General features: G+C 64.8%; 51 protein-coding genes and 1 other RNA gene (2 of these 52 only partly in view). 25 read left to right on the top strand and 27 right to left on the bottom strand.

Annotated features, from left to right (window positions below; all coding sequences use genetic code 11):
* The 8 genes from ACE3P9_RS01550 to ACE3P9_RS01515 form a co-directional block, all read right to left on the bottom strand.
* On the bottom strand, window positions 1-616 hold the 5' portion of the coding sequence (locus ACE3P9_RS01550; protein ID WP_374491266.1) for a histidine phosphatase family protein. 62 nt of this gene lie to the left of the window's left edge; only the first 616 of its 678 coding nucleotides appear in the window; the start codon lies at window positions 614-616; the stop codon falls past the left edge of the window.
* Between the two features lie 22 nt (window positions 617-638).
* Complete coding sequence (locus tag ACE3P9_RS01545; protein WP_374491264.1) at window positions 639-1,490, bottom strand: adenosylcobinamide-GDP ribazoletransferase; 852 nt, start codon at window positions 1,488-1,490, stop codon at window positions 639-641.
* 137 nt (window positions 1,491-1,627) lie between these two features.
* Window positions 1,628-1,957: an NGK_0946 family protein gene (locus tag ACE3P9_RS01540; protein WP_374491262.1), complete on the bottom strand. Its 330-nt coding sequence runs from the start codon at window positions 1,955-1,957 to the stop codon at window positions 1,628-1,630.
* 20 nt (window positions 1,958-1,977) lie between these two features.
* Window positions 1,978-2,247, bottom strand: coding sequence for a hypothetical protein (locus tag ACE3P9_RS01535; RefSeq protein WP_374491260.1), 270 nt, complete (start codon window positions 2,245-2,247; stop codon window positions 1,978-1,980).
* A 188-nt stretch (window positions 2,248-2,435) separates the two neighbouring features.
* Complete coding sequence (ilvA, locus tag ACE3P9_RS01530) at window positions 2,436-4,010, bottom strand: threonine ammonia-lyase, biosynthetic (RefSeq protein WP_374491258.1); 1,575 nt, start codon at window positions 4,008-4,010, stop codon at window positions 2,436-2,438.
* A gap of 128 nt (window positions 4,011-4,138) precedes the next feature.
* Complete coding sequence (locus ACE3P9_RS01525; protein WP_374491256.1) at window positions 4,139-7,057, bottom strand: valine--tRNA ligase; 2,919 nt, start codon at window positions 7,055-7,057, stop codon at window positions 4,139-4,141.
* A gap of 397 nt (window positions 7,058-7,454) precedes the next feature.
* Entirely contained in the window at window positions 7,455-8,345 is an 891-nt protein-coding gene (locus tag ACE3P9_RS01520) for an MBL fold metallo-hydrolase (protein ID WP_374491253.1), read from the bottom strand.
* Window positions 8,346-8,367: 22 nt separating this feature from the next.
* Window positions 8,368-9,198 carry a sulfite exporter TauE/SafE family protein gene (locus tag ACE3P9_RS01515; protein WP_374491251.1) on the bottom strand — a complete coding sequence of 277 codons (831 nt, stop codon included), beginning with the start codon at window positions 9,196-9,198 and terminating at the stop codon, window positions 8,368-8,370.
* A 265-nt stretch (window positions 9,199-9,463) separates the two neighbouring features.
* On the opposite strand from ACE3P9_RS01515, the gene ACE3P9_RS01510 reads away from it, so the two are divergent.
* From ACE3P9_RS01510 to ACE3P9_RS01485, 6 genes are all read left to right on the top strand, one after another.
* Window positions 9,464-10,414 (top strand): L-lactate dehydrogenase, encoded by a 951-nt coding sequence (locus ACE3P9_RS01510; RefSeq protein WP_374491248.1) that lies wholly within the window; start codon window positions 9,464-9,466, stop codon window positions 10,412-10,414.
* A gap of 84 nt (window positions 10,415-10,498) precedes the next feature.
* Window positions 10,499-11,281 (top strand): peroxide stress protein YaaA, encoded by a 783-nt coding sequence (gene yaaA, locus ACE3P9_RS01505; RefSeq protein ID WP_374491246.1) that lies wholly within the window; start codon window positions 10,499-10,501, stop codon window positions 11,279-11,281.
* Between the two features lie 3 nt (window positions 11,282-11,284).
* Complete coding sequence (gene queF, locus ACE3P9_RS01500; RefSeq protein WP_374491244.1) at window positions 11,285-12,142, top strand: NADPH-dependent 7-cyano-7-deazaguanine reductase QueF; 858 nt, start codon at window positions 11,285-11,287, stop codon at window positions 12,140-12,142.
* 226 nt (window positions 12,143-12,368) lie between these two features.
* A complete protein-coding gene (locus tag ACE3P9_RS01495) occupies window positions 12,369-13,517 on the top strand; it encodes a Re/Si-specific NAD(P)(+) transhydrogenase subunit alpha (RefSeq protein WP_374491242.1) in 1,149 nt (382 codons plus the stop codon).
* A 2-nt stretch (window positions 13,518-13,519) separates the two neighbouring features.
* Complete coding sequence (locus ACE3P9_RS01490) at window positions 13,520-13,858, top strand: NAD(P) transhydrogenase subunit alpha (RefSeq protein WP_374491240.1); 339 nt, start codon at window positions 13,520-13,522, stop codon at window positions 13,856-13,858.
* Entirely contained in the window at window positions 13,855-15,276 is a 1,422-nt protein-coding gene (locus ACE3P9_RS01485) for an NAD(P)(+) transhydrogenase (Re/Si-specific) subunit beta (RefSeq protein ID WP_374491238.1), read from the top strand. The genes ACE3P9_RS01490 and ACE3P9_RS01485 overlap by 4 nt, the downstream gene beginning before the upstream one ends.
* Before the next feature lie 60 nt (window positions 15,277-15,336).
* Here the strand turns inward: ACE3P9_RS01485 and ACE3P9_RS01480 are convergent, their stop codons facing one another.
* The 3 genes from ACE3P9_RS01480 to ACE3P9_RS01470 all read right to left on the bottom strand — a co-directional run bounded on the left by ACE3P9_RS01480 (window position 15,337) and on the right by ACE3P9_RS01470 (window position 18,478).
* On the bottom strand, window positions 15,337-16,584 hold the full coding sequence (locus ACE3P9_RS01480; protein ID WP_374491237.1) for a DNA polymerase IV: 1,248 nt from the start codon (window positions 16,582-16,584) through the stop codon (window positions 15,337-15,339).
* Between the two features lie 82 nt (window positions 16,585-16,666).
* On the bottom strand, window positions 16,667-17,143 hold the full coding sequence (locus tag ACE3P9_RS01475) for an SPOR domain-containing protein (protein WP_374491235.1): 477 nt from the start codon (window positions 17,141-17,143) through the stop codon (window positions 16,667-16,669).
* Between the two features lie 174 nt (window positions 17,144-17,317).
* Window positions 17,318-18,478, bottom strand: a complete 1,161-nt coding sequence (locus tag ACE3P9_RS01470; RefSeq protein WP_374491233.1) for an L-lactate dehydrogenase — start codon at window positions 18,476-18,478, stop codon at window positions 17,318-17,320.
* 191 nt (window positions 18,479-18,669) lie between these two features.
* Here ACE3P9_RS01470 and dnaX point away from each other — a divergent pair, with 191 nt between their 5' ends.
* The 15 genes from dnaX to ACE3P9_RS01395 all read left to right on the top strand — a co-directional run bounded on the left by dnaX (window position 18,670) and on the right by ACE3P9_RS01395 (window position 33,774).
* Complete coding sequence (gene dnaX, locus ACE3P9_RS01465; RefSeq protein ID WP_374491231.1) at window positions 18,670-20,844, top strand: DNA polymerase III subunit gamma/tau; 2,175 nt, start codon at window positions 18,670-18,672, stop codon at window positions 20,842-20,844.
* 78 nt (window positions 20,845-20,922) lie between these two features.
* Complete coding sequence (locus ACE3P9_RS01460) at window positions 20,923-21,258, top strand: YbaB/EbfC family nucleoid-associated protein (RefSeq protein ID WP_374491229.1); 336 nt, start codon at window positions 20,923-20,925, stop codon at window positions 21,256-21,258.
* 22 nt (window positions 21,259-21,280) lie between these two features.
* On the top strand, window positions 21,281-21,871 hold the full coding sequence (gene recR, locus ACE3P9_RS01455) for a recombination mediator RecR (protein ID WP_374491228.1): 591 nt from the start codon (window positions 21,281-21,283) through the stop codon (window positions 21,869-21,871).
* A 48-nt stretch (window positions 21,872-21,919) separates the two neighbouring features.
* Window positions 21,920-22,366 (top strand): gamma-butyrobetaine hydroxylase-like domain-containing protein, encoded by a 447-nt coding sequence (locus tag ACE3P9_RS01450; RefSeq protein WP_374491226.1) that lies wholly within the window; start codon window positions 21,920-21,922, stop codon window positions 22,364-22,366.
* A gap of 49 nt (window positions 22,367-22,415) precedes the next feature.
* Window positions 22,416-23,147, top strand: a complete 732-nt coding sequence (gene ubiE / locus ACE3P9_RS01445; RefSeq protein WP_374491224.1) for a bifunctional demethylmenaquinone methyltransferase/2-methoxy-6-polyprenyl-1,4-benzoquinol methylase UbiE — start codon at window positions 22,416-22,418, stop codon at window positions 23,145-23,147.
* A 399-nt stretch (window positions 23,148-23,546) separates the two neighbouring features.
* On the top strand, window positions 23,547-24,536 hold the full coding sequence (locus tag ACE3P9_RS01440) for a Tim44 domain-containing protein (RefSeq protein WP_374491222.1): 990 nt from the start codon (window positions 23,547-23,549) through the stop codon (window positions 24,534-24,536).
* 54 nt (window positions 24,537-24,590) lie between these two features.
* On the top strand, window positions 24,591-25,199 hold the full coding sequence (locus ACE3P9_RS01435; protein WP_374491220.1) for an SCP2 domain-containing protein: 609 nt from the start codon (window positions 24,591-24,593) through the stop codon (window positions 25,197-25,199).
* Window positions 25,196-26,764, top strand: coding sequence for a ubiquinone biosynthesis regulatory protein kinase UbiB (gene ubiB / locus ACE3P9_RS01430; RefSeq protein WP_374491218.1), 1,569 nt, complete (start codon window positions 25,196-25,198; stop codon window positions 26,762-26,764). Before ACE3P9_RS01435 ends, ubiB begins: the two co-directional genes overlap by 4 nt.
* 245 nt (window positions 26,765-27,009) lie before the next feature.
* Window positions 27,010-28,458 (top strand): sodium:solute symporter family protein, encoded by a 1,449-nt coding sequence (locus tag ACE3P9_RS01425; RefSeq protein WP_374491216.1) that lies wholly within the window; start codon window positions 27,010-27,012, stop codon window positions 28,456-28,458.
* 333 nt (window positions 28,459-28,791) lie between these two features.
* Window positions 28,792-29,025 (top strand): FmdB family zinc ribbon protein, encoded by a 234-nt coding sequence (locus ACE3P9_RS01420; protein WP_374491214.1) that lies wholly within the window; start codon window positions 28,792-28,794, stop codon window positions 29,023-29,025.
* Between the two features lie 18 nt (window positions 29,026-29,043).
* The gene (locus tag ACE3P9_RS01415) at window positions 29,044-29,739 is read left to right on the top strand and encodes a DUF502 domain-containing protein (protein ID WP_374491212.1); all 696 of its coding nucleotides are present in this window, start codon (window positions 29,044-29,046) and stop codon (window positions 29,737-29,739) included.
* Between the two features lie 43 nt (window positions 29,740-29,782).
* Window positions 29,783-31,585, top strand: a complete 1,803-nt coding sequence (gene aspS / locus ACE3P9_RS01410; protein WP_374491210.1) for an aspartate--tRNA ligase — start codon at window positions 29,783-29,785, stop codon at window positions 31,583-31,585.
* 46 nt (window positions 31,586-31,631) lie between these two features.
* Complete coding sequence (locus ACE3P9_RS01405) at window positions 31,632-32,432, top strand: endonuclease/exonuclease/phosphatase family protein (RefSeq protein ID WP_374491208.1); 801 nt, start codon at window positions 31,632-31,634, stop codon at window positions 32,430-32,432.
* Window positions 32,433-32,562: 130 nt separating this feature from the next.
* Window positions 32,563-33,267, top strand: coding sequence for a GTP cyclohydrolase I (gene folE / locus ACE3P9_RS01400; RefSeq protein WP_374491206.1), 705 nt, complete (start codon window positions 32,563-32,565; stop codon window positions 33,265-33,267).
* An 81-nt stretch (window positions 33,268-33,348) separates the two neighbouring features.
* A complete protein-coding gene (locus tag ACE3P9_RS01395; RefSeq protein ID WP_374491204.1) occupies window positions 33,349-33,774 on the top strand; it encodes a BLUF domain-containing protein in 426 nt (141 codons plus the stop codon).
* Window positions 33,775-33,810: 36 nt separating this feature from the next.
* Here the strand turns inward: ACE3P9_RS01395 and ACE3P9_RS01390 are convergent, their stop codons facing one another.
* The 3 genes from ACE3P9_RS01390 to ACE3P9_RS01380 all read right to left on the bottom strand — a co-directional run bounded on the left by ACE3P9_RS01390 (window position 33,811) and on the right by ACE3P9_RS01380 (window position 35,475).
* Window positions 33,811-34,551, bottom strand: coding sequence for a hypothetical protein (locus ACE3P9_RS01390; protein WP_374491202.1), 741 nt, complete (start codon window positions 34,549-34,551; stop codon window positions 33,811-33,813).
* Complete coding sequence (locus ACE3P9_RS01385; RefSeq protein ID WP_374491200.1) at window positions 34,544-34,921, bottom strand: hypothetical protein; 378 nt, start codon at window positions 34,919-34,921, stop codon at window positions 34,544-34,546. The genes ACE3P9_RS01390 and ACE3P9_RS01385 overlap by 8 nt, the downstream gene beginning before the upstream one ends.
* Window positions 34,922-35,100: 179 nt before the next feature.
* Complete coding sequence (locus ACE3P9_RS01380) at window positions 35,101-35,475, bottom strand: hypothetical protein (RefSeq protein WP_374491198.1); 375 nt, start codon at window positions 35,473-35,475, stop codon at window positions 35,101-35,103.
* A gap of 371 nt (window positions 35,476-35,846) precedes the next feature.
* Here ACE3P9_RS01380 and ACE3P9_RS01375 point away from each other — a divergent pair, with 371 nt between their 5' ends.
* Window positions 35,847-36,500: a thermonuclease family protein gene (locus ACE3P9_RS01375; RefSeq protein WP_374491197.1), complete on the top strand. Its 654-nt coding sequence runs from the start codon at window positions 35,847-35,849 to the stop codon at window positions 36,498-36,500.
* A 61-nt stretch (window positions 36,501-36,561) separates the two neighbouring features.
* On the opposite strand, the gene rho is transcribed toward ACE3P9_RS01375, so the two are convergent.
* Together rho and trxA are read right to left on the bottom strand one after the other, a co-directional pair.
* Window positions 36,562-37,824, bottom strand: coding sequence for a transcription termination factor Rho (gene rho / locus ACE3P9_RS01370; protein WP_374491195.1), 1,263 nt, complete (start codon window positions 37,822-37,824; stop codon window positions 36,562-36,564).
* A 363-nt stretch (window positions 37,825-38,187) separates the two neighbouring features.
* A complete protein-coding gene (trxA, locus tag ACE3P9_RS01365; protein ID WP_374491193.1) occupies window positions 38,188-38,523 on the bottom strand; it encodes a thioredoxin TrxA in 336 nt (111 codons plus the stop codon).
* A 132-nt stretch (window positions 38,524-38,655) separates the two neighbouring features.
* Here trxA and ACE3P9_RS01360 point away from each other — a divergent pair, with 132 nt between their 5' ends.
* On the top strand, window positions 38,656-41,475 hold the full coding sequence (locus ACE3P9_RS01360; protein ID WP_374491191.1) for a PD-(D/E)XK nuclease family protein: 2,820 nt from the start codon (window positions 38,656-38,658) through the stop codon (window positions 41,473-41,475).
* Window positions 41,472-44,909: a UvrD-helicase domain-containing protein gene (locus ACE3P9_RS01355; RefSeq protein WP_374491189.1), complete on the top strand. Its 3,438-nt coding sequence runs from the start codon at window positions 41,472-41,474 to the stop codon at window positions 44,907-44,909. Before ACE3P9_RS01360 ends, ACE3P9_RS01355 begins: the two co-directional genes overlap by 4 nt.
* A gap of 106 nt (window positions 44,910-45,015) precedes the next feature.
* Here ACE3P9_RS01355 and ffs read toward each other — a convergent pair.
* From ffs to lexA, 4 genes are all read right to left on the bottom strand, one after another.
* Window positions 45,016-45,112: signal recognition particle sRNA small type (ffs, locus tag ACE3P9_RS01350), an RNA gene on the bottom strand.
* Window positions 45,113-45,140: 28 nt separating this feature from the next.
* Window positions 45,141-46,157 (bottom strand): D-2-hydroxyacid dehydrogenase family protein, encoded by a 1,017-nt coding sequence (locus tag ACE3P9_RS01345; RefSeq protein WP_374491187.1) that lies wholly within the window; start codon window positions 46,155-46,157, stop codon window positions 45,141-45,143.
* A 210-nt stretch (window positions 46,158-46,367) separates the two neighbouring features.
* Entirely contained in the window at window positions 46,368-46,847 is a 480-nt protein-coding gene (locus ACE3P9_RS01340; RefSeq protein ID WP_374491185.1) for a hypothetical protein, read from the bottom strand.
* A 259-nt stretch (window positions 46,848-47,106) separates the two neighbouring features.
* A complete protein-coding gene (lexA, locus tag ACE3P9_RS01335; protein ID WP_374491183.1) occupies window positions 47,107-47,766 on the bottom strand; it encodes a transcriptional repressor LexA in 660 nt (219 codons plus the stop codon).
* Between the two features lie 115 nt (window positions 47,767-47,881).
* Here lexA and ACE3P9_RS01330 point away from each other — a divergent pair, with 115 nt between their 5' ends.
* Window positions 47,882-48,919 (top strand): asparaginase domain-containing protein, encoded by a 1,038-nt coding sequence (locus ACE3P9_RS01330; RefSeq protein WP_374491181.1) that lies wholly within the window; start codon window positions 47,882-47,884, stop codon window positions 48,917-48,919.
* Window positions 48,920-48,960: 41 nt separating this feature from the next.
* Here the strand turns inward: ACE3P9_RS01330 and ACE3P9_RS01325 are convergent, their stop codons facing one another.
* From ACE3P9_RS01325 to ACE3P9_RS01295, 7 genes are all read right to left on the bottom strand, one after another.
* On the bottom strand, window positions 48,961-49,809 hold the full coding sequence (locus tag ACE3P9_RS01325; protein ID WP_374491179.1) for an undecaprenyl-diphosphate phosphatase: 849 nt from the start codon (window positions 49,807-49,809) through the stop codon (window positions 48,961-48,963).
* A 142-nt stretch (window positions 49,810-49,951) separates the two neighbouring features.
* Window positions 49,952-50,608, bottom strand: a complete 657-nt coding sequence (adk, locus tag ACE3P9_RS01320) for an adenylate kinase (protein WP_374491177.1) — start codon at window positions 50,606-50,608, stop codon at window positions 49,952-49,954.
* Window positions 50,609-51,120: 512 nt separating this feature from the next.
* Window positions 51,121-51,579 (bottom strand): bacteriohemerythrin, encoded by a 459-nt coding sequence (locus tag ACE3P9_RS01315; RefSeq protein WP_374491175.1) that lies wholly within the window; start codon window positions 51,577-51,579, stop codon window positions 51,121-51,123.
* Between the two features lie 542 nt (window positions 51,580-52,121).
* A complete protein-coding gene (locus ACE3P9_RS01310; protein WP_374491173.1) occupies window positions 52,122-53,618 on the bottom strand; it encodes a malonyl-CoA decarboxylase in 1,497 nt (498 codons plus the stop codon).
* A gap of 214 nt (window positions 53,619-53,832) precedes the next feature.
* Window positions 53,833-54,603, bottom strand: a complete 771-nt coding sequence (gene trmB / locus ACE3P9_RS01305) for a tRNA (guanosine(46)-N7)-methyltransferase TrmB (protein ID WP_374491171.1) — start codon at window positions 54,601-54,603, stop codon at window positions 53,833-53,835.
* Between the two features lie 57 nt (window positions 54,604-54,660).
* Window positions 54,661-55,587, bottom strand: a complete 927-nt coding sequence (gene gluQRS / locus ACE3P9_RS01300) for a tRNA glutamyl-Q(34) synthetase GluQRS (RefSeq protein WP_374491169.1) — start codon at window positions 55,585-55,587, stop codon at window positions 54,661-54,663.
* 65 nt (window positions 55,588-55,652) lie between these two features.
* A protein-coding gene (locus ACE3P9_RS01295; RefSeq protein WP_374491166.1) for a LysR family transcriptional regulator crosses the window boundary here: on the bottom strand, window positions 55,653-56,301 show its 3' portion. The gene runs 308 nt beyond the window's last position; the window shows 649 of its 957 coding nt (coding positions 309-957); the start codon falls outside the window, past its right edge; its stop codon occupies window positions 55,653-55,655.

Genomic DNA, 56,301 nt, shown 5'->3' with positions numbered 1-56,301 from the left:
CAGGAGAGGCGGCCTCCAGGCCTGCCCATTGTGCTGCGGTGAGCGTGTCGCGGAGCGGATCGAATCCGGTCTGCCACAACAGGGCTGTGGCACGCATGACGCCTGCATGGGTGATCCAGATGGTGGGTATCCGGCAGCGCTGGTGTGCCATGGCCAGCTCGGAGACGCGGGAGATCAGCTCGCGAACGGTTTCGCCCTTGCCTCCGAGGCGAAAATCCATGAAGGAGGCCATCCAGAGCGCCCATTCTTGCGGTGTGATGTCGGACCAGGGGCGGTTTTCCCAGGTGCCGAAATGGATTTCCGCGAGACGTGCATCGCAGGAGCAGGTCACAGGGATGCCCAGCGGTTGTAGTCGTGTCGCCAGTGCCTCCTGAAGCTGTCGACAGCGGCCGAGCGGAGATGCCATCAGCCGGAGCGGTGCGTGCCAGACATCCGGCTGGGCGCTGCGATGATCCAGCACGGCCTGCACCATGGCAAGGGCGGCTTCCTCGGTGTGGCTGGGATCGGCTTCGACATTGTGCTGGCCGTAGCAGATTCCCGGTGCAATGCAGGGGCGTGCATGGCGCAGCAGCCACAATGGGCTTGAAAGGGGTAAAGGCCCAGTCTGCTGGTGCATGGACATGTTGATCAGGCAGGGCTCAGAGCTGGCCCATGGCCCGGAGCATGGCCGTGAGTGCGGCGGCCAGGAAAACCATGTCGCAGACCTGCTGGGTGGCCCCGAGACAATCCCCGGTGTAGCCGCCGAGCCGCTTGCGGAACCATCCGTACATGGCCCATGCAGCCACTGCGGACGCCAGCGTGGCCACGCCCAGGATGGCCACCAGCCACGCGCCCTGGGGCAGCCAGTAGCACAGGGCCAGCGGCAGGCACCACAGCGCAGCCGACCACAGGGAGACCGCATGCATCTCGCCCATGGCCTGCACGGTCTTGGAGCAGTCATCCGTGCGGGCATAGGGCAGCAGGCGGATGAGCAGCAGGGGAAAGAAGCGCGAGATGACGTGGGAGCCGACGATCACGCAGACGGCAAGAAAGGGCTGCACGATGCCCATGCACGCCAGCAGGAGCACGCGCAGCGCCAGGCTGGCGATGAGAGCCAGCACACCGTAGCTTCCCACGCGCGAATCCTTCATGATGGCAAGCGCACGGGCGGGGCTGGCTGCACCGCCGAGCGCATCGGCCACATCGGCCAGCCCGTCCTCGTGCAGGGCACCTGTGACGAAGATGCTGCACAGAACGGCTGCAAGCGATGCCAGCAGCATGAGCAGCGAGGGAGCGGCCATGGTCAGGACCGGGGCCCCCCACAGATGCAGGGTGAGCAGGAAACAGCCTGCGGAGAGCGCCCCCGTGATCCAGCCGATGGCCGGGAAATGGCACAGCGATGCCTGCATGAGTGCCGGGGTATACCCCGCCCATGTGACCAGTGCGCCTGGAAGTGGAATGCGGGTGAAAAACTGCAGGGCCAGCACCAGTTGGCGTGCCAGAAGGTTCATGGGAGGACATCCGTGATGAAGGGCGGGAGAACTGCCTTTCCTTGGGGAGGAGGAAACCCCCTCACCTCCGGAATCCTAAAACAAAAAAAGGGCTGCCGATGAAGGCAGCCCCTGGGCTCTGCGGTGGAAAGTGCGGATCAGAAGCCCCAGCGCAGGTTGCGAACGGTACCGATCACGCCGTTGGTGGTCATCAGGCCGTTGTTGACCGTGGCCAGAGTGCCGTTGATCTCATCACGCTTGGCCTGGCGCTTCTGGGCTTCGAGGGCCAGCTCCTCGGAAGTATTCTGGCGCTGGCGACGGTGCTGGCGGAGCTCGGCGACGGAGAGCTGCGCGGATTCCTTGTTGCGCCCCTGCTTGATGGCGGCGGAATCGTCGCCCATGGCGTAGTCGCCCACCGAACCGCCGGTGGCACAGCCCGTCAGCACCGTGGACAGCAGCACTGCGGAGATCGGGATGAGTTTTTTCATGAGAAGGAGTCTCCAGTCAATTAACGAATCAGGTACACAGGCGCCACATAGACGGGCGCCACATCTCCGCGGGCGCGATGGATGGCGTCGGCCGCGTCCATCATCTCTTCACGTCGCTCCTTGCGCAGTTCGGCACGCTCGGTGCGTTCGGACTGCTGGATGCGGGCACTGTCGGCATTCATGGCGGCCTGGTCCACCGGGGGAAGGTGGCGGTCTCCGTAGGAAATGCCGGTGCATCCGCTGACCAATGCGGCGCATGCCGTCACGAGGAGGACTTTGTCGAGAACCATCTGTCGCTGCTCCAATGGGGGTATGTGAGAACATCGATGCATACGAGAGAACGAAAAAATACGTTTCACCGATTACCGATGTATACATTCTAGCGACAGAAGGATGTTTTGAATACCTAGGATCGTATGTTTGTGCTGAAGACTCCTAAAGTTCTCATCTATGTGGCGATGACGCCGCAGTGTAAGCCTTACAGGAACATGCGGTAGACCGGGCTGTCGGTTTCCTCGACGTAGGGATAGTCGAGCGTGTCGAGAAAAGCCTGGAAATCGGCAGCATCACGGGCGGGAACCTGGATCCCGACGAGTACCTGGCTGGAGTCAGCACCCTGATTGCGGTAATGGAAAAGACTGATGTTCCAGTCGGGATTCATCAGATGCAGGAACTTCATTAGGGCCCCGGGACGTTCCGGGAAGAAGAAGCGCAGCAGCCGCTCGTCGGTGGCCACGTCGCTGAGGCCGCCGATCATGTAGCGGATGTGGCTCTTGGCGAGCTCGTCGTGTGTGAGGTCGAGCGTGCTGAAGCCTTGCTTGATGAATTTCTGGGCAATCTTTTCGCTTTCGCCATGACCGTGGGTGCTCAGACCGACGAAGACGTGGGCCTTTTCGCTGCTGCGCATGCGGTAGTTGAATTCGGTGACGTTGCGCGGGGCGCCGCCCATGTTGGCGATGAGCTCGCACAGCCGGCGGAAGCTGCCGCGCTCCTCGGGGATGGTGACGGCAAACAGGCCTTCGTGTTCCTCGCCCATTTCGGCGCGTTCGGCCACGAAGCGCAGGCGGTCGAAGTTCATGTTGGCGCCGCAGAGAACGGCGGCAAAAGTCTGGCCCTTGCACTTGTGGGTGGCCACATACTGCTTGATGGCGGCCACACCCATGGCGCCGGCCGGTTCGACGATGCTGCGCGTGTCGACGAAGATGTCCTTGAGTGCGGCACAGACGGCATCGGTGTTGACGACGACGTAGTCGTCAAGAAGCTCGCGGCAGAGCCGGAAGGTTTCTTCACCCACGAGCTTGACGGCGGTACCGTCAGAGAAAAGGCCGACATCATGCAGGGTGACGCGGTGGGCTGCCTGCACGGACTGGAGCATGGCGTCGGAGTCGTTCATCTGCACGCCGATGACCTTGATGCCGGGGCGCACGGCCTTGATGTAGCTGGCGATGCCGGCCGCCAGGCCGCCACCGCCGATGGCGACGAACACGGCGTCGAGGTTGCGGTGGGGCAGTCCCTGGAGCTGCTGGAGCATTTCCATGGCGATGGTGCCCTGCCCGGCGATGACGTCGGGGTCATCAAAGGGGTGGATGAAGGTGAGGCCTTCTTCCTGCTGCAGCTTGACGGACTGGTCATAGGCATCGCTGTAGCTTTCGCCGGCGAGCACGACTTCGCCGCCCAGCGCCTTGACGGCATCGATCTTGAGCTGCGGGGTGGTGGTCGGCATGACGATGACGGCGCGGGTGCCGAGCTTGCGCGCACCCAGTGCAACGCCCTGGGCATGGTTGCCGGCGGAGGCGCAGATGACCCCCTTCTTGAGCTGTTCGGGCGAGAGCTGGGCCATCTTGTTGTAGGCGCCGCGCAGCTTGAAGCTGAAGACGGGCTGCTGGTCCTCGCGCTTGAGCAGCACGGTGTTGCCCAGGCGGCGGCTCAGGTTCCGGGCGTGGTCGAGGGGGGTCTCGTGGGCCACGTCGTAGACGCGGGCGTTGAGGATCTTCCTGAGGTAGTCGTCTACGGTGAGGGGGGCGAGCGCGGAGGAGGTGGAGGGGGAGGCCATGGTGTCCATGTGAGCGGTTCGGAAGATGCAAAAAATGAAAAAAAACGGCGCAACCGTCGAGAAAGGGTCCGTCTTCCTGTCAGGAAACGGACAGTATCTCTCAGGCTACGCCGTGCAGGGCGGTGGCGTCAACCCAGACGGGCCAATTGCTCGCGGATCTTGGTGAGGGTGGCGCCGAAGTCGGCGACGCGTTGACGTTCCTGTTCGATGACGGCGGCCGGGGCCTTGGCGACGAAGTTCTGGTTGGAGAGCTTGCCGTTGGCCTTGGCGATTTCGGTTTCGAGGCGGGTGGCTTCCTTGCCCAGGCGGGCGCGTTCGGCATCGCGGTCGATTTCCATGAAGAGGGCGAGGCGGACTTCGCCCACGACGGCTACGGGAGCGGCCTGGGCTGCGGTCTGCCAGGTGGCTTCATCGTCGAAGACGCGGACTTCGCCCAGCTTGGCCAGGGCCTTGAGCACCGGGGCCGTCTGCGCGAGGAAGGCTGCGCTGTCGGGGCCGGCAGCCAGGGCATAGAGCGGCAGACGCTGGGCGGGAGAGACGCCCATCTCACCGCGCAGGTTGCGGCAGGCGTCGACCATGTGCTTGAGCTGGGTGACGTGGGCCTCGGCGGATTCGTCGATTTTCTCGGGGTTGCTGACGGGGTAGGCCGCCACGCTCACGGAATCTCCCGTCCGGCCGGCGAGGGGGGCCACCTTCTGCCAGAGTTCCTCGGTGATGAAGGGAATGACGGGGTGGGCGAGGCGCAGCAGGGTTTCCAGCGTGCGGATCAGGGTATGGCGGGTGCCGCGTTGGCAGGCTTCGTCACCGGTCTGGATCTGGACCTTGGCGATTTCCAGGTACCAGTCGCAGAACTCGTTCCAGATGAAGTCATAGAGGGCGTTGGCCACGTTGTCGAGACGGTATTCGGCAAAGCCACGGGCGACTTCGGCTTCCACGCGCTGGAGGCGGCTGACGATCCAGCGGTCGGCAGGGGTGAAGGTCTTGAAGGTCCGGTCGCAGACTTTTTCGGCTCCGCTCGGGTGCACGAGGCCGCAGTCGTGGCCTTCGCAGTTCATGAGGACGAAGCGGGTGGCGTTCCAGAGCTTGTTGCAGAAGTTGCGGTAGCCCTCGCAGCGCTTGCTGTCGAAGTTGATGCTGCGGCCGAGGCTGGCCAGTGCGGCAAAGGTAAAGCGCAGGGCGTCGGCACCGTAGGCGGGAATGCCCTCGGGGAATTCCTTTTCGGTGGCCTTGCGGACCTGGGGAGCGGTTTCGGGCTTGCGCAGGCCGCGGGTGCGCTTGTCGAGCAGGGGGGCGAGTTCGATGCCGTCGATGAGGTCGACCGGGTCGAGCACGTTGCCTTCGGACTTGCTCATCTTCTTGCCCTGTGCGTCGCGCACGAGGCCATGGATGTAGACATGCCGGAAGGGGACGCGGCCGGTGAAGTGGGTGGTCATCATGATCATCCGGGCGACCCAGAAGAAGATGATGTCGTAGCCGGTGACGAGCACCGTGCTGGGCAGGTAGAGGTCGTAGTCCTTGAGGGGGTCTTGCTGGGACAGTGCGTCGGGCCAGCCCAGGCTGCTGAAGGGCACCAGGGCGGAGGAGTACCAGGTGTCGAGCACGTCGGGGTCACGCGTGAGGGTGCGGCCGGGAGCCTGTGCCTGCGCATCGGCCTCGGTGCGGGCGACGTAGACCTGGCCTTCCTCGTCGTACCAGGCGGGAATCTGGTGCCCCCACCAGAGCTGGCGGCTGATGCACCAGTCCTGGATGTTGTTCATCCACTGGTTGTAGGTGTTGATCCAGTTTTCGGGCACGAAGCGGACGGCGCCGCCCTGCACGGCATCGATGGCCTTCTGGGCGATGCTCTTGCCGGTGGCGTCTCCCTTGCCGACCGTGTTCATGGCCACGAACCACTGGTCGGTGAGCATGGGCTCGACCACGGCACCGGTGCGGGCGCAGCGCGGCACCATGAGCTTGTGCTTCTGGGTCTGCACGAGCACGCCCAGGGCTTCCAGATCGCGCAGCACCGCCTTGCGTGCCACGTAGCGGTCCATGCCGCGATAGGCCTCGGGGGCGTTGTCGTTGACGGTGGCATCGAGTGCGAGGATGCTGATCATGGGCAGCTGGTGGCGCTGGCCCACGGCATAGTCGTTGGTGTCATGGGCCGGGGTGACCTTGACCACGCCGGTGCCGAAGGTGCGGTCGACATAGGCGTCGGCGATGACGGGGATGTCGCGTCCCACGAGCGGCAGGCGCACGGTCTTGCCGATGAGGGCGCTGTAGCGTTCGTCCTCGGGGTGGACCATGACGGCCACGTCACCCAGCATGGTTTCGGGGCGTGTGGTGGCGACGGTGAGGCTGCCGCTGCCATCGGAAAGCGGGTAGGCGATGTGCCACAGGAACCCGTCTTCCTCATCGCTTTCCACTTCCAGGTCGGACACGGCCGACTTGAGTACGGGGTCCCAGTTCACGAGGCGCTTGCCGCGGTAGATGAGGCCCTGTTCGTACAGACGCACGAAGGTGTCGACGACCACCCGGCTGAGTTTGTCGTCCATGGTGAAGTATTCGCGGCTCCAGTCCACGCTGTCGCCCATGCGGCGCATCTGGGTGGTGATGGTGCTGCCGCTTTCCTCTTTCCATTCCCAGACCTTGGAGATGAAGTTCTTGCGGGCTTCCGTGGGGGTGGGGCCCATGTCGTGGCGGCTCGTGCCCGCGCTCTGGAGCTGGCGTTCCACCACGATCTGGGTGGCGATGCCCGCGTGGTCGGTACCGGGAATCCAGACCGTGTTGAAGCCGCGCATGCGGTGGTAGCGCGTGAGGCTGTCCATGATGGTCTGGTTGAAGGCGTGCCCCATGTGCAGCGTGCCGGTGACATTGGGCGGCGGGAGCTGGATGGCGAAGTTCTCTTGGCGGGCAGCGGCATCGGCATCGGGGCGGCCGGTGCCGCGGAAACCTGCATGGCCATAGCCGCGACGCTCCCATTCGGGGCCCCATTGGGCCTCGATGGCGGCGGGTTCGAAGGATTTGGTCAGTGCGGCCAGCGCAGGTTGTTGCAGGGCTTCGGTCATGATGAATCGGATGGAATGGAGAGAGGCGTGCGACGAACCCGTCCTGCTGCCAAGGCAGGCCGACGGGCAATGAATTCCAGGGGACGGCAGTTCGGGATGGGGGCGGCGCCGGGTGTCATCTGCATATGCAGGACACCCCCTGTGCCGATGGGGCTGCAGGGGCATTGAACCCGCCATCACAGGCAATGGCCCGGGCGTGCCAGAGCGCCAGGGGGCATGTGCCAGGACTGGCTTCCGCACGGAAACTGTGTCGTGAAGGAACGATTTTAAGACGTGGGAGCAGCGGATGCATCTCCCGGGCGTCTTGTTCGGCCTCGCGAACCCCGTGCCTCAGGCCGTCTGCCGTGGGCGCCCGGGTGTGCAGGCGGGGCGAGGCGGCCGGGAATCCCGCAGGGCGTCACAGCACGTTCAGGGGGATCTTGAGGTAGCGGGTGCCGTTGGATTCAGCGGCCGGAAGGTGGCCCGCGCGGATGTTGACCTGCACGGCCGGCAGGATGAGCTGGGGCATGTCCAGCGTGGCGTCGCGGGTCTGGCGCATGGACACGAAGGCTTCCAGGGCGATGCCGTCATGCACGTGGATGTTGTATCGGCGGTGTTCGCCCACCGTGTTCTCGCAGTAGGCGGCGGGGTTGGCTGCCACTCCCTCGGCATAGTTGTGACAGAGCATGATGCGCGTATCGGCGGGCAGGGACAGTAGGCGACGCACCGAGCGGTACATGTCCTGCGCGCTGCCGCCCGGGAAGTCGCAGCGTGCCGTGCCGGCATCGGGCGCGAAGAGCGTGTCGCCGACGAACACCAGATCGGCCTGTCCGGTCGGCGTGTGTACGCGATAGGCCATGTCGGCCGGGGTGTGTCCCGGGACATGCAGGGCCTCGATCTGGAGCGGTCCCAGGGCGATGCGGTCCCCATCGGACATCAGTCGCCCGAACTGGCTGCCGTCGCAGGCCAGCTCCGGCAGGTGAAAGATGCCGGCAAACGTGCGCTGGACGGTGGTGATCGGCTGGCCGATGACCACGGTACCCCCCACCTGCTCGTGCAGCCATGCCGCGCTGGTGAGGTGATCGGCATGGGCGTGTGTCTCGATGATCCACTGCACATCGAGCTCAAGGCCACGTACATGGTCGACGATGCGCTGGGCACTGTGGGTGCCGGTGCGCCCGGCCTTGGGATCATAGTCGAGCACCGGGTCGATGATGGCGCAGGCACTGCCCGGACCGGTATGCAGCACGTAGCTGAAGGTGCTTGAAAAGCTGTCGAAGAAGGGGGTAACGACGACCTGAGGGGCCATGCTTGTCTCCTTGTGGGGGCGATCAGGCCGCCATGGGCAGCCACTGGGGGGCAAAGGTGCGCATCAGCAGCAGCACGGTGGCCAGCAGCACCAGGGCAGCAAAGCCGCGCTTGAGCAGGGTGTGCGGGATGCGGTGGGCCACCATGCGGCTGGCGAGCATGCCCACGGCCGTGGCGGCGATGAAATACCATCCCTCGGGGGGAATGGAGGTCGAGCCATGCAGCGTGCCCTGCAGGACCGTGGTGCCGGACACCAGCGCAATGACCGCCAGCGACGTCAGCACGATGCCGTGGTGGGTGAGATTGGTATAGCGCTGCAGCATGGGCACGATGAAGAATCCGCCTCCCACGCCCAGCATGCCGGTGAACAGCCCCGTCACCGCGCCGATGCTTCCGAGCGTGAGAAAGCAGGCGGGCGTCCAGCAGAAGCGCCCGGTTGCCGGGTCGAGGCGGCAGGGGGCATCGACGGTGTGGGCCTGGGCAGCATGCCGCGCCAGCGTGCTGCGCCATGTTCGCCATGCCACGAACAGCATGATGGCACTGAAGAGCAGGGCGAGCAGTTCGGGGGACACCTGGTGCGCCAGCCACAGCCCCACAGGCGCGGTCAAGGCACCCAGCAACACCATGTAGAAGGCTGCCTTGTAGCGCACCAGCCCCCTGCGCAGCCCATCGGCTGCACTCAGGGCGCTGCCGAGAGAGACGGCTACCAGGGCGACCGGCTTGGCGCTGACCATGCCCAGTCCTGAGCCGAGCACCAGAGCCGGTATGGCCAGAATGCCGCCTCCGGCGCCGGTCAGTCCCATGACGGCCCCGATGCCAAGCCCGAGAAGAATGCTGGTGAGATGCAGCGTCATGTGCGTGCCCGCAGGAAAGGGAGAGAGGATGGAAAAGAGAAAAGCAAGGAAACGATGCGCATGGCAATCATTATATTAATAAATATATTGTATGGTGTGTCGGAACCTTACGGTCTGTTTCCGGGGAGTGTCCTGCAGGCTTGCGGCGGCGGCCGCGGACTGGAATGCTTGTTGCTACCATCCCCGCGTGGGGCCGGAGCATGCACAGTACCCGTGCATGGTGCACGGACTGGCTGATCCGGCCCCGCAATGGAGTACATGACCAATGAAAATCTCTGTGATCGGAGCGGGGGCCGTCGGTGTGGCGGTCTGCAGCTACATCCTTACCATGGGTGAGTGCCGCGAGCTGGTGCTGGTGGACAAGAACCGTGACCGCAGCGAAGGCGAACAACTCGATTTCAGCCATACCAGTGCGCTGGCCTTCTCGAAGAACACGCACATCGTGGCAGGCGACTATGCCGATGCGGCTGGCAGTGATGTCGTGATCATCACGGCAGGCGCGCAGATCAAGGTGGGGCAGGACCGCCAGGAGCTCGCGCAGATCAACTCGGGCATCTGCGTGGAGATCGCGCGGGAGCTCGAACACTATGCGCCGGACGCCATCCTCATCATCGTGACCAACCCGTGCGACGTGCTGGCGCACTTCATCGTCAGCAACACCGGCTATCCGCCGGATCGCGTCATCAGTGCGGGCTGCGTGATCGACACGGCGAGACTCATGAAGATCCTGGGCGACCGTGTGGGGCTCGATCCCAAGAACGTCTTCGGCATGGTCATGGGCGAGCATGGCATGAGTGCCACGATTCCCTGGAGCATTGCCAACATCGCCGGCCTGTCGATCGACGACTACTGTGTGGCCCATGGCATGCCTCCGTTCGACAAGGCGGCCCTGCTGGAGGATGTCAAGCAGGCCGGCATCGAGATCTTCCGGCGCAAGTTCAACACCAACCACGGCATCGCCGCAAGCGTGTTCCGCATCATCCGGGCCATCACCATCAACGAGCATTCCGTGCTGCCGGTGGGCACCCAGCTCAATGGCGAGTACGGCCTGAACAACGTGGTGCTCAGTGTGCCCTGTGTCGTCAATGCACAGGGCATCGAGCGGGTGCTGCGCTACCCCCTGCTGCCCGACGAGCTGGCACAATTGGCCCATTCCGCAGACCTGCTGCGCAAGGTGATCGACCAGGTGAAGGTCGAGACGGGGCTCGACGGCTGATGGCCGGGGAGTCTTGATGCCCGGAACACCGGGCGCCGGGTGGGCAGGCCTCTTGCGGAGCGTCCTGCCCATTTGCCTTCTGCCATGCTTTTCGTTGTATCTCCTGCCAAGTCTCTGGATTACGAGACACCTCTTGCCACTTCCGCCCACAGCGCGCCCCTGTTCATGGATCAGGCGGCAGAACTGGTGCAGGTGCTGCGCGACCAGTCCCCGCAACAGCTCGCCGAGCTCATGCACATCAGCGACAAGCTCGCCACCCTCAATGTGGCACGCTATGCCGTCTGGAGCAAACAGGCGACCCCCGACAATGCCCGCCCGGCCGTGCTGGCGTTCAATGGCGATGTGTACGAGGGCCTGGATGCCCGCAGCCTGGACGGCGCACAGCTCGACTGGCTGCAGCAGCACCTCTGCATCCTGAGCGGCCTCTACGGCGTGCTGCGCCCGCTCGATCTGCTCGAACCTTACCGCCTCGAAATGGGCACGCGCCTTGCCAATCCGCGTGGCCGTGATCTCTACCAGTTCTGGGGCGATCGCATCGCACGCTACCTGCGTGAGCGCCTGGCGCAGGAACCCGAGGCAGGGCGCGTGCTGGTCAATCTGGCCTCGCAGGAGTATTTCCGCTCGGTGGACCTGCAGGCCCTGAAGACGCGCGTGGTGGAGTGCGTGTTCGAGGACTTCAAGGGCGGACGCTACAAGATCATCAGCTTCCACGCCAAGCGGGCGCGTGGGCTCATGGTGCGCCATGCCGTGGAACACCGCGTCGCCTCGGTCGAAGGGCTCCGGAGCTTTGACCGCGAAGGCTATGCCTATGACGCGCCGGCGTCGGGGCCGGATCGCCTGGTGTTTCGTCGCCGGCTGGAGGATTGAGCCATGGAAATCCGTCACACCCCCGAACAGTCCGAACTCGGCAAGCGCTCGGCCTATGCCGACGCCTATGATCCCGGCCTGCTGTTTCCCCTGCCACGCGAGCCCAAGCGGATCGAGATCGGGCTCACGGGGCGCATGCCCTTCATCGGGGCCGATCTGTGGACCGGCTACGAGCTGAGCTGGCTCAATCCGCGCGGCAAGCCGCAGGTGGCCATTCTGCAGGTGCACATTCCCTGCGAGACACCGCACATCATCGAGAGCAAGTCGTTCAAGCTCTACCTCAACAGTTTCAACAACAGCGTCTTTGTCGATGCCGAAGCAGTGCGCACGCGCATCTTCGCGGATGTGAACGAAGCCGTCTGGCGCGGCGCGCCTACCATGGACGCCAGCATCGGCGTACGCCTCGTCACTCCCGAGCAGTTCGACCAGCAGGAGCTGCATGAGCTCTCCGGCCTGAGTCTCGACCGCCTGGACTGCGAGTGCACCGACTACCTGCCTGCCCCGCACCTGCTCGTCACCCGGCCCGAAGAGGGCATGGTCACCGAGACTCTCACGAGCCATCTGCTCAAGAGCAACTGCCTGGTGACAGGCCAGCCGGACTGGGCCAGCGTGCAGATTGCCTACAGCGGCTCCCAGATCAGCCACGAGGGACTGCTGCGCTATCTGGTGAGCTTTCGCAACCACCACGAGTTCCATGAGCAGTGCGTGGAGCGCATCTTCACCGACATCTGGCGGCGCTGCGAGCCGGTTCGGCTGTCTGTCTATGCGCGCTATACCCGCCGTGGGGGGCTCGACATCAACCCCTGGCGCAGCAGCCATCCGCAGGCCATGCCCTCCCTTGCACGCACCGCGCGGCAGTGACCCAGCCGGCACGGTGCCGGTGAGGGCTGTGGGGCGTATCGGGATTTTCCCCGGGAGCTGCGGCCGCTGCACGATGGGACCGGGACAATCTCTGCTAGAGTTACAAATATGTACATCTCCCTCCCGGGGTGATGGCGGGTTGCTGTGCGCCGTGGGGCGGCAGTTGCCGCACCATTGGCATGACGGGAGGGCAGGAGGCCAAGTCCTCCCAGACTGAGGAGCAAGCGTGCGCATTGGAATTCCTCTGGAAACCCTGGTCGGCGAGACCCGTGTGGCCGCCACCCCTGAGACGGTCAAGAAGTATGTGGCGGCCGAGCACGAGGTCTGCGTGCAGGCCGGTGCCGGCTTGGCTGCGGGCATCCCCGATGCCGCCTATCGCGAAGCGGGGGCTGCCCTGGTGGACGCAGCCTCTGCCCTGTCGGCCGATCTGGTGCTCAAGGTGCGGCGCCCAGCAGCCGAGGAGCTTGCCGCCATGCGCAGGGGAGCTGCCCTGGTGGGCATGCTCGATCCCTTCGACCGCGCGGGGCTGGAACAGCTGGCAGGAGCGGGGCTGACTGCCTTTGCCCTGGAAGCTGCTCCACGCACCACCCGTGCCCAGAACATGGACGTGCTCTCCAGCCAGGCCAACATCGCGGGCTACAAGTCCGTGCTGGTGGCGGCAGAGCACTATCCGCGCTTCTTTCCCATGCTCATGACGGCGGCCGGTACCGTCAAGGCGGCGCGTGTGGTCGTGCTCGGAGTGGGTGTGGCGGGGCTGCAGGCCATTGCCACAGCCAAGCGCCTGGGGGCCGTGATCGAGGCAAGCGACGTGCGCCCCAGCGTGCGGGAACAGGTCGAATCGCTGGGAGCGCGCTTCATCGATGTGCCCTACGAGACCGACGAGGAGCGCGAGGCTGCCGAAGGCGCAGGAGGCTACGCCCGTCCCATGCCCCAGAGCTGGCTCGATCGCCAGAAGGTCGAGGTGGCCCGGCGGGTGGCCCAGGCCGATGTGGTGATCACCACGGCGCTCATTCCCGGCCGGGCAGCGCCCACGCTGGTGACCGAGGACATGGTGGCATCCATGAAGCTGGGGTCGGTCATCGTGGACATGGCCGCAGGCAAGGGGCCTGCTGGCATCGACGGCAACTGCGTGCTGACCGAGGCGGGTCGCGTGGTGCAGGCCCACGGGGTCACCCTCGTTGGCGAAACCAACCTGCCCGCCCGCGTGGCGGCGGATGCCAGTGCACTCTACGCGCGCAATGTCTTCAACTTCCTGCGGCTGGTGCTTCCGGCCAGCGGGGAAACACCTGCCCAGGCGGGCCTGAAGATCGATCTCGAAGACGACATCGTGGCAGCCTGCCTGATGACCCAGGACGGCCAGATCCGGAGGAAATGACCATGGACACCCTCTCTCCCACCATCACCAATCTGATCATCTTCGTGCTTGCCATCTACGTGGGCTACCACGTGGTATGGAACGTGACGCCAGCCCTGCACACTCCGCTCATGGCGGTCACCAATGCCATCTCGGCCATCGTGATCGTGGGTGCCATGATCGCGGCTGCCGTGCCTTCCGGCATCTTCCCCAAGTTCATGGGGGTGGTGGCAGTGGCGCTGGCTGCCGTGAACGTGTTCGGCGGTTTTCTGGTCACCCGGCGCATGCTGGAGATGTTCCGCAAGAAGGACCGTCCCGCAGCCGCCGCAAAGCCCGAAGCCACCGGGGAGGACCACGCATGAGCCTCAATCTTGCAACCCTCCTGTATCTTGTGGCGAGCGTCTGCTTCATCCAGGCGCTCAAGGGACTGAGCCATCCGCGCACGGCCATCCGGGGCAATCTGTTCGGCATGGTGGGCATGGGCATCGCCATCGTGACCACCTGTGCCCTCATCGTGCGGCTGGCGCACAGTCCCTGGCAGCTGGGCTGGGTGGTGCTCGGCCTGCTGGTGGGCGGCTCGGTCGGCACGGTGATGGCACGGCGCGTCGAGATGACCAGGATGCCCGAGCTCGTGGCTTTCATGCACAGCATGATCGGCCTGGCGGCCGTGTGCATTGCCTCGGCCACGGTGGCCGAGCCGCATGCATTCGGGGTGGCGCAGGGGGTGGATCTCATTCCCATGGGCAACCGCATCGAGCTGGCTCTGGGCTCGCTCATCGGAGCCATCACGTTCTCCGGTTCGGTGATCGCCTTCGGCAAGCTCTCGGGCAAGTACAAGTATCGTGTGTTCCAGGGGGCCCCGGTCACGTTTCCGAACCAGCAATGGGTGAATCTGGGGCTGGCGGTGGCCACCCTGTTCTTCCTGCTGCTGTTTGCCGTCACGCAGAGCGTGATTGCCTTCACGCTCGTCACCCTGTTCGGCTTTGCGCTGGGTGTGCTGCTCATCATTCCGATCGGGGGGGCAGACATGCCGGTGGTGGTGTCGATGCTCAACAGCTATTCGGGCTGGGCAGCGGCGGGCATCGGGTTCTCGCTCGACAACCCCATGCTCATCGTGGCAGGGTCGCTGGTGGGCAGCTCGGGGGCGATCCTGAGCTACATCATGTGCAAGGCCATGAACCGTTCCTTCGTGTCGGTGATTCTCGGCGGGTTCGGCGGCACCGCCGAGTCGGCAGCAGCGGGCGATGCCCCGCAGCGCAGTGTCAAGTCGGGCAGCCCCGAAGATGCGGCCTACGTGCTGTCCACTGCGAGCAGTGTCATCATCGTGCCGGGCTATGGCCTTGCCGTGGCGCGCGCCCAGACTGCGGTGGCCGATCTGGCCAAGAAGCTCACCTCCATGGGCGTGAGCGTCAAGTTCGCCATTCACCCTGTGGCGGGGCGCATGCCGGGGCACATGAACGTGCTTCTCGCGGAGGCCGAGGTGCCTTACGACGAAGTGTTCGAGATGGATGACATCAACGGCGAGTTCGCGCAGACCGACGTGGCCCTCATCCTGGGCGCCAACGACGTGGTCAACCCTGCTGCCCTGCAAAAGGGAAGCTCCATCTACGGCATGCCCATTCTCGACGCCTACAAGGCCCGCACCGTGATCGTCAACAAGCGTTCCATGGCCACTGGCTACGCAGGGCTGGACAACGAGCTCTTCTACATGGACAAGACCATGATGGTCTTTGGCGATGCCAAGAAGGTGATCGACACCATGCTCAAGGCACTGGAGTAGTGGAGGGATGAGCGGATTGAGCGCGGCCGCAGGCGGCCCCCTCCGTCCGCCAGGGCGGGATCAGTGGGAGGCTTCCTCGAAGAGATCGCGCGTGTGGCAGACGTTTTGCTCGGCGTTGGCTGCGTCGGCTTCCTGGGCAGGCAGCAGGTGTCCCACCCGCACCCCCAGCAGCCGGAAGGGGCGGCTCAGGTCCACGCGCTTGAGACAGCGCCCCGCCATGCGGCGGATTTCCTGGGCGCTGTCGGTGTAGTGCGTCAGGGTCTGGTCACGGGTGGCGATGCGGAAGTCGGGGTAGCGCAGCTTGATGCCGATGGTGCGGCCCTTGTAGCCCTTGCGGTTCAGGTCGGCGGCCACCCGTTCGCACAGTGCGGTGAAGATGCGGCCCAGTTCCGCCTTGTCGCGCACGGCATGCAGGTCGTGGGCAAAGGTGGTTTCCCGACTCACCGACACCGGCTCGCTGTGCATCACCAGTGGGCGGGAATCGCGTCCCCAGGCCGCTTCATGCAGCCATGCGCCGTAGCTGGTTCCGAAGTGTTCCACCAGCCACTGGCGTTGCCGGGCCGCGATGTCTCCCAGGGTGGCAATGCCCAGTGCCGCCAGCCGTGCATCGGACTTGGGCCCGATGCCATTGAGCTTGCGACAGGGCAGGGGCCAGACCCGCGTCGGCAGGTCATCGGGCTGCAGAATGGTGATGCCGTTGGGCTTGTCGAACTCGCTCGCCAGCTTGGCGAGCAGCTTGTTGGGGGCCACCCCGATGGAGCAGGTCAGCCCCGTGGCTTCCAGAATGCCGCGCTGGATGCGCTGAGCCAGTACGCGTCCGCCGTCCTCGGTTCCGCCTGGTGCAGCACCGAAGTCGATGTAGACCTCGTCGATGCCGCGGTCTTCCATGACAGGAGCCAGCGAGGTGATGACCGACTTGAATCGCCGGGAGTAGTCGCGGTACCGGTCGAAGCTCACCGGCAGCAGGATGGCATCGGGACACAGCCGGGCCGCCTTCATGAGACCCATGGCCGATCCCACGCCGAAGCTGCGGGCCGGATAGGTGGCTGTCGTGATCACGCCCCGGCCCACGTAATCCCGCAGCTGGGCAAAGGCCGTTGTAGGAATGGCTTCGGGCTGGTTCCGGTAGCGTGCCTGCAGAGCCAGGTCGGCGTCGGTGCCGCGCCCGCCTATGACGACCGGCAGTCCCCGAAGCTGCGGATAGCGCAGCAGCTCCACCGAGGCAAAGAACGCGTCCATGTCGAGATGGGCAATGCGTCGTTGCCCGGAGGCTGCGGGGAGCGGGGACGGCAGGGAGGAGTCGCTCATGCTGCCGGTCGGCCGCAAGGATGCGCCGCTGCCGTGGGCGCCACGGGGAAGCATGCAGAATCGAGGATCCGGCGGATCGGGCTCACGGAGCGGCGTTGATGGCCTCCATGGAGGCATGGCTGCGCAGGGTGGCGCGGGCATCGAGGCGCTCGCGTTCGCTGGCAAACGGTCCCACCAGCACGCGGAAATGTGCGCCATGCGGAGCCACGCTCACCTTGGCCGACAGGCTGGGCACCTTGTTGCGCAGGGCATCGGCGGCACGATCGGCATTGGCCTGGCTGGAAAAGGCGCCGGTCTGCAGGAACATGCCGTTCAGGGGAGCGGCGTTCCGTGCATCCAGGGCTTCGGGAGCCACCGGGCTCGTGGTGGCACCCGCTTCCCCATTGCCTTCGCTGCGGATGCTCGCATCGACCACGGGGGTGCCCGCCGATGCAGCGCCGTCGGCGGCCGGCAGGTTGATGGTGGTGCACCCCGAAGCCAGTGCAGCCAGAGCGGCCAGAGTCAGGCCAGCCGACAGAGAGAGTCGAAGACGGGAAACGGAGAAGGGAAACAACGCCATGATGGAGGACTTTCCTGAAGGAAGAAGGGAGGTTCGGAATGGAGAGCCGGGGCACGGGCACACACCCGCAGGCCGCGCGGCTGGGTGGCGCTATTGTGCCGCGCGGGCGTCCGGTGCGCCACACCTGGCGCCCGTACACGGCGCCTTGGGCTGCAGACGCGGAGAGGAACGGCTTCAGGGCAGCGGGTAGCTGCCGGGCAGCAGAATGTCCCGGGTCACCTGTTCGAGTTGCGTGTGGCCGCAGAAGGCCATGCTGATGTCGAGCTCGTTGTGGATGATGTCGAGCGCCTTGGTCACCCCGGCTTCCCCCATGGCGCCGAGCCCATACAGGAAGGGGCGCCCGATGTAGACCCCCCGTGCTCCTAGGGCACGGGCCTTGAGCACATCCTGCCCGCTGCGGATGCCCCCGTCCATGTGCACCTCGATGCGGTCACCCACGGCGTCGACGATGGAGGGCAGGGCGCTGATGGAGCTGCGCGCGCCATCGAGCTGGCGTCTTCCGTGGTTGCTCACGATCAGGGCATCGGCTCCGCTGTCCGCTGCCAGCCGGGCGTCTTCCACATCCAGGATGCCCTTGAGAATCAGCTTGCCGCCCCAGTAGCTGCGGATTTCTTCCACGTCCTTCCAGTTGAGGGTGGGATCGAACTGCTCGGCTGTCCACGCGGACAGCGACGAGACATCCTTCACGTTCCTGGCGTGGCCCACGATGTTGCGGAAGGTGCGGCGGTTCGTGCCGAGCATGCCCATGCACCAGCGTGGCTTGGTAGCCAGATTGAGAAGGTTGGCCAGAGTGGGTTTGGGCGGGGTGGACAGCCCGTTCTTGATGTCCTTGTGGCGCTGGCCCAGCACCTGCAGGTCGAGCGTCAGCACGAGCGCGGAACAGTTCGCGGCCCGTGCGCGGTCGATCAGGTCGCGCATGAATCCGCGATCCCGCATCACGTACAGCTGGAACCAGAACGGATGTCCGTTCGTGCCCTCTGCCACATCCTCGATCGAGCAGATGCTCATGGTCGAGAGGGTGTAGGGCACCCCGAACTTCATGGCGGCCCGTGCGGCCAGGATCTCGCCGTCCGCATGCTGCATGCCCGTGAGTCCGGTAGGGGCCAGGGCCACGGGCATGGCCACCTTCTGGCCCAGCATGGTGGTGGCCGTGGAGCGGTTCTCCATGTTGACGGCCACGCGCTGGCGGAACTGAATGGGCCGGAAGTCCGCCTCATTGGCGCGGTAGGTGCCCTCGGTCCATGAGCCGGCATCCACGTAGTCATAGAACATGCGGGGAACGCGCCGGCGCGCGAGCACGCGCAGGTCTTCGATGCAGGTGATGATGTCGGACATGGAATATTCCTGAAGGAAGGGGATCGCGGGCCTGTGCTCCGATCCGGCATGAAAAGCTTCCGATCGTAACGCCGCAGACCCCGTGCGGCACATCCTTCTCTCTTCTGGATGGCGGCGCGAGCAGCCCGCTGCCGGTCATGTGTGCGCAGGTCGGGCACGGTCCATGCGGCCAGCCTAGTAGAATGGCGCGCATGTCCTATCTGGTGCTCGCCCGCAAATACCGTCCCAAGACATTCTCCGAAATGGTGGGGCAGGAGCACGTCGTGCAGGCGCTCACCAATGCCCTCACGACGCAGCGCCTGCACCATGCCTACATGTTCACCGGCACGCGCGGGGTGGGCAAGACCACGGTGTCCCGGATTCTGGCCAAGTCGCTCAACTGCACGGGGCCGGACGGGCAGGGTGGCATCACCGCCACTCCCTGTGGCGTGTGCCAGTCCTGCCGCGAGATCGATGCCGGCCGCTTCGTCGACTACATCGAGCTCGATGCCGCCAGCAACCGCGGCGTCGACGAGGTGCAGGGCCTCCTCGAACAGGCCATCTACAAGCCGGTGCAGGGGCGCTTCAAGGTCTTCATGATCGACGAAGTGCACATGCTCACCAACACCGCCTTCAACGCCATGCTCAAGACGCTGGAGGAACCGCCCGAATACCTCAAGTTCGTGCTGGCCACCACCGATCCGCAGAAGGTGCCCGTCACGGTGCTGAGCCGCTGCCTGCAGTTCAATCTGCGCCCCATGGCGACAGAGACCGTGCTGGCCCACCTCCAGAAGGTGCTTGCCGCCGAGCAAGTGCCCGCAGATGCAGGCGCCCTGCATCTGCTCGCGCGGGCGGCGCGGGGTTCCATGCGGGATGCCCTGTCGCTCACCGACCAGGCCATCGCCTTCAGCGCCGGTCAGGGGCATGAAGGCCTGCAGCTCGATGCCGTTCGGCAGATGCTCGGCAGCGTGGATTCCAGCTATGTCTTCCAGCTTCTCGGTGCGCTGGCCGATGGCCAGGCTGCCCAGGTGCTCGGGGTGATCGATGCCCTGCGCATGCACGGCCTGTCGGCTGCCCATACCCTAGAAGACATGGCCCGCGTGCTGCAGCGCATGGCGGTCTGGCAGATGGCCCCCGGTGCACAGGCCGATCCCGACAATCCCGACGAGGTCGAGATCCAGCGTCTGGCAGGCCACATGCCTGTCGATGAAACCCAGCTTCTCTACAGCATCTGCCTGCACGGTCGGCAGGAGCTTGGTCTGGCGCCCGACGAATATGCCGCCCTGGTCATGGTGCTGCTGCGCCTGCTCGCCTTCAAGCAGCCGGCCGGCACGCACCCTTCCGCCGCGCTTCCCACGGCGGCCCCGCAGGCTGAAAAAAAAACTCTGAACCGGCCTGAGTCCAGTCCTCCTGCATCTGTTCCTGCATCTTCGCCGGCACCGATCCCGCCGACAGCTGGTGCCGAGCCCATCGATCTGCCCGTGGATGCGCCTGTGCTTTCGCCCAAGGCACCCGAGGCTCCCCGGGTTTCTGTGCAGCCGTCGGCAGTGTCGGCTGCATCTCTGGCCGCGCCTGCCTCCCCGGTAGCCTCCCCCGTGCGCAGGCAGGCGGCCGCCGCAGTGCAAGCCCCTGTATCCGTTCCTCCCTGGGAGGATCTGCCCCCCGAGGCACAGGCCGACGAGGCAGTCCCCACTGCTGCCGCAGCGTCTGCTGCTCCCTCTGCGCAGCCTTCTGCCGCGCAGTCACCTTCCCGTACCGTGTCTGCGCGTTCTTCTGCGCCGGAGGCGTCGGATGCCGCAGAGCCCAGTCTGGCCTTGCCCGTGGTCGAAATGCCGCCTCCCCGCATGCAGCCCGCTGCAACACGCGAAGTCTGCAGCGCGCCGCCGCCTTCCGCATCGGGCGCACCGGAGGCATCTGCCCCCGCTGCACGTCGGGTGCTGCCCACCGAACTGGGCGACGTCTGGCACAGCGTGGCAGGCCAGGTACTTGAGGACGGACTGCTGACCGGCATTGCCCGCGAGCTGCTCCTCCAGTCCCAGCTCATGGCGCAGGCCACAGAGGACGGCGGGGCTGACGTATGGAGCATCCGCGTCGAAAGCGAGACCCTGCAGCATGAGGCCAGCCGCAAGCGTCTCGAGCAGGCCCTGGCCCAGCTGGGGCACACCGTGCAGGTGCGCATCGAGCTGGGACGCGTGGTCGACACCCCTGCGCTGCGCCTGGCCGAAGCCCGGCGGCGTGAACGGCAGGAGGCAGAAGCCATTTTCCGCGCCCATCCCTTCGTACAGGCTATGATGCGCGACTTCGGAGCCCAGCCCGACATGGCCAGCATCGGCTACGCGCCTGATGCTCCGCCAGCCGCCAAGGGTACGGCCCCCGACCGACATTGACCGCGAGGCACCCCACGCCTTGCGTGCTGCCCGCTCCATTTCCCCTTTTCCGCATCCATTTCCACAAGGAAGCACACCATGTTCAACAAAGGACAACTCGCCGGCCTGATGAAGCAGGCCCAGGCCATGCAGGACAACCTCAAGAAGGCCCAGGAAGAGCTGGGCAACATCGAGGTGACAGCCGAATCCGGCGCCGGACTCGTCAAGGTCACCATGACCTGCAAGCACGACGTCAAGCGTGTCGAGATCGATCCTACCCTGCTGGCCGACGACAAGGACATGCTGGAGGATCTGGTGGCGGCTGCCTTCAACGCGGCCGTGCGCAAGGCCGAGGAAGTCTCCAACGAGAAGATGTCCAAGGTCATGCCCGCAGGCATGCCGGGCCTGCCCGGCGGCATGAAGTTCCCGTTCTGATCCCTGCTGACCGGGCAATACCGTGGCCGAAACGCATGCCCTGCAGGCGCTCATCGAAGCACTCCGGCGCCTGCCGGGAGTAGGAGCCAAGTCGGCCTCGCGCATGGCCTATCACCTGCTCCAGCATGACAGGGCAGGGGCCGAGCAGCTCTCGCAGGCACTGCACCTTGCTGCCCGCAACGTGCATCACTGCAGACTCTGCCACACCTTCACCGAGGACGACGTGTGCGCCACCTGCCTGGATCCTGCACGCGACCGCAGCAAGCTGTGCGTGGTGGAAACCCCGGCCGACCAGTCCGCCATCGAGCGTACGCTGGCCTATCGTGGACTCTACTTCGTGCTCATGGGCAAGCTCAGCCCGCTCGACGGCATTGGCCCCCAGGAGATCGGCATCGACCAGCTGCTCGAACGTGCCACCGAGCCGGAGGTCAAGGAAGTGATCCTGGCCACCAATTTCACGGCAGAAGGCGAGGCCACCGCCCATGTGCTCGGCGAGCTGCTGCGCGCGCGCGGCCTGCGCGTCACCCGGCTGGCGCGTGGTGTGCCGGTGGGCAGCGAGCTCGAATATGTCGACCTCGGCACCATTGCGCATGCGCTGCATGACCGGCACTGACTGCGCGGTTGCTCCCTTCCGTTTCGTTTTTTTCTTGCGAGTCCCATCATGGCCGGACTGACACCCACCACCCCCAAGCCCATCGACATCACGCTCCATGGGCGTTCACGCCAGCTGGAGGTGCGTTTCGACGATGGCGTCACCTTCGTCCTGCCCTTCGAGCTCATGCGCGTCTACTCCCCCTCGGCCGAAGTCAAGGGACACGGCGAAGGGCAGGAGGTCCTGCAGACAGGCAAGCGCCTCGTGGACATCGTGGATCTGGCGCCCGTGGGGCACTATGCCATTCAGCCCACCTTCAGCGACGGCCACGACAGCGGCATCTATTCCTGGGACTATCTCTACTGGCTCGGCACCGAACAGTCCCGCCTGTGGACAGAGTACGAGGCCCGTCTGGCTGCGGCAGGCGCTTCGCGCGATCCGGCTCCCGAACCTGAAGCTCCCGCGCAGCCTGCTCGCTCCGGCGGATGTGGATCGGGCCACTGCGGCGCCCACTGAGCGGGCCAGCCGCTAGAATGCTCGCTTGACAGTGACAAGGATTGCAGCCATGAGCCAGACCCACTTTGGATTCGAAACCGTAGACGAAAAGGAAAAGGCATCGCGCGTGCGGGCCGTCTTCGACTCGGTCGCGCCCAAGTACGATGTCATGAACGACCTCATGTCCGGAGGACTGCACCGCCTGTGGAAGGCCTATGCCGTCATGGTGGCCCACCTCAAGGAAGGCGACCGCGCCCTCGACATCGCGGGCGGCACCGGAGACCTGGCACTGGCTTTTTCCAGAAAGGTCGGCAAGACCGGGCAGGTGGTGCACACCGACATCAACTTCGCCATGCTCAGTGCGGGCCGTGACCGCCTGCTCGACAAGGGTGTGGTGCTGCCCACTGTCGTGTGCGATGCAGAGAAGCTGCCCTTTCCAGATGGCCACTTCGATCTGGTGAGCGTGGCCTTCGGCCTGCGCAACATGACGCACAAGGACCTGGCCCTCAAGGAAATGAACCGTGTGCTCAGACCCGGCGGCAAGCTGCTGGTGCTGGAGTTCTCGCGCGTGGCCAAACCCCTCGAAAAAATCTACGACTGGTACAGCTTCAATATCCTGCCGCGCATGGGGCAGCTGGTGGCTGGCGATGCCGAGAGCTACCGCTATCTGGCCGAATCCATCCGCATGCATCCCGGGCAGGAAGAGCTCAAGCGCATGATGAAAGATGCCGGTTTCGGCCACGTCGACTACCACAACCTCACTCTGGGGGTCGTGGCCCTGCACGTCGGCATCAAGTGCTGATGCTGGTCCCGGGTGCCCATGCAGTCCGGGCATTCTGGTGTCCTGTGGCGGTTGCAGGGGCTGTCATGGCCCACTGCACGATCATCGGTGATCGGTGATCGGTGATCGATCGGCTTCCGATGCGGTGCATGGCCCTGGGGATGCGGGGCATCTGTTTCCGGCACTTTGGTCTCATCCCGCCTTCACTGCCTTAAGCTCGCCTTAAGCAAGGCCTTGCTGCACCTGCACTAGACTGTTTTCCTGACTGCCGTCATTGAATCCGCGCGGCGTGCCTCCATCTGTCTTGCATATGGCATCGTGCTGTCGCGTCATGCGGCAGTGCTGCCCGAAGCGCCTTTCGGGCAGTGTGGCAGTGTCATAGACGTTTCTGTCCTTCTTTGTTGTTCTCCAGGAGACCCCATGTCCAAACGACCCGTGCTGTCCATTCTGCTTGCCCTGGCACTGGCCGCTACCAGCTTCCATGTCGATGCCAAGCGCCTGGGAGGGGGCAAATCCTTCGGTCGCCAGTCCACCCATGTGACCCAGCGCAATGCCGCCAATCCTGTCGGTGGAACCGGCACGGCAGCCGGCATGCAGCAGAATGCCGCCGCCCGTCCCGGTGCGGCCAATCCTGCCACTCCCACACCTGCACCGCGCAAGCCCTGGGCGGGCATTCTCGGCGGTCTGGCTGCGGGGCTGGGCCTCGCCTGGCTCGCGCACAGCCTTGGGCTGGGAGCCGGTTTCGGCAACATTCTGCTCATGGTCCTGCTCGTGGCTGGCGGGCTGATGCTGTGGAAAATGTTCCGCAGCCGTGGCACTGCTCCGTCGGCCCGTGCTCCCTTTGGCACTCCCACACCGGTTCCGGCAGGAGGGGGATACGATGCACGCACCCCTGGCAATGACACGGCGGCCCGTTCCTGGGAGTCTCAGGGTGCTGCCTTCACACCTGCGCCGGCAGCACCTGCAGCTGCTGCCACTGGTGGCAGCATGATCGGCTCTGCACTCTCTGGCTCCCAGAGCTGGGGTGTTCCGGAAGGCTTCGACGTGGAAGGCTTCCTGTCGGCAGCCAAGCGCAACTTCCTGACCCTGCAGCATGCCTGGGACCGTGGCGATCTCACCAGCCTCCGGGCCATGATGACCGACGAGATGCTGGCCGACATCAAGCAGCAGCTTGCAGACCGCGACAGCGAGTCCCACGGGACCCCCAACACCACCGAAGTTCCCACGCTCGAAGCCAAGCTGCTCGGCATCGAGGAAACCCCCACCGATTACCTTGCCAGCGTGGAGTTTTCCGGCATGGTGCGCGAAGATCCCGCCGCTGCGCCCCATCCCTTCCGCGAAGTCTGGAACATGAGCAAACCCAGGCAGGGTGGCGGCTGGCTGGTGGCTGGCGTGCAGGCACTGCAATGATGCCATTCCCCGGAAACGGGGTTCTGTCCTGAAATAGGGGAAAATAGGGAGACTATGGAAACACAGTCTCCCTTTTCTCTTCTGGGCCGCGTGTCCGGCACCGCCTCCCAACTCCTGAGCAAGCTGGCTCCCCCCGACTGGCTCGTGCATGAAATGCAGCGTCGCCTCGTGCTGCTGCTCAATCATGTGGTCATGCAGGAGCCCGAGGCGCAGGCTCGTCTCGTGCGGCAGAAGGGGCGGGTCATGCTGGCGCAGTGGCGTGCCTTCACCCTGCGTCTGCAGATCACTCCCGCAGGCATGTTCGATCTGGCCGAGTCCGCGCAGACGCCCGATCTCACCATCACCATCGACGAACCCTCTCCCTGGATCGTGGCCCGCACGGCCATGCAGGGCGGCAAGCCTGCCGTGCGCATCGAGGGCGATGTGCAGCTGGCGGCCGAAGTCAACTGGCTGGCCGATCATCTGCGCTGGGATGTCGAGGAAGACCTGGCCCGCATCATGGGCGACGTGCCGGCCCACACCCTTGCCCAGGGCGCGCGCTCCATCGCGGCGGCCCTGCGGGCTTTCGTGGGGCGTGTGGAGGCCAAGGTCGCAGGCCGGGCACCCGGCCATGCGGATGCCCAAGGGCATGAAAATGAAGGTTCCGAAGGCCAGCGTCCATGAAGTTTCTGCGTGGCATCTACATCGTCTGGATCTTCTTCCGGTACGGTCTCGACGAGGTGGTGCTGACGTCCTCCTCGCACCGGGGATTTCGGCTCACTGCGCGCATCGTTACCTTTGGCCGCCGCTTTCGCCAGCCGCGTGGGGTCAGACTGCGCGAGGCGCTCGAGCGCCTGGGGCCCATCTTCGTCAAGTTCGGGCAGGTTCTGTCCACGCGACGGGATCTGCTGCCGCCCGACGTAGCCGAGGAGCTGGCACTGCTGCAGGACCGGGTGCCCCCATTTCCGAGCGAGGTGGCCGTGGCCACCATCGAGCGCGCGCTGCGCAAGCCAGTGGATGTGCTGTTCACCGAGTTCGACCGCCAGCCTGTGGCCAGTGCCTCCATCGCCCAGGTGCACTTCGCCCGCATGCGGGACCGGCAGGGCATCGAGCGCGATGTCGCCGTCAAGGTGCTGCGCCCGGGCATGCTTTCCATCATCGAGAAGGACCTCAGCCTCATGCGCATGATGGCGGGCTGGGTCGAACGTCTCAGTGCGGATGGCCGCAGGCTCAAGCCCCGCGAGGTGGTGGCCGAATTCGACCGCTACCTCCATGACGAGCTCGACCTCATGCGCGAAGCCGCCAATGCGGCCCAGCTGCGCCGCAACATGGAAGGGCTCGATCTGGTGCTCATTCCCGAGATGTACTGGGACTACTGCGCCACCGAGGTTCTGGTCATGCAGCGCATGACCGGCATTCCGATCAGTCAGGTCGAACGCCTGCGCGAGCAGGGCGTGGACATTCCCCGACTGGCGCGCGACGGCATCACCATCTTCTTCACCCAGGTGTTCCGCGACGGCTTCTTCCACGCCGACATGCATCCCGGCAACATTCTGGTGAGTGTCGACCCCGACACCTTTGGCCGCTACATCTCGCTGGACTTCGGCATCGTCGGCACGCTCACCGAGTTCGACAAGGAATACCTGGCCCAGAACTTCACCGCTTTCTTCCGTCGCGACTACAAGCGGGTGGCGGAGCTGCACATCGAATCCGGCTGGGTCCCTGCCGAAACGCGGGTAGAGGAGCTGGAAGCTTCGGTGCGGGCTGTCTGCGAACCGTATTTCGACCGTCCCCTCAAGGAAATCTCTCTCGGCATGGTGCTCATGCGCCTGTTCCAGATGTCGCGTCGCTTTCATGTCGAGATCCAGCCCCAGCTCACGCTGCTGCAGAAAACCCTGCTCAACGTCGAAGGCCTGGGACGGGATCTCGACCCCGATCTCGACCTCTGGAGTACCGCCAAGCCTTTCCTCGAAAAATGGATGCTCGATCAGATGGGCCCCAAGCGTCTCCTGAACGAGCTGCGCGATGAAGCCCCCCATCTCATCCGCCTCCTGCCCGAGATGCCGCGGCTCCTGCACCAGTACCTGACCCAGCAGGTACACACACAGAAGGCCCAGGACCGCGAGCTGGTGCGCCTGCTTGCCGAACAGCGGCGCACCAATCGGCTGCTGCAGTCCGTGCTCTACGGAGCCATCGGCTTCTTTCTGGGCATGGTCGTCATGCAGCTGGCCCTGCATCTTCGAGGCTGAGGACACGGCGCCAGAGACGCCCGCTGCGCACCTTCTGCACGGGGGCTGCCGAAAAGCGCGCTGTTGCAGTGGGTGAGGTGTGGCGCATAAGCCGCAGCCATGGCTGCGTCAGGCCACTGCCGAAGAGCGGTGCGCGGTGGAGGCCCGATGCAGCGGTCTGCACCCCCGATAATGGCGGCGCAATTCTTGCGCCGCTCATCTTTTTCTGAACGGATTCCTGGCCTTCTTTCTCTGCGGAGATGCCCGTGCTGCTCGTCCTGGTCCTTCTCTATCTGCTGGTCACCATCGGCATCGGCCTTCTGGCCGCACGGCGCGTGAAGAACACCGCCGATTTCGCGGTCGCGGGGCGCCATCTGCCCCTGATGATGATCGTCACGCTCACCTTCGCCACCTGGTTCGGCTCCGAGCTGGTGCTGGGCATCCCGGCGCGCTTCATGAAGGATGGACTCGGCGGGATCGTGGAAGATCCCTTCGGCGCCGGTACCTGCCTGATCCTGGTGGGGCTGTTCATTGCCGGGCGTCTCTACCGCATGGATCTGCTCACCATCAGCGACTACTACCGCACGCGCTACGGCAGCTTCGTCGAGGTGTTCTGCTCGGTCATCATCATGGTCAGCTATCTGGGATGGGTGTCGGCACAGGTCACCGCGCTGGGCGTCGTCTTCAATCTGCTCACCCATGGTGCCATCTCCATCCCGTGGGGCATGGTGATGGGGGTCATCTCCATTCTGGCCTACACCCTGCTGGGCGGCATGTGGTCGGTTGCCGTGACCGATTTCATCCAGATGATCGTCCTGATCGTCGGGCTGCTGGTGCTGGCGTTCTTTGCGGCCGACATGGCCGGCGGCACGGCACCGGTTCTTGATCTGGCGCGGCACCGCGACCTGTTCCGATTCTGGCCCGAGCCCACCTGGCATGACGGCCTCGTCTTCTTTGCCTCGGCCATCACCATGATGCTGGGCTCCATCCCGCAGCAGGACGTGTTCCAGCGCGTCATGTCCGCCCGCACCGTGCGGGCAGCCATCTTCGGCCCCGTCATCGGCGGCATGATGTACATCGCCTTTGCTGCCGTGCCCATTTTCCTCGTGGCCACGGCCCTGATCATCATGCCGACCGAGACCGCTGCCCTCATCAAGGACGATCCCCAGAAGGTGCTGCCCACGCTCGTGATGGAGAAGATGCCCTTCGTGATGCAGGTGATCTTCTTCGGGGCGCTGCTGTCGGCCATCAAGTCCTGTGCCTCTGCCACCTTGCTTGCCCCCACTACCACATTCGTGGAGAACATCCTGCGCCACTTCGTGCGCATGGACGACCGCCGCACACTGCTGGCCATGCGCCTGGCCGTGCTGGTGTTTGCAGCCATAGTGCTGGCCTATGCGATCCTGATGCAGGGCACTTCCATCTACGAGATGGTCTCGGGGGCTTATCAGGCTCCGCTGGTGGGTGCCTTCGTGCCGCTGGTCTGCGGCCTGTACTGGTCGCGCGCCACCACACAGGGCGGCATCTGGTCGGTGGTGCTGGGAGTGACGGTATGGCTGCTGTTCATGTTCGTTCCGGGCTGGAACGGCATCTTCCCGCAACAGCTTGCCGGTCTGCTGGCCTCACTGTTCGGCATGGTCGCCGGATCCCTGCTCCCGCAATGGATCCGCCCCGTCCACGGCCATGTACCCGTCTTCGAAGGGTCCGATGCCTGAAAATCAGAAGGGACTGCATCGCCCCCGAGTATGGCCTCCCCAAAGGAAGGCCATGAGATATTCCCCTCATCACCTGCTTCCCGGAACCTGCAAGATCGCGTGATCGGGAACCTGTGACGTACCTTTCGAACCCATTGCAGCCCTTGGACAGTCTTTCCGCCGTGGCGGCTTGCCTGCTGTGTATTCTCTCTCGTGCCGGCGCGATCTCCCACTGTGGCTGGCTGTCGTGTGGGGCGTGCACGCGCTCTGCGCACTGGCGGCGCCCTATAATTCAGCATCGGCGCGTGCAATGTGGTCACGGGCCTTTTCGTGTTGACAGTCTTCGATTTCTTCATGCCTATCTATTCCTATCGCTGTGAAGCATGTGGCCATGCTTTCACCAAGCTGCAAAAAATGAGCGATCCGCCCGTGCTTACCTGCCCTGTGTGTGGCAAGGATGCGGTCAAGAAACAGGTCACCGCAGCCGGCTTCCGCCTCAAGGGAAGCGGGTGGTACGAGACCGATTTCCGCGGAGGGGGCAGTGGCAGTGCCGGTTCCCATTCCGGCCCCGCGTCCAGCGACTCCTGAGCACAGGCGGTCGTCTTCATGTTCAAGAATCGGCTCCAGCAATACTTCATTGCCGGCCTGCTGGTCTGGCTGCCTCTGGTCATCACCGTATGGGTGCTGATGTGGCTCATGGGGGTGCTCGACGGCATCTTCGGCGGCATCCTGGCGGCCGTCGTCACGGTGGTGCCGCCGCTGAGCGGGCTGATCCAGCGGATTTCCCACATTCCCGGTATCGGGGTGGTGGCTCTCGGGGTGCTGATCTTCGTGACCGGCGTGCTGGCTGCCAACATCGTGGGGCAGTGGTGGCTGCGCCAGTGGGATCGCATCCTGGTGCGGATTCCGGTGGTGCGCTCGATCTACAGCAGTGTCAAGCAGGTGTCCGACACGCTGTTCTCCGGGAGCGGCAAGGCCTTTTCCAAGGCGCTCCTGGTGCAATATCCCCGCAGAGGGTGCTGGACGGTGGCCTTTCTCACGGGGGCTCCGGCAGGTGAAGTCGAGCGCCAGCTCGTCGACAGCCATGTGAGCGTGTATGTGCCCACCACGCCCAACCCCACTTCCGGTTTCTTTCTCATCATGCGCCGCGACGAAGTCATCGAACTCGACATGACGGTCGACGAGGCGCTCAAGTACATCATTTCCATGGGGGTGGTGGTGCCGCACGAACATGTGCTGCCAGCTTCATCCCATGGTGCAGTGGGGGCGAACCATGCGGCGCCTCCACGCTCCCCCCATTAACCCAACAGACTTGTCAAGAGACAAGCGACAAAGGACCAACGAAATGGCAATGCGTACTCATTACTGCGGACAGGTCACCGAGGCCCAGCTGGGGCAGACCGTCACCCTGTGTGGCTGGGTCAACCGCCGGCGCGATCACGGCGGCGTGATCTTCATCGACCTGCGCGACCGCGACGGGTATGTGCAGGTGGTCTGCGATCCCGATCGTCCCGAAATGTTCAAGGAGGCCGAGGATCTGCGCAACGAGTTCTGCGTGCAGGTTCAGGGGCTGGTGCGTGCCCGTCCCGAAGGAACCACCAACGAGAACCTGACCACCGGCAAGATCGAGGTACTGTGCCACGAGCTGCATGTGCTCAATCCCTCGGTGACCCCGCCATTCCAGCTCGATGACGACAACCTCAGCGAGACCACACGCCTGACCCACCGGGTGCTTGACCTGCGCCGCCCCTACATGCAGCGCAACCTGATGCTGCGCTACAAGGTGAGCATGGAGGTGCGCAAGTTCCTCGATGCGCACGGCTTCATCGACATCGAGACCCCGATGCTGACCAAGAGCACTCCTGAAGGCGCACGGGATTATCTGGTTCCCAGCCGCGTGCACGACGGGCACTTCTACGCGCTTCCGCAGTCCCCCCAGCTGTTCAAACAGCTGCTCATGGTGGCCGGGTTCGACCGCTACTACCAGATCACCAAGTGCTTCCGTGACGAGGACCTGCGCGCGGACCGTCAGCCCGAATTCACCCAGATCGATATCGAGACCTCCTTCCTGGGCGAGGACGAGATCCGCGCCATGTTCCAGGAAATGATCACCACCGTGTTCCGCAACGCGATGGATGTGGATCTGGGCGAGTTCCCGGTCATGCAGTACGCGGATGCCATGTATCTGTATGGCTCCGACAAGCCCGACCTGCGTGTGAAGCTCCAGTTCACCGAGCTCACCGACGCCATGAAGGACGTGGACTTCAAGGTCTTCTCCACGCCAGCCACCACGCCGGGCGGCCGGGTCGTGGCCCTGCGCGTGCCCCAGGGTGGGCACATGAGCCGCGGCGAGATCGACGGGTACACCGAGTTCGTCAAGATCTACGGCGCCAAGGGGCTGGCCTGGATCAAGGTCAACGACAAGTCCAAGGGCCGCGAAGGGCTGCAGTCGCCCATCGTCAAGAATCTGCACGATGCCGCACTGGCCACCATTCTGGAGCGCACCGGTGCCGAGGATGGCGACCTGATCTTCTTCGGTGCCGACAAGGCCAAGATCGTCAACGACTCCATCGGGGCCCTGCGCCTGAAGGTCGGTCACAGCGAGTTCGGCAAGAGCCACGGCCTCTTCGAGGATCGCTGGGCACCGCTGTGGGTGGTCGATTTCCCCATGTTCGAATACGACGAAGGGGAGGGGCGCTGGAACGCCATGCACCATCCGTTCACTTCGCCCAAGGATGGCCATGAGGACTTCATGGACACCGATCCCGGCAAGTGCATCGCCAAGGCCTACGACATGGTGCTCAACGGCTGGGAGCTGGGAGGCGGATCCATCCGTATCCACCGTGCCGAGGTGCAGAGCAAGGTCTTCGGCGCGCTCAAGATCACGCCCGAGGATGCACAGCTCAAGTTCGGCTTCCTGCTCGATGCCCTGCAGTACGGCGCGCCGCCCCACGGGGGGCTGGCCTTTGGCCTCGACCGCCTCATCACCCTGATGACCAAGGCCGAGTCCATTCGCGACGTGATTGCCTTCCCCAAGACCCAGCGAGCGCAGGATCTGCTCACGCAGGCTCCCAGCCCGGTCGACGAGAAGCAGCTGCGCGAACTGCACATCCGCCTGCGCAATCCGCTGGTGGTCGACAAGGCCTGACCGGGCCTCTTTTGCCCGCTTCCTGCTCCTGCGCAAGGCCTGCCCCATGCATCCGCACGAGACGCCTTCCCTGCCCCTGACTACCCCCGAACCCCTGCGGGTGGTGACCTACAACATCCACAAGGGGGTGCAGGGCATGGGGCCGGCCAAGCGGCTGGAAATTCACAACCTCCAGCGCGCCATCGATGCGCTCGGGGCCGATGTGGTATGCCTGCAGGAAGTGCGCAAGATGAACCGCAAGGGGGAGCTGCGCTTCGTGGACTGGCCACGGCAGTCGCAGGCCGATTTTCTGGCGCCCGAGGGCTACCAGGCGGTCTATGAGACCAACGCCATCACCAAGCATGGCGAGCATGGCAACGCGCTGCTGACCCCATGGCCCGTACTGTGCACCCTGCACGAAGACATGTCCGATCACCGCTTCGAGCAGCGGGGCCTGCTGTATTCGGCGCTGAACTATGCCGGACACACGGTGCACGTCATCGTGGTGCATCTGGGGCTGGTGGCAGGAAGCCGCGTGCGTCAGGTGCAGCAGCTTGCGCGCTTCATCGACCGCCAGATTCCCGGACATGAGCCGCTGCTGGTGGCCGGGGATTTCAATGACTGGGGGGCCAAGCTGCTGCCCCTCATGGCCACCTTCGGGCTGTCGAGCGGACTGGGCATGGCCACCTGCCGCACTTACCCTTCGCGCCTGCCCATGGCCCAGCTCGACCATATCTATGCCCGCGGTCTGCGACGCACGCGGCAGTATGTGCCCCAGGCTGGTACGCTGATGGGGCGAACCGGACTCAACTCCTGGGCCCGTCTGTCGGACCATCTGCCGCTCATTGCCGAATTCGAGTTGCCCTGACCTGGTCGCCACCGAGGCGTTCCCGGCGGCCAGAGGGAACGGGGAAAAATCCATGGGCGTGCGTGCCGAAGGGAGATAGGGTGGGGTGGTATGCTCGACCGCATGCTCTTTTTTTGCTGATGCTTATTCCATGACGACGAAGCCCCCTCATGAAGAAGGCACCCCCGTATCGGTCAAGATTCGGGAACGCCTCCAGGCTGCACGCCACCGTTTCCACGCCAACGACAACATTGCCGAGTTCATCGAGCCGGGCGAGCTCGATCTGCTGCTCGATGAGGTGGAGCACAAGCTCCAGGGTGTACTCGACAGCATGGTGATCGACACCGAGCATGACCACAACACCAGCCGCACGGCACGGCGCGTGGCCAAGATGTATCTCCGGGAAGTGTTCGGGGGGCGCTATGTGAAGCCGCCCGTGCTCACCGAGTTTCCCAATGCGGAACACCTCAACGAGCTGATGATCGTCGGCCCCATCACGGTGCGCAGTGCCTGCTCCCACCACCTGGTGCCCGTGATTGGCAAGCTCTGGATCGGCGTCATGCCCAATGAGCATACCAACGTGATCGGTCTGTCCAAGTACGCACGCCTGGCCGAGTGGATCATGAACCGTCCGCAGATTCAGGAAGAAGCCGTGGTGCAGCTTGCCAACATGATCCAGGAGCGCACCCATCCCGACGGGCTGGCCATCGTCATGCAGGCTACGCACTACTGCATGGCCTGGCGGGGGGTCAAGGACATGGACAGTCGCATGATCAATTCGGTCATGCGCGGGGTGTTCCTCAAGGATCCCTCGCTGCGACGCGAGTTCCTGGCCCTCATTCCCCAGAAGGATTGACCCTCGCTGCCATGCCATGCGCTGCTGAAGCGCAGGCATGGCCGTTTCTTTCCCGAAGCCGATTTTTCACGGGAGCGCATCATGCTCGTCAGCCTGCTTTTTGTCAGCCGTGCCACCGAGGCCGGTCTCCATGACCTCGAAAACATCCTGCATCAATCGCGTGCCTACAATGCCGAGCATGGCATCACCGGGGCGCTGTGCTACAGCAAGAACATCTTCATGCAGGTGCTTGAAGGCAGCCGGACGGACGTGAACCACCTGTACGGACGCATTCTGCAGGATCAGGTGCACCACGAGGATGTGCAGCTGCTGCACTATTCGGAGATCACCGAGCGCAGCTACAGCGGCTGGACCATGGGGCGCGTGGATATTTCACGGCTCAACATGTCCATCGTCCTCAAATACTCGGAGCGGCCCGAATTCAATCCCTATCTCACCTCGGGCGAGATGTCGATGGCCATGTTCCGCGAGCTGATCGCCACAGCCAACATTGCCGGGCGCGGCTGAACTGAAGCTGGCCAGGCATGTGCGGGCCAGGATCGCTCAGTCCTTGCGGGGGGCTGTCCGCAGGGTAGCGAGCAGGCTGTCGAGCGCCAGCTGCGTGAGGCTGCGCAGATCCCAGCCACTGAGCTCACGCCGCACGCTGTTGCGCACCATGCGCTGGGTGGAGTTCCAGCGCCAGGGGCGTGCCAGCACGATCAGGGCCCCGGCTGCCGCCGAGAGGGCGAGCAGCTGATAGGGTCTGCGGCGTGCGTATTGCTGGAGCACAGGCTCACCCACTTCGAGCACCATGTGCATGGGATGGCGGCGCCACCAGGCACCCAGAACCCGCTGCCCGAGCGACAGCCAGATCGACAGCGACTGCAGGCCCTTGCTGCGGCGCTTCGGGCGGGAGCCGGCGCTCGACGCCGTGTGGAAGGGCGGGGAGGCGCTGTCCCGGGACGCCGAGGCGGAAGACGACAGGAAGGCATCGACATCCGCAGCTTCATCGCTGCCGTAATGGCTGGTGTCTGCAGCTCCGGCTGCATTGTCCCGACGTGCGCTGCGGGACGCGGGGGGCGGATTCTGGGCAGCAGGCCGGCGGCTGCGTGTGCCACCTGCACCATCGGAGGCAGCGGCGTGCGGGTCGGCTGGCTGGCGGGCAGCCAGTTCGAGCTCCTGAAGCTTGAGCAGGGCTGCGATCTCGGCGTCGGGCGTTGCGGCATGGGCCGGATCGAGGTTGCGCTGCAGGGCGTAGCGCGACAGGATGAGGCGCTGGCGCGGGGTGAGGAGGGCGTCACTCATGGGATTCTCCTGCCGAACGCAGCATGTGCAGGTCGGTCAGCAGCTGCTGCTTGATCTCGCCGATTTCAGGGCGCAGGATGGGCCGACGTGCCATGCTCATGGCCACGAGGGCAATGAGCAGCATCGCGCCCGGCACGGCCAGCAGAACCCAGTGAAACTGTTGCTGCACGAGTCCGATCATCAGGGCCACCCCTGTGAAGACCAGAAAGAGAGACAGGGCAATCACGGCCGCAATCCATCCGATGAGGGTGCGGACCAGATTGCGCATGGCGCCGCGTGCCTCGTCCTGCACCAGATCTCCATAGTTGGCAATGTGGGTGATGACCAGATCGGGCCGCTGTATCAGGATCTTGAGAAGGGGATGGATCATGAGGCGAGGCAGGAGATGCGGAGGGTATGGGCAATGCCCCCACGCATGGGGGGGTGGCATCAACGATACCACCATCTGCCCTCCCGGAAGAGGCGATGGGAGAACGAGGCGTGCCCCCCATGCAAAAGGCCTCTACCGATGCATGCAGCAGGTAGAGGCCGTCAGGAAGAAAGAAGGGATCAGCGGTCGCGGTTGCGCAGCAGCATGATCAGAGCAGCCGTGGCTGCGCCCACACCGGCTGCGATGGCGATGGACTTGAGAGGCTGGTCTTCGACATAGGCGCTGGTGGCATCACCGGCACGGCGCAGACCGCGCTTGGAACGATCCAGGGTGTCGCTCGCCTTGTCGAGGCCGTTGCGAGCCAATTCCTGGGCACGCTCGGTCCACTGGTCGATGGTTTCGCCTGCACGCGCACGGGCTGCATTGAGGCGGGCACTGGCCTGGCTCAGGGCTTCGCTGGCGGCGCGCAGCGTCTTGTCGGCAGCTTCGTGAGAAGAAGCGGCAGCAGTGTCGAGAGCTTCGCTGGCGGTGTTTTGCAGATCGTTCGGGGTCATGGACTTGCTCCTGAAGTGAAAGAGTGGATATTGTTGACATGCAGGGTAGCCGTTGGAATTTCAAGCTCCCTTTCCTGCAGTGTATAGGCAAAGCAGGGGAACGAACGGTTCCATTCGGTACGGGTTTGCATCTGGCCGCAACGCGAGGTAACAGGGAGGGGAGAGGCTAGTCGTACTGCCATGCGCACAGGCCGGAGCTGGTGCAGCCCGATGGCTCGGATGGAGGATGCTGTATCGGGAAGGCAGACCTGTTCCGGTACGATGGGCGGTTTGGGCGAAGCCGGGCCGAGGGGGCTCAGCCTGCATGAAGGCCACCTGCCTGCACCGGATGTGCGGGATCGGTGGAATGCGCCCTGAGAGGGAGTGGAACTGTGCAATGCAAGGACAGCGTGGTGCCGATCGCCACAGGGGATGACGATCACGGCAGGGGAATAGGCGGAAGCGGTCGGCACATCGGGGGGATGGCCGCAGGGCTGTTGCTGTCCCTGACGGTGCAGGCCCAGCAGATGTCCCCCTGGCAGGGGCAGGTGGTGCGGGTGGTGGATGGCGATACCGTATGGGTGGCGCCTGCTGCGACCGCGTCGACGGCGGCGGCGATGGAGGGCCAGGGAAGCGATCGACGATCGTGGAGACGCCGCCAGGACGTGGAGAAGATCCGCATCGATGGCATGGATGCGCCCGAGCGCTGCCAGACCTGGGGGGAACAGTCCGGCCGGGTGCTGGAGACACTGCTGGGATCAGGGACGGTGCGTGTCGAACCGGTGGCACGCGACCGCTATGGCCGCCTTCTGGCGCGGCTGTGGCGCGGTCGGCTCGATGTGGGGCAGGACATGGTGCGGCAGGGAGCCGCCTGGTCCTATCGGCAAGGCTGGGACCGCAAGGGGCCGTATGCGCGGGAAGAAGCGGCGGCCCGTGCGCAGGGCATGGGCCTGTTCGCACAGCAGCCGGCGGCCGAGTATCCGGGGGATTTTCGGCGGTGGCATGGATCGTGTCCCCGCTCGGTGTACCGTCGTGGACGGTGGTGAGCGTGCCGGGGTCCGCTCGGGTAGCCCGCAGCCACCAGGGGGCGGCGGGCCGGAGCGGGACTCAGCCGCCCTTGCGCATCATGTCGAAGAATTCGCCGTTGTTCTTGGTGGCTTTCATGCTCTTGAGCACCAGCTCCATGGCCTCGACTTCGTCCATGTTGTACATGAACTGGCGCAGGATGCGGGTCTTTTGCAGCACTTCGGGGGGCAGCAGCAGCTCTTCGCGGCGGGTGCCGCTGCGGTTGAGCTGGATGGCGGGGAACACGCGTTTCTCGTAGAGGCGGCGGTCGAGATGGATTTCGCTGTTGCCGGTGCCCTTGAATTCCTCGAAGATCACTTCATCCATGCGGCTGCCGGTGTCGATCAGGGCCGTGGCGATGATGGTGAGCGAGCCGCCTTCCTCGATGTTGCGGGCCGCACCGAAGAAGCGCTTGGGGCGATGCAGGGCGTTGGCGTCGACGCCGCCGGAGAGCACCTTGCCTGAGGAAGGCACCACGTTGTTGTAGGCGCGGGCCAGACGGGTGATGGAGTCGAGCAGGATGACCACGTCCTTCTTGAGCTCGACGAGCCGCTTGGCCCGTTCGATCACCATTTCGGCCACGTGCACATGGCGGGTGGCAGGCTCGTCGAAGGTGGAGGCGATGATCTCGCCCCTGACCGAGCGCTGCATCTCGGTCACTTCCTCGGGGCGCTCGTCGACGAGCAGGACCATGAGGTGCACGTCGGGGTAGTTGGATGTGATGCTGTGGGCAATGTGCTGCATCATGACGGTCTTGCCGCTCTTGGGCGGTGCGACCAGCAGGGCCCGCTGGCCCTTGCCGATGGGGGCAATGATGTCGATGACGCGGCCGGTGATGTTTTCCTCGCCCTTGATGTCGCGTTCGAGCTTCATCTGTTCCTTGGGGAACAGCGGGGTCAGGTTCTCGAACATGACCTTGTGCTTGTTGGCTTCGGGTGGCAGGCCGTTGATCTTGTCGAGCTTGTTGAGCGCGAAGTAGCGTTCGCCGTCCTTGGGGGTACGGACTTCGCCTTCGATCATGTCGCCGGTGTGGAGGTTGAATCGGCGCACCTGGCTCGGGCTGATGTAGATGTCGTCGGTGCTGGCCGTGTAGCTGCTGTCGGGATTGCGCAGGAAGCCGAAGCCGTCGGGCAGGACTTCGAGCACGCCGTCGGCGAACACCTGTTCGCCCATCTTGGCGCGTTTCTTGATGATGGCGGACATCAGCTCCTGCTTGCGCATGCGGCCGGTGTTTTCGATTTCGAGATCTTCCGCTTGTTTCAGGACTTCGGACACATGGAGTGCCTTGAGTTCATTCAGATGCATGGTGGGAATGGATTCTGCAGGGAGATGAGAGGGAGATGCTCTGCCCGGCTGGCATACAGGCATGGCTGTGGCGTGAAAATGGCCAGGCAGGAGCGGGAAAATTCAGGGGAGGGACACCGGAGGCGGTCTATGGCGGCCGGGATGGCTGCCTGCGCACGATGCATGTCGCGAGAGGGACATGTCTGCGGTGTTCAGATGAGACGAATTATAGACACTTATGCAGAACCTGTGGGGCTGCACAATCGCAAGGAAACGTGACGGAAGGGGCAGGCCGCCCGGGCTGCAGGGCATGAAAAAGGCACCTGTCCCGCGCCAGCCCGAGGGTGCGGGGAACAGGTGCCCTGAAGGCGGAGGCAGGGGCGATCAGGCGGTGAGTGCCTGGTCGATGAAGGCTGCCAGCTGGGCCTTGCCGACTGCGCCGACCTTGGTGGCAGCGAGCTGGCCGTTCTTGAAGACCATCAGGGTGGGGATGCCGCGGATGCCGAACTGGGCGGGCACTGCACGGTTCTCGTCGACGTTCATCTTGGTGATCTGGAGCTTGCCTTCATAGGAGGGGGCGAGCTCGTCGAGCACGGGGGCGATCATCTTGCAGGGGCCGCACCATTCGGCCCAGAAGTCGACCAGCACCGGGGTGGTGGACTTGAGGACATCGGCTTCGAAGGAGGCGTCGGAGATGTGTTTGATGAGTTCGCTGGCCATGAGATAACTTCCTTGTATTCGTAATGACTGTCAGGAGCTTCTGTGCGCGGGAGCAGCCCCGCAGGGGCGGCCGTCCATGCCAGAATTCGGGTTTATTGTGACAGAAAGCGATACCCGATGCAGGCCCGACCCTTGTCGAATGATGGTGTATGGCTCTGGGGACACCTCCTGGAGCAGGTGGAGGAATTCCTGCGGGACCGGGGGGCCGACCCGAGTCGGAGCGTGGTTCTGCTGCCCTATGCCCAGCTGATGCCGGTGGCACGTGCGCAGTGGGCGGCACGGCATGCCCGCGGCATGATGCCGCGCTTCGAAACCACTTTCAACTGGACATCCCGGTGGGGGGCGTTCGTGCCCCAGGGCTGGGACATGCGCTTCGATGCGGCGCAGGATCTGCTGACGGCACGCAGCCTGCTGGCACAGGGCGGCCTGGAAGGACAGACCTACTGGCTGGCCGGACGCCTGCGCGAGGCGGCTCTGCAGCTGGCCGCCGTGGCGAGCGCTGTCCCGCCGGACGAGCGGCTGCTCTGGCAGCAGGAGCGGAGGGCCCAGCTGGATGCGGAGCAGCAGGTGGACGCTCTGCGCATGGAGCAGCTGGTGGCTGCTCTGTCCGTGACCTGGGCCGGGCTGTCGGCCTATGCGACCGATGTGCTGTTTGGTGCCATTGCTGCAGGAGAGGTGGATGCCCTGATCGTGTGGCGGGGGTTCCAGGAAGATCCCCTGGCGACGGCCTTGGCAGCGGCCTGCGAGGCCCGATGTCCCGGCAGCAGTCTCGTGCTGGAGATGGGGGGACTGGTCACGGCACGGGCCTTGGGGGCTGGCGCCAGAGGGGCTTCGGAGGGGCGTCCCGTGCAGTTGCATGTGGCTGCCGATCTGGAAGATGAGGCAGGCCGGGCTGCGGCCTGTGTGCAGGCCGAGGTGGAGCGGGATGCCGGGCTCGTGGCGCTGGTCGACAGTGACCGTGCTCTCACACGGCGCATTCGTGCCGCGCTGGAGGGCCAGGGGCTCACGGTGCGGGACGAGACGGGCTGGAAGCTCTCGACGACGCTCGCGGCCAGTCAGGTGATGGCGCTGTTGCGGGCGTGTGCGCCACGAGCCGACAGCGATGTCGTGCTGGAGTGGCTCAAGCTGGCGCAGGGAGTGCAAGTCACAGGCACCCCTGCACAGGACGATGCACCCATGGTGCCGCAGGGGATTCCCCCATCGGCTGTACAGACGGTGGAAGCCCATCTGCGGCGTCATGGCTGGGCCCAATGGCCGGCCCGGGGCTGGTGGCAGCAGTGGCAGGATCCGCTGGCGCCCTGGGTGCTGCGGGTGCAGCAGGAGCGGGAGTCTCTTCAGGCGGCGCGTCCTCTGGCGGCATGGCTGGCCGATACCTGGAACGTGCTCGAAGCCACGGGCGTTGGGGCCTGGCTGCAGAGTGATCCGGCCGGGGAGGAAGTGCTGGCCGCCCTGCATCTGAATGCCGAGGCGGGGGATCTGGAGATGGGAGAGGCGGCGGAGCGCTGGAGTCTGGCGGAATGGACCGACTGGGTGGGCGAAGTGCTGGAAGGCGGCACTTTCAAGCCGCCGTATCCTCTGCGTGAGCAGGTGGTGATTGCTCCGATGAGCCAGCTGCTCGCACGGGGCTTTGCTGCGGTGGTGGTTCCAGGGTGTGATGCCGTGCGGCTGCCTGCCTCTCCCGAATTGCCGGGGAGCTGGACGGCAGCACAGCGGGCACTCCTGGGGCTGCCCGACCGTGCTGCGGCCCAGGCCGCCGTGCGGGCCGCCTGGCACGAGGCACTGGGCACGCCGGGCGTGCATCTGCTGCGCAGCCAGGGGGACGGCAGCGGGCAGTCCCTGCTGCCGAGTCCTCTGTGGCAGGAGGTGGTCTGGATGGCATCGCCAGCGGGGCAGGCCCAGGAGGAGGCAATGCGGGAAGCGCAGGACGCAGGAGGCGTGGCCGAGGGGCTGTCCTCTGCCGGGCAGGACGCAGTCCCTCGCGCAGTGGAGTGGGCTCCGGATCCGCGCCTGCTGCGCCGCGTGTCGGTGCAGGCGGGGCGCATGCCACGACCGCAGGGGCGGAATCTGCCGCTGCGTGAGCTCTCTGCCACGGCCTACGACACGCTGCGCCATTGCCCCTACCAGTTCTGGGCACGCAGTCTGCTGGGGCTGAGGGAGGTGCCGGAGCTCACCGGAGAAGTGGCCAAGCGGGACTTCGGGGTGTGGCTGCACCGGCTGCTGCAGGAGTTCCATGAGCGACTGGCGGAGCAGCCCGCAGGGGATGCCCTGGAGGCAGAGAAGAACCGTGCACGCTGGGAATCTCTGCTGGATGAGGCGGCCGAGCGTGCACAGAAAGAGCTGCTCCTCGATGATGCGGCATTTCTGCCCTTCCGCATGGCGTGGCCATCGGTGCGGCAGGCGTATCTGGACTGGATGGAGCAGGACCATGCGACCGTGGGCGCCACATTCGAGCGTGGCGAGGTACAGCGGCGTCTGTCCCTGCACGATGCCCTGGCCGCCTGCGGCCTTGATGCCTCGACCGTGCCGGAACTTGCTGCGCTGTGGCTGGTGGGCACCCTGGACCGCATTGACTGTCTGCCTGCTGCGCGGAGCGGCTCCCAGGGGGATGCCACCCATCGGTTGATTGACTACAAGACGGAAAGCGCCATGGCCACGCGGCAGCGCATCGGCGAGCCTGCGGAGGATACGCAGCTGGCTTTCTATGCGGCCCTGATGGCGCCCGAAGCCGTGCGCGTCGGCTATCTCAACGTGCCCGAGCGCGGCAAGGCCGAGCTGCATGAACACGAGGATGTCGTTGCCCTGCGCGACCAGCTGCTGCAGGGCATTGCGCAGGACATGGGCCGCATTGCCCGTGGAGCGCCCCTGCGTGCGCTGGGACGAGGGGGGCGCTGTGACTACTGCAGCGTGCGTGGCCTGTGCCGCAAGGATTTTTGGGAAGAGTCAGACACATGAATGCATCGAGAACCCCTCTGCCGGACACGCCTGTTCCCGCGCACGGGCATCCACCGGCCTATGCCGTTGATGGGCAGACCGTCCCGCCCGAGCACTTCTATGCCGTGGCCTGCGATCCGGCGCGGCACGTGGCCGTGGAGGCCTGCGCAGGCGCCGGCAAGACCTGGATGCTGGTGAGCCGCATTCTGCGCGCATTGCTCGCCGGAGCCGAGCCGCAGCAAATCCTGGCCATCACTTTCACCAAGAAGGCGGCGGCCGAAATGCAGCAGCGGCTCTCCGAGTGGCTGGAGACGTTTGCCGCCCTGCCTGTGGAGGCGCTCGTGCCCGAGCTGGAGCTGCGCGGCCTGTCGGCACGGCAGGCGCAGGAGCAGGCGCCGCATCTGCAGACGCTCTACATTCGCCTCATCCGGCAGGGCCGGGCGGTGCAGATCCGGACCTTTCACGCCTGGTTCGCAGCCCTCCTGCGGGTGGCTCCGCTGCAGGTGCTTCAGGAGCTGGGCCTGCCGAGCCACTACACGCTGTTGGAGGATGATGCCCCGGCCGTTGCAGAGACCTGGCAGCCCTTCCATGCCGCCTTGCTCCAGGACCCCGAGGCGCTGCGCGACTACCAGGAGCTGGTGGCCCTGCACGGGCGCAGCCAGATCCACAAGGCGCTGGAGGCTGCGCTGTCCAAGCGCACGGAGTTCATGCTGGCCGATGCGCAGGGAGTCGTGGCGGCATCGGTTCCCCATTTTTCGGAACGGGTACCGGAGCTGAAGTCCTACCGCCATCCGGCCGAAGCCCTGGCGACGGAGGCAGCACGGCAGCGCTGGAGCCTGCGGGCCCAGGCCCTTGGCCAGGAGAAAAGTGCCAAGACACCCGTCAAGGCCGCCCAGATGGTGGTCGATGCCTTTGCGCTCGATGATGCCGACACCGGGGAACGCTTCCGGATGCTGCGCAAGACGTTCTTTGTGGCCAGCGAAGACCGACTGACCCGGAATCTGCAGAAATACCAGGAGGCAGTGGAAGCCGAGCAGGAGCTGCTGCTGCTGTGCGAGGCCATGCAGCAGCATCAGGCCTGGGAATACCAGCAGCGCATGATGCGGCTGACGCGGGTGCTGCTGCGTGTGTATGGCGAAGTCAAGCATGCACAGGGCTGGGTGGACATGGCCGACGTGGAGCGGGCCGCAGGAGTGCTGCTGCAGGACGAGGTGCTCAGCGGCTGGATGCAGGAGCGGCTCGATGCGCAGGTGCGCCATCTGCTGATCGATGAGTTCCAGGACACCAACCCGATGCAGTGGCAGGCCCTGCATGCCTGGCTGTCTGGCTATGGCGGTGCCGCCACGGCGCCAAGCGTCTTCATTGTGGGAGACCCCAAGCAAAGCATCTACCGCTTCCGGCGCGCGGAGCCGCAGGTCTTCCGGGCCGCCAAGGACTTTGTCCACGAGGGGCTGGGTGGTGCCCTGCTGAGCTGCGACCATACGCGGCGCAACAGCCAGGCCGTGATGGCCACGGTCAATGCGGTCATGCAGGGGCTGCAGCGTGAAGGCGCCTACGCGGATTTCCGTGTCCATACCACCGCTTCTGCCGTGGCGGGAGCGGTAGGTGCCCTGCCGGCAGTGGAGCGTCCTTCCGCCGCCGAGGAGCCGGTGAACTCCGAGACCGAGGTGCTCTGGCGCGACAGCCTGGAGCAGCCCCGCGAAACGGAGGACGAGGCACTGGCCCAGAAGGAATGCCGGCAGCTGGCCGCCTGGGTGCACAGGCGCATCGTGCAGGACCATCTGGCCCCGGGCGAGGTGATGATCCTGTCGCGCCGCAACGCCCGCCTGCAGGACATGCGCGTGGCCCTGGCCGAACGGGGCATCGCCTCGGAAATCGCCAGCAAGCAAATGCTCGCCCATACCCCGGAAGTGCTCGATGTGCTGGCGCTAGTGGATGCCCTGGTCTCCCCGCGACATGACATCCATCTCGCGCGTGCGCTCAAGTCGCCACTCTTCGGGCTCGATGATGCCCGGCTTTCTGAACTTGTCGCACAGACCCGGCCGGCCCAGCCCGAGAGTGGCGTCGATATCCAGGATGCAGGAGCTTCCGGTATGCAGGCGGGCGGGCGCGCGCGGCTGTCTTCATGGCTCGACTGGATCCTGGCTCAGGAGCAGCATGCTGCAAGCTCCTGGGCCCCCCTGGCCCGTACCCTGAGGCGCTGGCAGGGGTGGCTCGCGCAGCGGCCGCCTCATGATGCGCTCGATGCCATCTTCCGCGACGGAGACCTTGTGGCACGCTTCGTGGCGGCTGCCCCGGCGTCGCGCCGTCAGGCCGTGCGCGAACATCTGCAGGCCTTGCCTGCGCATGCGCTCCAGCTCTTCGGGGGACGTTTCCCTAGTGCCTATGGCTGGGTCCATGCCATGCGCCAAAGCGTGCTCGACCAGACACCGGCCACTTCCCAGGGGCAGTCCGTCCGGCTGCTGACCGTGCATGGCGCCAAGGGGCTGGAGGCCAATCTCGTGGTGTTGCTGGACAGCGATGCCGGAAAGACCCGCAGCCAGACCATGGAAGTGCTGGTGCAATGGCCGGGGCAGGACCCCCATCCCCGCGCCTTCGTGTTTCTGGAAAGCGAGAAATCTCCCCCACCCTCGGTACGCTGCCTGCTTGAGCAGGAACAGGCCGAGGCACTCCGCGAAGAACTCAATGCTCTGTACGTGGCCATGACCCGTGCACGCCACGAGCTGCTGCTGTCTGCAGTGGTGCCGCGCCAGCCTTATGAGCGAAGCTGGTGGCGGTTGCTGCATCAGTACGATGCAGAAGAACGGCTCCAGCCGGAAACGCAGCCCCTGCAGGACGAGGCGGCGCCCCTTCCTGCGTCTGCGGCACAGGACACCGCAGGGATGACGGGACAGTCCGAGGTGCCCCTGCCCGTACCGCGCCCCCTGCCGGCAACCCTGCGACAGGACCCGATGACCCAGGCCATGCTCGATGCCCAGCAGTCCCCAGAGCTGCGGCTGCAGTCCCGCATGGGACAGGCCATGCACAAGGTGCTGGAGTGGCAGCGCCCTGGCACGGCAACCGCTGACGGCACCGCGCTGGCACGCATTCTGCAGCGCGACTACCAGCTTTCGCTCGGGCAGGCCGAGGAGGTGCTGCAGCGGGCACACCGCATTCTCTCGGGTGAGGGTGCCTGGGCATGGGGCGAGACGATCGAATGGCAGGCCAACGAAGTCGATCTCTGCGAGGAGGGGCAGCTCTACCGCATCGACCGGCTCGTGCGCACCCGCGCCAGAGACAGTGCACCTGCCACCTGGTGGGTGATCGATTACAAGAGTGCCTCGCAGCCAGAAACCTCGCAGTCCCTGCAGGAGCAACTCCAGCAGTACCGCAGGATGGTGCAGTCCCTGTATCCCGATGCCCCGGTGCGGGCGGCATTTTTCACGGCGGAGGGGCGCATGCAGGAAGTGGCATGACCAAGGAACGCCCGTGCCCCGGAAGTCGCTCCGCAAGGGAGCCAGCTCCAGGGAGGGCCAGAAACGCACAAGGCATCCGCTGGGGATGCCTTGTGGAAAGAAAGAGGGTGACGAGCCTTGACCCCGGCACTGGCTACACAGTTAGGGCTGCTTGGTTCCCCACCTGACCCGGTTGGCCGCTTCACCATGCGGGAAGGCCCGTCGCTGTCTATTGTAGTCGATTGTGCCCCTTCAGCCTCGGCGAGTGGTCATCCGCAGCACTTCGGGGTTGACCAGATTCACCGGATTCCCGGCGATGAAGCCCAGCACGCTGTCGAATGCAGTGTTGAAATACAGCTCGTAGCTTTCTTCTTCCACATAGCCGATGTGCGGAGTGCACAGGCAGTTTTCCATGCGCAGCAGCGGCTGGCCGGGCAGCACAGGTTCGCTTTCGTAGACATCCACGGCAGCCATGCCGGGGCGCCCCCGGTTGAGGGCTGCGGTCAGGGCATTGGGCTCGATCAGTTCTGCACGGGCCGTGTTGACCAGAGTGGCCGTGGGCTTCATGCGCAGCAGATCTTCCAGCGTCACCGCTCCCGTGGTGGAGGCAGAGAGCCGTAGATGCAGCGACAGGACGTCGCTTTCGGCAAAGAACTGCTCCTTGCTCAGCGCAGGGGTGTAGCCCAGCGCCACGGCCCGCTGCCGCGCATCGTCACTGCCCCACACCAGCACCTTCATGCCAAAGGCATGGCCATAGCCGGCCACCAGCTGACCCACCTTGCCCAGACCCCAGATGCCGAGCGTCTTGCCGCGCAGCACCGAACCGATGCCGAAGTTCGGAGGCATGGAGGCCGCCTTCAGCCCCGACTGCTGCCACACCCCGTGACGCAGATTCGCCATGTACTGAGGCAGGCGGCGGCTGGCGGCCAGCACCAGGGCCCAGGTCAGTTCTGCAGTGGAATACGGCGAGCCCGTGCCGGCTGCCACGGCAATGCCGCGTTCCGTGCAGGCAGCCACATCCACATGGTCGCCGATGCGACCCGTCTGCACGATGAGCTTGAGCCGGGGCAGCTTGTCGAGCAGGGCGCGGTGCATGGGGGTACGTTCCCGGATCAGGACCACGATGTCGGCATCCTTGAGGCGCACGGACAGCTGACCGATGCCCTTGACGGAATTGGTATACACCTTGGCATTGAGCGCGTCGAGCCGACCTGCACAAGGCAGCTTGCGCACGGCGTCCTGATAGTCATCCAGAATCACGATGTTCATCCGGTCGATTGTGCATGAAGCCTTCTCGTTTCCGGGGGCAGAACGCGGACTTTGGTGAGATCGTGTAACGCATCCAGCAGACCTGCAGAGGATGCGTCTTGCCGGAGCGACAGAAGCAGCTGGAGCGCTGTCACATCCGGCGGCTGACGAGGCATGGCAGCCTTGAGGGCACAGGTGCAGTTCCCTGTGTCCAAGGGCTTTGCGCTGCGCTCACGCCATGCCGGAGCAGAGGGCTTCCTGGGCTGCCAGCCTTTCGAGTTCGGCACAGACATCGGCCAGACGACCGCTGAGTACGAGCCGTCCGCGTGCCATCCAGCGGCGTACATGCGGTGGCGTGCAGCAGGAAGAGGGCAGATCTGCCGGGCAGCTGCAGATCTGCACCGTCGCCGGTGAAGGGGCAGCCAGATTCGTCCCCTTGTCGGCCTGCACTGGGGCAGCACCATGCGCCAGCCGTGCATGGGCTGCATGGACAGAGGCGGAAAAGCCCAGGCTTTGTGCGACCCAGGACGTGGCAGAACGCTTGGACACCTGCGGCTCGGAAGATGCGGGCAGATCGGCGCGCAAAATGGCCATGGGCGAGACCGAGGGGCGCGTGCCGAGCCGCTGCAGCCGGATGGACAGGGCACGGGCATAGTCGCGGCTTCCGCCACGGGAATCGACGAGTGCAGTCAGCGGGAAATGCAGAAACATGATGTTCTCCTCTGTACAAGAGGTGCCGATATTTCTCTGCTCTGCAGGGGAGCCTGAAAGACAGGAAGTAGGCACCGGATCGGGGACCGACGGGATGCACAGGCAGGATTGGGAACATGCAGGACGATCGACTCCAGGGTTGTCCTTCGCGCCGCAGGGGCGCAACCAGCCAACGCCCGCCACCTGGAGGGACATCCGGAAATGAAACGACAGGGAAACGGGGGCACGGTCTGCCCCGAGGCCGTGCCTGCTGCGTGCGCTACATGAGCACGCTGTTGCGGATCAGTCCGACCGCAAGGCCTTCGATGGCAAAGGGTTCGCCGGGATGGACCACGATGGTGGGGTAGTCCGGGTTCTCCGGATGCAGTTCGATATGGTCGGACAGCCGTTCGTAGCGCTTGACGGTGACTTCGTCGCCCACGCGGGCCACCACGATCTGTCCGTTGCGCACGTTCTGGGTGGCCTGCACGGCCAGCAGATCCCCATCGAGAATGCCGATGTCGCGCATGGACATGCCACGCACCTTGAGCAGATAGTCGGGCCGCGAGGCAAACAGCGAGGGCGCCACATGGTAGGTGGTGTCCACATGTTCCTGCGCCAGCAGGGGAGAGCCGGCCGCCACGCGCCCGATGAGAGGCAGGGCCAGCTGGGAGAATTCGTCGAAGGTGGCCTGCAGTGCAGAACGCTCTGCCATAGCCGTCTGCTTGAGGCGGATGCCCCGGGATGTGCCGCTGACGAGCTCGATGACTCCCTTGCGCGCGAGTGCCTGCAGGTGCTCCTCGGCCGCATTGGCCGACTTGAATCCCAGCTCGGCAGCGATTTCGGCCCGGGTGGGCGGCGCGCCGGTATGGGCAATGGCGTGCTGGATCAGCTCCAGGATCTGCTGCTGCCGGGCGGTGAGCTTGACGGTGTTGTTCATGATTACACTGGCTCCTTCAAAGGACGGCGCGGGATGCGGGGCGGATACTGTTTGCATATCCAGTGACTGTATTTTTAACCAGCTTTTTGGGCTTGGCAAGCAGAGGGCGGAAAAAATGGCAACGATTGGGGTATTGGCAACAGGCGGCACCATCGCGGGAGAAGCCAGCCGGCCGGATGACGGGGTGGGCTACCGTGCCGGCCAGCGGCCGGTGACCGAGTTGCTGCGCATACCCGGCATCGAGGAAGTGCTTGATGGCGATACCCTGCAGACAGAGCAGATCGCCCAGCTCGACAGCAAGGACATGGATTACGGCACGTGGCAGGCGCTGGCCATGGCCTGCGTGCGCTGGCTGGAGAGGCCTGACGTACGGGCTGTGGTCATCACCCACGGCACGGATACGCTTGAGGAAACCGCCTACTTTCTGTGGCGCGTGCTGGGGTGCGCTCCCGGGGCGGCCGTCTGGCGCCACAAGCCCGTGGTTCTGGCCTGTGCCATGCGCCCTGCCACGGCCCGTTCACCGGACGGGCCCCAGAATCTGGCCGATGCCCTGAGTGTGGCGCGGGATCCGCAGGCACAGGGCGTGCTGGCTGTCTGTGCCGGCAAGGTATTCGATGCCCGTGATGTGCAGAAGGTCGAACCCTATCGGCTCGATGCATTCTCGGGAGGGGATGCAGGCTGTGTGGCCTATGTGGAGGAGGGCCGGCTGCGCTGGCTGCGCGCCCCACGCCCGCTGGCTGAAAGACTTCCCCTCGACCCGCAGTCGGTGGCAGGGCTGTGGCAGTGCCTGCAGCAGACGCCGCCGCGTGCATGGCCCTGGGTGGAGCTGCTGGGCAGCCATGCAGGGCAGACCGGCCGCGCGCTGCATGCACTGGTGGCAGCAGGGGTTGAGGGGGTGGTGGTGGTGGGCACGGGCAATGCCACCGTGCATCGCGCTCTGGAAGAAGTGGTCCGTGGAGCAGCAGCAAGGCAGGACACGCCCGTGATCTGGCGCACCACGCGCTGCATGCAGGGGCGGGCCGTTTCAGCCACCGTCCGGGGAGACGTGCGTGCCAGCGAGGAATCCATTCCGCTGTGTCCCGACGCCCTGCCTCCCCTCAAGGCCCGCATCGCTCTGCTGCTGGAGCTGATGGGGCGGCGCAGCGAGGTGTGAGAGCGCCGCTTTCGCAGCGATGGACGATGCAGGGTGCCGGATCAGCCTGCAACCCAGACCACGCCGGAAAACGCCAGACAGTACAGCCCGAACAGATGCCAGCGCCCGTGCTCCAGCCAGCCAGAGAGCCAGCGCAGGGCCAGCAGGCCGGCCAGAAAGCTGAGGACCATGCCCACCAGACCCGGCATCAGCAGGTGACTCAGGCCCGCTGCACTCGATGACAAGGCATGGGCGTGCACCAGCCGATAGCCTTCCTTGACGATGACCGCAGGTGTGAGAATCACTGCCAGGGCGAAGCTGAAGGCTTCTGCCACCGGGCGCGACACGCCCAGTGCCATGCTGGTGGAAATGGTGGCACCCGATCGGGAGAAGCCGCGAAACGGCAGACACAGGCCCTGTACCGCACCGGTCCACAGGGCCGCGCGCGTGGTCATCGGCTGGCCATGCTGCGTGGCCCGACGCTGGAGTCCGGAACTCACCAGAATCAGAATGCCTGCAGCGGCCAGGGCCGAGGCAATGATGATCCGGTTGCCGAAGAGCTGCTCGATCTCGAAGGAAGGTGCTCCGGCCATGAACACGTGCTTGATGATCTCCAGCAGGGTCAGGCCCACCACGCCGGTGGCAGCCGTGGCAAGCAGAAGCTGCCAGGCATTGCGCTTGAACGCCTCGGGGGACGAGAAATAGGCTTCCTGCCAGTGCCGCCAGAAATACACGATGACAGCGAACATGGTGCCCGTGTGAAGCATGACCAAGAGCATGGTCATTTCGGGGGCGGTGGGGTCAAGTCCCAGCCATTTTTCGGCCATGACGACATGGGCCGAGCTGGAGACAGGCAGCAGCTCGGCCAGTCCCTGGACCAGAGCCAGGATGAAAATGTGCAGGAGATTCATGGAAAGTGAGAGAGGGGAAAAGAGAAAAACTCTGGGAATTCATCGCCCCTGGTCCCTTTGACCGCTCCTGAAAAGCGAAAAGCCCGGCAGGGCCGGGCTCGGAAGACAGGGGTGCGGGGGGCGATGCGCGAAGGATGATAGCTCAGCCTTCGAGTGCCTGAAGCACCCGGGCGGTGATTTCATCGACCGCGCCGATGCCGCTGATGGAATGGTACCTGGGCGCCTGTTCCGGCTCCTCGACAGCCCATTGACTGTAGTAGTCGACCAGCGGACGGGTCTGCTGGCTGTACACGTCGAGGCGCTTGCGCACGGTTTCTTCCTTGTCGTCGTCGCGCTGCACCAGAGGTTCGCCGGTCACGTCGTCGACCCCTTCGACCTTGGGCGGATTGAAGGTGACGTGGTAGGTGCGTCCGCTGGCCGGATGGCTGCGGCGACCGCTCATGCGCTCGATGATGGCCTCGAAGGGAACATCGATTTCCAGCACGTGGTCGAGCTTGACGCCGGCATCCTTGAGTGCCTGGGCCTGCGGGATGGTGCGCGGAAAACCGTCGAAGAGGAAGCCATTGGCACAGTCTTCCTGGGCGATGCGATCCTTGACGAGGTTGATGATCAGGTCGTCGCTCACGAGCTGACCGGCATCCATGACCTTCTTGGCTTCCTGTCCCAGCGGGGTGCCTGCCTTGACAGCGGCGCGCAGCATGTCGCCCGTGGAAATTTGCGGAATGCCGTACTTCTGCGTGATGAACTGGGCCTGGGTGCCCTTTCCGGCGCCGGGAGCGCCAAGAAGAATCAACTTCATGAAAATTCCTTTGAACTGAAGACTAAAAACGGAAACCGGAGCTCATCGGCGGAGGGCAGGCGGGTGTCGCAGCAAGGACGGATGCTGCCTGTATTGCCGGGCATGTTCGGAGGCCAGTGCGCTGCCAGATCCCAGAGGGAGCCGGGCTGTAGACCATAGCCGCCAAGAATACCACGCTGGTTACAGTCTGCGCTGACTCTGCGCTTGCGGAAAAATTGCGCGTTTTCCCTAGGATGAAGAGGCGTTCCTGCAGGTTCCAGCGGGTGTTGCAAAGCCTGTTCGATGGGGGACTGCGGTGCGCACCCTGTGGGCAGCAGGGCGCACCGCTGTGGGACAGCGCGGGTGTGCTGAAGCTCAGCTCCATACTGCTGCACCAGCTGAAAACGAGGCGCCCCTTCGGGAGGGGCGCCAGGAACGCGGCAGCAGCCAGTCATACGGAGTGCTGCCTTGTCTCGATCGGTGACGGGAGCCGGAACCATGCGACCTGGTCGCGGCAGACCCGAGCAGAAGCATCAGCCTCCGAAGAAGCGGGAGATCCAGCCCTTGCGCTTGGCCTGTTCCTGATGGGAGTTGCGCTCGGTCATGGCCTTGACGGCAGGGACGTAGTGGTGGTCTTCCTTGAGGATGTGGTTGATGAGCCAGCGCGAGAGCAGGGCATGCAGTTCGGCGCCGACGTCTTCCCCATCCTTGAAGCGCTGGGCCAGACCAGCCACGCGCTGCACGAACATCTCGTGCACGCGCTTGTGGGCGTTGAGGAATTCGTAGCCAGCGTCCTGCATCATGACTTCCTCGAAGCCGAAATGCGAGAGGGTGTAGTCGATCACGTTGTCGATCACTTCGGCCATGGCTTCGCGGTCGTTGCGCATCTTGGCATCGTAGAGATCGTTGATGTATTCGACGATGCGGCGGTGCTGGTCGTCGATCACATCAATGCCGGTGTCGAGTTCGGGTGTCCATTCGATACGGGCCATGCCGTTTGCTCCCTGTGGTTGAGTGTGTGCAAAGGTTGCGGCATATGGGCATGCCGCACTGAAGCAGTGAATCAAAAATGTGGAAAGATTGAATCAGGATCACTTCCTGCGATTTTTGATACGCATCAAGTGAGTGTGAGTTTATAGGTTTTTTTGTAATCCATATATTTTAATAAAAATTAAAATAATGGTCGATCCATAACATTCTGAATTAATGCCTGTTTATTATCGCGGGTGAATGACAAAGGAGTGCCCCAGCGTCTGTCTGGCTCTGTAGAGAGCATTCCTTGCCAGCTCTGCAGGAGCAGATCGAACGGGCAAAAAGTGCAGGGCGTTGACGGCATGCCAGGTTCATGTGGAGTGAACCTGCGGAGTGCCGGACGCCACGGGCCGACGCCATCGAATTTCCCGGTTTTCGGGAGCCATCGAATGGGAAAGTGATTTTGTCGGGAATGCATCGGCTTTCTCATCCCCATGGTGTGCGGCCGATGGGCCGGGACGGATTTCCTCACCGTCCCGGGAAAATGCCGTGATTCAAGCCATCACAGGGCAGCCAGGGCACCCACTTCGCGCGAGGTGGCGACCTTACCTTGGGCCAGTCTTTCGCGATTGCGGTCCAGACGATCGAGGTTGTAGAGGTAATTGACCATCAGACCGTAGGACTGTTTCTCTCCCTTGGGCGAAGGGTCGGCGTCCCAGTGGATGTGCTCGACACGCGCACCGTTGCCCAGGTGAAAGCGGGCCACGGCATCGAGTGGACGCCCGTCCTTGCCGATGCCGGTGAGGTACATGGCGGCAGCCTTGCGCAGGAGCTGCTGGAGCATGTCTTCCTCATCGCGGGAGGCGTGCAGGGTCAGCAGGGCAGGCCACTGATCCTGCCAGGTATCGGCAGGAAGCTCGGGGTGCTGCTTGCGCAGCTGTTGCAGGGTCTTGGGCGTCAGGGATTGGGCCACATGCGCAGCGTTGCGGTCGAGCCACTTGCGCAGGCCTGGAATGGGGGAAAGGGTGGAGAAGCGCCTGATCTGGGGCAGCTCGTGCTGCAGGGCTTCCACGACGCGCTTGATGAGCGAATCGCCAAACCCCACACCACGCAGCCCGGTCTGGGTGTTGCTGATGGAGTAGAAGATGGCGGTGTTGGCCTTCTGCAGGTCGACGGGGCCTGCATGGATGTCGAGCAGCGGCACCATGCTGTCGGAAATGGCACGTGTGAGGGCCACCTCGACAAAGATGAGGGGCTCGTCGGGCAGGCGGGGGTGAAAGAAGGCAAAGCAGCGCCGGTCCCTGTCGAGGCGGTTCTTGGCATCTTCCCAGCTCACGATGTCGTGCACGGCCTCGTAGCGGATGAGTTTCTCGATGAGCGAGGCGGGAGAGTCCCAGCTGATGGTGCGCAGTTCCAGAAAGCCGATGTCGAACCAGCTGGTGAACAGGGCTTCGAGCTCGGCGTCGAGCGGCACAAGGGTCGGTTCGCGCCGGAGTGCAGCCAGCACCTCGGTGCGCAGGTCGAGCAGGAAGCGCATGCCGTCCCGGGAGGCCGCTATGCGCTGGAGCAGCCGGGTGCGGGGGGAATGAAAGGCTTTGCGCAGACGGATTTCGGCCTGTGCTTCCTCGGGGGTGCCGAGAGCGGCATCGTAGGCTTCTCTGGCCTGGCGGACCTGCTGGGGGTCGGGGGCGAATTGCTCGGTCATCAGCCGCCAGGCATCTGCACGCGCTTCGGGACTGGCCTGGTGGTACCAGGAGACAAAGGGGTCCGCCTTGCGGACGCCCTCGACTTCACTGACCCGTGTGTCGACGATGGCCTGCAGATCGGTCAGCACCTTGCGCAGGCTGCGCGGGGTGAGCGCTTCGGGGTCTTGCCGCAGGTAGCTGTCGAGACGCTCCTGTGTGGAGCGGGAAGGCACGGTAGTGTCCGGGACGGAAGGATCGAGCCGACGCGCATTGACGAGCCCTGCCATGCCGATCGAGGACAGTGCCGATGGGAGCAGACGTTCGAGCTGCTTGCCGAGGGATGTGCCGGAAGGACGGTCGGTGGTGGGGGCCATGAGGTGCTCTCCTTGTGTCTGACGGGCCGAGGACGGGGCCGGAACCCTGGGCACGGTGTCTCGCGGGGATGCACCGCACGGTTTTTATAGCCTACTCCGATTTCCTCAATCTGACAGGGGGTGGGGCGAAGGCTGCAGACGGAAGTGCACAGGACACGGAAGCGCAGCAGGAGGCTTCATGGCGGTGGACAGGGCCCCGGTGTGTCCTGCAAGATCAGGAGGGCCGCCGGTGGAACACCAGATCCCATACCCCGTGGCCCAGCCGCAGACCGCGCTTCTCGAACTTGGTCAGCGGGCGGTAGTGCGGCTTGTCGGCGTAGCCATCGGGATGGGGGCTGGTATTGGCGAGCAGGGGCTCTGCGGAGAGAACTTCGAGCATCTGCTCGGCGTAGGGTTGCCAGTCGGTGGCGCAGTGCAGGTAACCACCGGGGGCGAGCCGTTGCGCGAGCTTGTGCACGAGCGGTGGCTGGATGAGCCGGCGCTTGTGGTGGCGGGTCTTGTGCCACGGATCCGGAAAGAAGATGTGCACGCCGTGCAGGCTGCCGGGGGGCAGCATGTGGTCGAGGACTTCGACGGCATCGTGCGGGCAGATCCGGATATTGGTGAGGTTCTGTTCTCCGATGCGCTTGAGCAGGGCACCGATGCCGGGCTCGTGGACTTCGCAGCACAGGAAGTTGATGTCGGGCAGCGTGCCGGCGATGTGTGCGGTGGCTTCACCCATGCCGAATCCGATTTCGAGCACCAGGGGGGCCGACCGACCGAAGGCAGCCGGTGCATCGAAGGGGGTGGGGGCATAGGGCACCAGATAGGTCTCTCCCCACTGGGCATAGGCCTTGGCCTGCCCGGTGGTGACACGTCCTGCGCGTCGCACGAAGGTGCGGATGGCACGCGGATGGGCCACATCGGCAGGAGCGGCCCCCGCTGCAGGAGAAGAGGAGGAGGAGGGGGGGACCTGGGAGTCGGGAGAGGTCTGGCTGTCGGACATGGCGAGGATGCAGAGTGGGAGGGAGCGCGCGAGGGCACGCGCCGCCGATCGGGGCGATCAGCGATTGTAGCGAGCGGCCCATGCCTGCACCCAGGTGGCCTGGGCATCGGGCAGGGCGGTGCCTTCGGGGACGGGGGGCAGGCCGAGGCGCTGGGCAGCCTGCTGCAGGTTGTGCAGCATCTGCCGGGCATCGCCTTCGGGCAGGGGCTGGGCCTGGTTCTGCTTGGAGAGTTTTTCGCCGTTGGCTCCGAGCACGAGCGGCGTGTGCAGATAGCGGGGGCGAGGAAACCCGAGCGCCTGCTGGAGCACGATCTGCCGGGCCGTATTGTCCGCGAGGTCTTCTCCTCGGACCACATCCGTGATGCCTTGTGCAGCATCATCTACCACGACGGCGAGCTGATAGGCCCACAGACCGTCCGCACGGCGCAGCACGAAGTCGCCCACGGCGGTTTGCACGCACTGGCTCTGTGGACCCAGCCGACGGTCCGTCCAGCAGGTGGCAGGAAGGGAGACCGAAGGTGTGTCGGGACGTGTTTGCTGCACGGCTGCGACATGCAGTCGCCAGGCGCGGGCCGGGCGACCATGCAGTCCTGCAGGTGGTCGGCAGGTTCCGGGATAGACGAGCTCCGCGCCCCGCTGCGGAGCCTGGCCGAGCGCGATCAGCCGTGTCAGGATGTCCTTGCGCGAGCAGGCACAGGGGTAGACCCATTTCCGGGCCACCAGCCTGTCGAGTGCAGCCTGATAGGCATCTCCCCTATGGGACTGCACCCAGGGCTCGGCATCGGGAATCAGATGGTGGCGGACGAGCTGGCGCAGGATTTCGGCATGCGCGGCGGGACTGCAGCGCGGGGTGTCCACGTCCTCGATGCGGACCAGCCAGCGTCCGCCGTGCGCGCGCGCATCGAGCCAGCTGGCCAGGGCCGCCACCAATGAGCCCGCATGCAGGGATCCGGTGGGGGAGGGGGCAAAGCGACCGATGTACATGGCATTGGAAAGTGTACGGTACGCGCAGTCCTGCGCGAAGGAGCAGGGGAGCCTGGCCTTGGGGCTCAGAGCGGGGCGTGACGCCCCATCAGCAGGGCCTCGCGCGTCACGGCACTGTCGAGCTGCTGCAGCCACCAGCGCAGCGCCCGCCCTGGTTCGCCATGGGGATCGTGCCAAGCATAGTGGCTGGTGAAATGGGTGCTGCGCAGCGGCTGGGCGAGCGTTTTGCGCACCAGCCTGCCGGTCTGCAGGTAGGGCATGGCCATGGTGTTGGGCACATGCCCCACGCCGATGCCGCGAATCTGGGCCGCGATCTTGGTGGCCATGTCCGGCACGGTGAGGACATCCTGTCCACTCAGCAGTCCCACGCTGCGGCCGCTGCCGCGCTGGACGCTGTCGGCCACCGCCACGGTCCGGTAGGGCAGCAGGTCCTCGGGGGTCAGGGGCCGATCGACGGCGGCCAGCGGGTGGTGGGGAGCCACGGCATAGATGAATTCGATGGCTCCGAGCGGGCGATGAAGAATGTGCGGCGTGTTCCAGTCCGCATCGAGCAGCACCCCCAGGGCCAGATCGGCCTGGCCGCTGGTGAGGGCTTCGAGCGTGCCCGTCATGACTTCCTCCCGAATCTTGAGGCGGGTGGGAGCCCTCAGTGTGTAGAACGACTCGCAGAGCTCCAGCACCGTGGGCATGTCCAGCAGGTTCTCGATCACGACA

It is taken from the genome of Allobrachymonas sp. (assembly GCF_041912815.1).
GTDB lineage: Bacteria > Pseudomonadota > Gammaproteobacteria > Burkholderiales > Burkholderiaceae_C > Brachymonas.
This window is presented reverse-complemented; position numbering and strand designations above follow the sequence as displayed.

Excerpts from the sequence above, each read along its gene's own strand:
- ACE3P9_RS01545 (WP_374491264.1), bottom strand. The coding sequence starts at position 1,490 with ATGAACCTTCTGGCACGCCAACTGGTGCTGGCCCTGCAGTTTTTCACC.
- ACE3P9_RS01540 (WP_374491262.1), bottom strand. The coding sequence starts at position 1,957 with ATGAAAAAACTCATCCCGATCTCCGCAGTGCTGCTGTCCACGGTGCTG.
- ACE3P9_RS01535 (WP_374491260.1), bottom strand. The coding sequence starts at position 2,247 with ATGGTTCTCGACAAAGTCCTCCTCGTGACGGCATGCGCCGCATTGGTC.
- ilvA (WP_374491258.1), bottom strand. The coding sequence starts at position 4,010 with ATGGCCTCCCCCTCCACCTCCTCCGCGCTCGCCCCCCTCACCGTAGAC.
- ACE3P9_RS01525 (WP_374491256.1), bottom strand. The coding sequence starts at position 7,057 with ATGACCGAAGCCCTGCAACAACCTGCGCTGGCCGCACTGACCAAATCC.
- ACE3P9_RS01520 (WP_374491253.1), bottom strand. The coding sequence starts at position 8,345 with ATGGCCCCTCAGGTCGTCGTTACCCCCTTCTTCGACAGCTTTTCAAGC.
- ACE3P9_RS01515 (WP_374491251.1), bottom strand. The coding sequence starts at position 9,198 with ATGACGCTGCATCTCACCAGCATTCTTCTCGGGCTTGGCATCGGGGCC.
- ACE3P9_RS01510 (WP_374491248.1), top strand. The coding sequence starts at position 9,464 with ATGAAAATCTCTGTGATCGGAGCGGGGGCCGTCGGTGTGGCGGTCTGC.
- yaaA (WP_374491246.1), top strand. The coding sequence starts at position 10,499 with ATGCTTTTCGTTGTATCTCCTGCCAAGTCTCTGGATTACGAGACACCT.
- queF (WP_374491244.1), top strand. The coding sequence starts at position 11,285 with ATGGAAATCCGTCACACCCCCGAACAGTCCGAACTCGGCAAGCGCTCG.
- ACE3P9_RS01490 (WP_374491240.1), top strand. The coding sequence starts at position 13,520 with ATGGACACCCTCTCTCCCACCATCACCAATCTGATCATCTTCGTGCTT.
- ACE3P9_RS01485 (WP_374491238.1), top strand. The coding sequence starts at position 13,855 with ATGAGCCTCAATCTTGCAACCCTCCTGTATCTTGTGGCGAGCGTCTGC.
- ACE3P9_RS01480 (WP_374491237.1), bottom strand. The coding sequence starts at position 16,584 with ATGAGCGACTCCTCCCTGCCGTCCCCGCTCCCCGCAGCCTCCGGGCAA.
- ACE3P9_RS01475 (WP_374491235.1), bottom strand. The coding sequence starts at position 17,143 with ATGGCGTTGTTTCCCTTCTCCGTTTCCCGTCTTCGACTCTCTCTGTCG.
- ACE3P9_RS01470 (WP_374491233.1), bottom strand. The coding sequence starts at position 18,478 with ATGTCCGACATCATCACCTGCATCGAAGACCTGCGCGTGCTCGCGCGC.
- dnaX (WP_374491231.1), top strand. The coding sequence starts at position 18,670 with ATGTCCTATCTGGTGCTCGCCCGCAAATACCGTCCCAAGACATTCTCC.
- ACE3P9_RS01460 (WP_374491229.1), top strand. The coding sequence starts at position 20,923 with ATGTTCAACAAAGGACAACTCGCCGGCCTGATGAAGCAGGCCCAGGCC.
- ACE3P9_RS01450 (WP_374491226.1), top strand. The coding sequence starts at position 21,920 with ATGGCCGGACTGACACCCACCACCCCCAAGCCCATCGACATCACGCTC.
- ubiE (WP_374491224.1), top strand. The coding sequence starts at position 22,416 with ATGAGCCAGACCCACTTTGGATTCGAAACCGTAGACGAAAAGGAAAAG.
- ACE3P9_RS01440 (WP_374491222.1), top strand. The coding sequence starts at position 23,547 with ATGTCCAAACGACCCGTGCTGTCCATTCTGCTTGCCCTGGCACTGGCC.
- ACE3P9_RS01435 (WP_374491220.1), top strand. The coding sequence starts at position 24,591 with ATGGAAACACAGTCTCCCTTTTCTCTTCTGGGCCGCGTGTCCGGCACC.
- ubiB (WP_374491218.1), top strand. The coding sequence starts at position 25,196 with ATGAAGTTTCTGCGTGGCATCTACATCGTCTGGATCTTCTTCCGGTAC.
- ACE3P9_RS01420 (WP_374491214.1), top strand. The coding sequence starts at position 28,792 with ATGCCTATCTATTCCTATCGCTGTGAAGCATGTGGCCATGCTTTCACC.
- ACE3P9_RS01415 (WP_374491212.1), top strand. The coding sequence starts at position 29,044 with ATGTTCAAGAATCGGCTCCAGCAATACTTCATTGCCGGCCTGCTGGTC.
- aspS (WP_374491210.1), top strand. The coding sequence starts at position 29,783 with ATGGCAATGCGTACTCATTACTGCGGACAGGTCACCGAGGCCCAGCTG.
- ACE3P9_RS01405 (WP_374491208.1), top strand. The coding sequence starts at position 31,632 with ATGCATCCGCACGAGACGCCTTCCCTGCCCCTGACTACCCCCGAACCC.
- folE (WP_374491206.1), top strand. The coding sequence starts at position 32,563 with ATGACGACGAAGCCCCCTCATGAAGAAGGCACCCCCGTATCGGTCAAG.
- ACE3P9_RS01395 (WP_374491204.1), top strand. The coding sequence starts at position 33,349 with ATGCTCGTCAGCCTGCTTTTTGTCAGCCGTGCCACCGAGGCCGGTCTC.
- ACE3P9_RS01390 (WP_374491202.1), bottom strand. The coding sequence starts at position 34,551 with ATGAGTGACGCCCTCCTCACCCCGCGCCAGCGCCTCATCCTGTCGCGC.
- ACE3P9_RS01385 (WP_374491200.1), bottom strand. The coding sequence starts at position 34,921 with ATGATCCATCCCCTTCTCAAGATCCTGATACAGCGGCCCGATCTGGTC.
- ACE3P9_RS01380 (WP_374491198.1), bottom strand. The coding sequence starts at position 35,475 with ATGACCCCGAACGATCTGCAAAACACCGCCAGCGAAGCTCTCGACACT.
- rho (WP_374491195.1), bottom strand. The coding sequence starts at position 37,824 with ATGCATCTGAATGAACTCAAGGCACTCCATGTGTCCGAAGTCCTGAAA.
- trxA (WP_374491193.1), bottom strand. The coding sequence starts at position 38,523 with ATGGCCAGCGAACTCATCAAACACATCTCCGACGCCTCCTTCGAAGCC.
- ACE3P9_RS01355 (WP_374491189.1), top strand. The coding sequence starts at position 41,472 with ATGAATGCATCGAGAACCCCTCTGCCGGACACGCCTGTTCCCGCGCAC.
- ACE3P9_RS01345 (WP_374491187.1), bottom strand. The coding sequence starts at position 46,157 with ATGAACATCGTGATTCTGGATGACTATCAGGACGCCGTGCGCAAGCTG.
- ACE3P9_RS01340 (WP_374491185.1), bottom strand. The coding sequence starts at position 46,847 with ATGTTTCTGCATTTCCCGCTGACTGCACTCGTCGATTCCCGTGGCGGA.
- lexA (WP_374491183.1), bottom strand. The coding sequence starts at position 47,766 with ATGAACAACACCGTCAAGCTCACCGCCCGGCAGCAGCAGATCCTGGAG.
- ACE3P9_RS01330 (WP_374491181.1), top strand. The coding sequence starts at position 47,882 with ATGGCAACGATTGGGGTATTGGCAACAGGCGGCACCATCGCGGGAGAA.
- ACE3P9_RS01325 (WP_374491179.1), bottom strand. The coding sequence starts at position 49,809 with ATGAATCTCCTGCACATTTTCATCCTGGCTCTGGTCCAGGGACTGGCC.
- adk (WP_374491177.1), bottom strand. The coding sequence starts at position 50,608 with ATGAAGTTGATTCTTCTTGGCGCTCCCGGCGCCGGAAAGGGCACCCAG.
- ACE3P9_RS01315 (WP_374491175.1), bottom strand. The coding sequence starts at position 51,579 with ATGGCCCGTATCGAATGGACACCCGAACTCGACACCGGCATTGATGTG.
- ACE3P9_RS01310 (WP_374491173.1), bottom strand. The coding sequence starts at position 53,618 with ATGGCCCCCACCACCGACCGTCCTTCCGGCACATCCCTCGGCAAGCAG.
- trmB (WP_374491171.1), bottom strand. The coding sequence starts at position 54,603 with ATGTCCGACAGCCAGACCTCTCCCGACTCCCAGGTCCCCCCCTCCTCC.
- gluQRS (WP_374491169.1), bottom strand. The coding sequence starts at position 55,587 with ATGTACATCGGTCGCTTTGCCCCCTCCCCCACCGGATCCCTGCATGCG.